A 55810-nucleotide genomic window follows, 5' to 3' on the forward strand; every position below is an offset into this window, starting at 1 on the left:
GATCCAGTAGACTCTGCTCAAGGTTTATGCAGACCTGTTCGAACCAAACTGCAAAAGTTGGCTAGCTTTCGTTCGTGCTTGCGTTGTGTGACCTGTATCGAGCCACGCCAGCCTTTGATATGCAGTAGTAGTCGCTATTGGTTGCTGACACTTCGCCAGAAAGCACTCGTCATCGATAGGGTTTGTGCTCGCACGGCGTGTGAATACGAGTGGGGGGACATGTGATGGCCTTCGCACAGGCTGCCGGGCTTTCCAAAAAGGATGTGATCGTGAGGGCGCGCGGGAGCTATGAAAAGGTGCGGACCTTCGACACCTATGGGGCTTGACAGCCCTGGGATACTCAAAGCGTAGCCGCATCCATCGCGGTACATCCCATCACGACGCAAAGGAAGGTGCTCTCCATGCGCAATGAAGAACTCAAGGCCTTATTCGACCAGCAGGCCGCCAGCTACGACAAGCAATGGGCGGGAATGGCGCCTATTCGTGACGCCCTGTACACCCTGCTCGACGCCGTATTCGCTGACTTACCGGAGAATGCCCGGATTCTCTGTGTCGGCGTGGGCACCGGTGCGGAACTGGTCCACCTGGCCAAGCAGAACCGCGGCTGGCATTTCACCGCGGTTGACCCCTCGGACGCCATGCTCGATATCTGCCGGCAGAAAGCGGTACAAGAAGGCTTCCTCTCGCGTTGCAGCTTTCACCAGGGTTACCTCGACGCGCTACCTGCCGAGCCTGAGCACGACGGCGCTACCTGCTTTCTGGTGTCCCAATTTTTGCTCGAGCCACAGTCCCGCATAACTTTCTTTAATGAGATCGCCCGCCGGCTCAAGCCGGGCGCAATACTGGCAAACGCCGACCTCGCCGCCGACATCGAGTCACCTGCCTATGAGGCACTGCTGCGCAACTGGATGACGCTGATGTCTTCTGCAGGCGTACAGCCGGAGATGCTGGCCAGAGCTCGTGCCGCCTACGCCCGCGACGTGGCTATCTTGCCGACACAGCAGGTCGCCGGTCTCATCGGGACCGCTGGGTTCGAGGCTCCGGTACAGTTCTTCCAGGCGGGGCTGATGCATGGCTGGTTCTGCCCGCGCAAGCAGACATCGTCTTGAGTTGGACTGACCTAGGCTTTCAACGCACGCGGTCGCGGCTTTGTGCGGCCAGGTCCAGGGCCTTTTGCATGTCCAGCCGCGCTGAGCGGCCGACGTCTTTGTCGTTGAGTTGATAGCGACGCTCCGACGGCAGGATGGGCGCGGTGAGGTCTTCGGCGTCCATCTGTTCGAAGTCGTGGTTGTCGCCGATGGTCATGGCGCTGCGGCGTAGCAGCATGCGCAGTTGCTCGGGGTGCAGTTGCGGGTTGATGGACAGCATCGCCGCCAGCAGGCCTGCGACCATGGGCGTGGCGTAGGACGTGCCGCAATGCACTGCGCTTTGCTGGTCGGCGTTGGTCGTCGAGGCGTGGGCGCATGCGGCGGCGGTGATGTCGACGCGCATGTCGATGTTCGAGGAACTGCGCTTGACTGCATAGGCCGGGTCGTCGACGGCGACGTCGGTATGCTCGCTGAGCTGGTGCCCGCCGACCACCAGCAATTGTTCGGTGATGAAGGAGGAGGGCAGGCGGTATTCGTCGCTGCCCGAGAACGAAGCGCCATTGCCGGCGGAGTTCACCACGATGACGTCGGGATGTTCCTTGCGCAGCCAGAGGAAGAATTCCTCCAGCAACTCCTCGTACCCGCCCATGGCGATGCCCGAGCGCAGCAGCGAGTCGACGTCATCGCCTTTGATGTCTTTGGCACCGACGCGGTGGATGCCCCAGCTCCAGTTGAGCACGCGCACACCGTCTTCCACGAGGTTGACGGAGGCGGCGATATTGGCGGTGATCCCGGCATCGGAATTACGCTCGACGATGACCTCGAAGCCACCGCTGGCTTTGTCCAGGCCACGGAGAAAACCAGTGTTGCCGTTGTCGTCCCAGCGCGCGGCGAGAATGCCGGCGACGGTTGTGCCATGGTTGTCCGGCTTGTCTGCATCGCGGGCGTAGACACAGGTGCGCGGCGGTGAGCAGGCGCCGAGGTAGTCTGCGAAGTCCGTCGTGTCGAAATCCACATCACGCTCGATCAGGCCGATGCGCACCGGTTGCAGCTGGATGGGCGGCTGTCGTGCGGGAATGCGTCGTTGGTAATAATTCACCGCGTCGAGGAAGCGATTCGCGGCCCACTCATCGGAGTCCAGGGCAGGCTTCTTCGGTTCTTCAGGATGGGCTGCGGCTTGCTCGGTTTCTTCGGCCGAGGACTCTTCGATGACCACGGCGTCCACGCTGGTCTCGCTGCCCAGGCGCAACACCAGGGCGTCACGCTGCACCAGGTCCTTGGCCGGCAGGCGAAGTTGGTACAGGTTCAGCGGCGCGATGCTGCCGACCACCGTTGCCCCATACCTGCGGGCCAGGCGCTCGGCTTCCTGACGGCCGTCACGGTCTTCCTCGATCAGCACGCTGACCAGGTCGATGTAGGTGGTCAGGCCATCCATGTTCTTCGCTACTTCGTCCGCTCCGGCGGCCAGTACGTGACTGTTGCGCAACGTCAGCCAGGCGGCATTGCTGGCGCGTGGGCCGTCCTGCAGCGAGAGCGGGCCGCTCTGGTAGTCGGCGCTGTCCAGGCGCAAGCGCAGGTTGTCCCCTTCGCGTTGGATCGTGTCTGCCGGTATCACCTTTGCGCCCAGTTTCAGTTGCGGCGTTGCGTTGCCCAGTCCGCGCACGGTCAGGCACCAATCCTGGCGCTGGCTTTGCAGCAGGTCGCCGCAGCGTTTCAGGCTTTCCAGGCGCAGCGGTTCAGGCACTGCGACCGCCGCGCTGGCAGCCAAAGAGAACAACGTAGCGAGGGCAGCGGATCGTAGGGGCATGAGCCAGGTTTCTTTGCCGAGGGTCTTGTTGCTCCGACTGTTACCTTGCTCGCTTTGTTCAGCGGGATGACGTTATCCAGCGATGACGCCTCTTCGTTCAGAAGCTATCGAGGCGTACTTCAACACCTGCTTGCCGCCCGAGCTCGATCATGGCTTCAACCTGGTCGGTATAGGCGATGAATCCCACATATTCGTCGCCACCAGAGTCCAGGTGCAGGTAGCGTTTGTCGAATGCCGCCAGCCACTGGTCAAAACTGGCCAGCGTCTCCGGCATCGATAGCGTGCCCTGGCGCCGATAGGTGTAAGCCTCTTTCACTCCGCTAGCGCTCACCAGGTAAGGCGCCAGATATTCGAAACCATCAAAGCCTTTCCAGTCGACGCCGAGCAAAGCCAAGTGTTCGAGCTTCTGGCCCCGGTCTGTATCCAGCAATCCTTCCACCAGTGCCGAGACTGGCTCCTGGCCCGAGCCGTATAGGCGCAGCACGCGCCGAACCAGCCTGGTGCGCTCGTTTTCCGGCATGCGGGCCAATATGGCTTGGGCAAATGCCTTGAGCTCGGAGCGATAGGGATGCAGCTCCCGCATAATCGCCGCGTCGCTGACAGTCGTTTCCTCCGGTGGCGGCAGCGTAAAGCGGCCGCCGAACAAGCGATCAAGAATGCCCATGTCCTTTCCTTGAATTGTTCATTTTTCCAGCCAAGCGTTACACGCGCCCAACATGAACGCGATACCTGATATCCCGATCAAAACTGTCTTCCGGGTTTTCATAAGCTTCCAGTGTTTCCAAGAACCCTGTGCACTCAAGACTCGCCAGATCCTCAAGGGTCCAATCAAAGGGGAAATCGCTGGAAAAGCTTTCACCCTGATATTCAACCCATCGGAAAACCGGGAAGGGCAGGTAACCGAGCCACTCTGACCGATAGGTAATCTCGTCGGATTCGCCGCTCGTCACCACGGCGTGGATCTTGTTCTTGATGGTTGCTTGGCGTTCATCCATGGTGTTTCGATCCGGGTTGATGATTGATCGCAGGCGTCAGGCACTGCGATAGCAAGCGCCGCATTTGTTTTTTGAGCGCTCGATCATGGCAGGGGAGTACTGACCCGGGTGATGAGAGGGAGCGAGCGAAGAAGTTGTTCGGCCAATGGCAATCATCGACGACATGCCTCGTATCCTGTGTAGAATCCGTTTTTTTTAGTTTTCAAAGGATTGAGCCCATGATTACTTGCCATGTCAGGTATGTCATTGACCCCTACCAGATCCCAGCTTTCGAGAGCTACTCGCGCCAATGGATCGAAGTGGTGACCCGAATGGGGGGCGTCCATCATGGCTACTTTCTCCCCGCCGAAGGCGCCAACAACATCGCCTACTGCCTGTTCAGCTTTGCCAGCCTGGCCGACTACGAAAACTATCGAAGGAAAGCCGAACAGGATCCAGCGTGCGTTGAATTAGTGACCCAGGCGACGGAACAACGATTCATTCTGAGTTATGAGCGTAGTTTCCTGCGTCCTGTTCTGGATTGAGCGGGTGGATGCTTGAATCAATGTCAGATTTCACATCACCCCACAACCGGACATCACAACGACACGGAGTGTCACAATATGAAAACCATTGATCGTGCTTTCCTAGGCTGCGGAATATTGATTCCATTCTGGCTGTTTTTGGGGGTGACGCTGACTGCGCGGGCCTATCCAGGCTACAGCCATCTGGATCAAGCCATGAGCCAACTAGGTGCCATTGGAGCGCCAACCCACAGCTTCTCTGCTTGGGTGAACAATTTTCCGCTGGGTGTGATGTTCCTGCTTTTCGCAATAGGCGTGGCGAGACGGTTCAAGGCATCGCCGATGGCCTTGTTTAGTGCGGTACTGATTCTCATCCATGGCTTGGCAAGCTTTACGGCCGGCTATTTTTCCTGCGATCAAGGCTGCGAGCCGATTCAACCGTCGGTCTCGCAACAGAGTCATAATCTTGCGGGGCTGATGATGTTCATCTCGCTTACCCTGGCGGGTGTGCTGTGGACGTTCCTTGGCAAGGCGCTGCTTTCATCTGCCAGGTTCGCCATGTTCTCGGCGATCTGCGTAGTCCTGGCCATCGTGACGGTTATGCTGATGGCGGCGGCATTGGCCGACGGTCACTTGTTCGGTCTGTACCAGCGACTCAATTACGGGGTTTCGGTGGTCTGGATTGCTTCATTGGCCGTAGCTGCCCTTCAGAACGAGGCCGATGTGAAAGCAGCGTACGTTCGTTGAATTCCTACAGCACACACCGAAGAACCTTCACTATCGCTGCACCTAGATAGACCTCTGGTTAACGCGTTTGGAGAGCGCTTCGGCGCTTTCCTTGCGCTCGGAGTAGCGGTCGACCAAATAGGTTTCTCTGCCGCGCACCAGCAAGGTGAACTTCATCAGTTCCTCCATGACATCGACGACCCGGTCGTAATAGGGAGATGGCTTCATGCGCCCGACTTCGTCGAACTCAAGGAAGGCTTTGGGGACGGAGGATTGATTGGGGATCGTGACCATGCGCATCCAACGCCCCAGCACACGAAGTTGGTTCACCGTGTTGAAGGATTGTGAGCCGCCGCATACCTGCATCACCGCCAATGTCTTGCCTTGGGAGGGACGAAGCGCGCCCAGCGCGAGCGGGATCCAGTCGATCTGTGCCTTGAACACCGCCGACATCGAGCCGTGGCGTTCTGGCGAGCACCAGACCTGGCCTTCCGACCACATCACCAGGTCGCGCAGTTCCTGCACCTTGGGGTGATCGACGGGCGCATCGTCCGGCAATGGCAGCCCGGAGGGGTCGAAGATCGCGGTTTCGGCACCCATGAGCTCCAGCAGGCGCGCCGCTTCGCGGGTCAGCAACTGACTGAAAGAGCGCTCGCGGGTTGATCCATACAGCAAAAGTATGCGCGGTTTATGTTCTGGTTCTGCGCCCTTTGCGAGTTTTTCCGCTGTGGGTACGTCGAAGAGTGACAGGTCAAGGTTTGGGAAGTCATGCGGGGTTTCGCTGGAGAACTCAGTCATTACACAGCTCCAATTCGGTCCAGAACATATGGAAAAAAGCATATTCGTATTTCCATATGTTTATCGCAAGTCGCAATTGACTGACCGCGCAAAACGCTGCCGATGGGAACCGATATTCCCTACGGGAATGGTTTGCATAAAATTAATGAATTTTTATTATTCGTAAGCGAGGCGTAGCCTGATTTCAGCACATGGAGAACTGCGCTTTGAAATCATCCTCGTTTAATTCAGCGGAAAAATTTGATACCTCACGAGCCAACGAGTACGGCCGGCAGAGCCGCATTGCGCTCGCTGGATACGACGCCTGCCAGGACCTGGCGGCGTGCATGCTGGCGGCGACCCTTGGGAACGTGGGCTCGGCGAAAATACTGGTGGTGGGCGCCGGCGGTACGGCGCAAGAGATCATTGCAATGGCCAAGCTGGAGCCGGGTTGGCGCTTCACTGCCATCGACCCCTCCGAGCCTATGCTGGAGGCCGCGAAGCAGCAATTAGCCGCAAACAACTTGCTCGGAAGAACCGCCATGCATCTTGGGCATGTTGAAGACCTGGTAGCCAATGGATCGTACGATGCTGCCACCTTGATCGGTGTACTCCATCATCTCGACGGGGATGAAGCCAAGTCGAAAATATTGCGGTCCATCCAGGCTCATCTAAAGCCGGGGGCGCCGCTGATTGTCGCCGGGAACCAATATGCGTATGCCAGTCAACCGTTACTCCTTGCGGCCTGGGGGCAACGGTGGCGACAGCATGGCGCCAGCCCGGAAGAAGTGACGGTCAAGCTTGGCAAGATTCTTCAAGGCGCCGATCCTCCACATTCCGAGGCTGCGGTTCAAAAACTGTTGAGTGATGCAGGATTCGGCAGTGCTACCCGGTTCTTCAGCAGTCTTTTCTGGAGCGCCTGGTTAACGTGCAAAACGGCCTGAGGATGGAACTTCAGCGACGTGGATCAGCTTTCCGGCGGCGTGATGGGGGCGTCGCTGGCTTCAGCCGCCAGTTTCAGTCGGTCGGCTTTGCTGATGTATTGAGTCTTGTTTTTGGGTGCGAGCTTGGCACTGGCTTTTTTGGCGTTAACCTTCAATAACTGGTTTATTTTCTTGCGGCGATTCATGGTGTTCTGCTCAGCATGTCAATTTCCCGGATGGTATCAGCTTTCCGTTTTTCCAGGCTTTTTCCTGACTTGGCTATGGACTTCACGCGGTGCTCGATAATGATCGAGTTATTTGGGGCCTCTAAGCGGATCGCCGAAGTTTGAAGGTAAAAAACTTCTTGAAATGTCGGTCTTCAGACTGCCTTAAGACTTTGCCTGCAAATTGGCAGCATCGGTTCCAGCGACCGGATCGAGGCTGGCGAATGAGTCGCCAGCCGTCAGACTTTCACGAGGCGTGTCATGACCCGCGATGTTGCCGTAAACCGTTATGGAAAACTGTCGATCACCCTGCACTGGTTGATGCTGGCACTGTTCGTCGGTGTGTATGCCTGTATCGAGATCAAGGGTTTGTTGCCCCGTGGCAGCGCCGGGCGAAGCCTGTTCCTGGGGTTGCACGGGCTCTTCGGGCTGAGCATCTTTGCGCTGGTTTGGGTTCGTCTGTTCGGGCGCCTGACACCACGCCCGCCCATCACACCCGCGCCGCCAGCCTGGCAGACGGGTGTTTCCCACCTGATGCATGCGGCCCTGTATGGCCTGATGATCGCGACACCCGTACTGGCCTGGTTGATGCTGGCCGCCGGCGGTAAGCCCGTGCCGTACTTCGGGTTCTTCTTGCCGGCTCCCGTGGCGGTGGATCCCGATTTGGCCAAACAGCTCAAGTATTGGCACGAATTGCTTGGCAGCAGCGGCTACTGGCTCATCGGCCTGCATGCGGTGGCGGGGCTGTTTCATCACTACTGGGTGCGTGACAATACCCTCGTCCGGATGCTGCCGGGACGAAACCGCTCTTGACCACTTTCCCGTCCCTTGTCATCTCAGATTGCTCTGGAAGAAGCTCGTCAGCTTATCGAACGGAATGAGGTTGACCCGATCATAAAGATCGACATGGCCTGCCCCAGGAATGATGACAAGTTCCTTGGGTTGACCGGCGAGTTTGTAAGCCTCCTCGCTGAACTCCCTGGAGTGCGCATCGGCGCCAGCAATGAATAACATCGGATGAGGCGAAATGGTCTCGATGTCATTGAGGAGATAAAAATTCATGAACTTGATGTTGCTTGTCAGCGTCGGGTGCGTGGTCAGGTCTTTGGACGAGCTCGATGGCGTGAACTCACCGCGCGGGGTGCGAGGCCCTCCATTGCGGATGGCTGTCGTCGCTTCGCAAGCGTACTTCGCTGCCCACGCCATTCCCAAGGCCCTCCACGATCTGATGAGCCATCGGTGTATCAACCAGCGCATGCAAACATCAGACGGGTTCTATGTCTGGGACTTTGAGCGTCGAGGCAAACAGGTGAACGTGCGAGTGGACGGCCAACTGATTTTCAATACGTCGACCCATATCCTGCAGGCGGCAGTGGCCGGGCTGGGCGTTGCCTACCTGCCAGAAGAAGAGTTTGAACCGTACCTGCAAGAAGGCCGGCTGGTGCGCGTGCTGGAAGATTGGTGCCCACCGTTTTCAGGCTACTATTTGTACTATCCCAGCCGGCGGCAACCTTCGCCTGCATTTACGTTGGTTGCCAACGCATTGCGCCAAGCCCATTAAGGACGAGTGCCGGTTCAAATAAGCGGATCCGGCGTATGTCTTGCTCGTTCAGGCAGCGCTGATTCACGGGTACGGCTTTCAAGTAATCGCTTTAAACCGGGCGCTCAAATACCTCTAAAGAAACGTTACGGCTTGGGGCAAGCCGTAACGTTTAGTAACTCACGTGCTAGCCCTCATGAGAATCTCGATATCCACCAAGTGATATAGGTTTCAAGGTGATTGTTTGACCATGATATGTATTTCAATCCCTGGTGGTTGGTCAGGTGTTTTACAGTCAGCGTCTCGGATTTACTTGCTGGATGCCTTTCGAATACGGTGTCTGATGCTTTCGGAAAGTAGGATATGGCAAATAATCGTCCGTTTATAAAGCTGAATTGCGCAGGGGCGGTGCTGTTATCTATTTTGTAGTTGGGTACTTCAAATGTTTTTAAAGAGAATTTTTTTCGCAGAAGACCACTGTTTTTTTCTAAGTTTTCTAGAATTACAGGCTTGTAGCCTTCCGTTTCAAGGAAGCTCAAAGTCTGATCAACAAAGCTGCAGCTATTGACGTTGTTTATTAGCAGAGGTGGAGAGTCCTCGCAAACACGTTCAATGTTCACGGGTTCTTGGTATCTGAGTCCAACGGTAGCAAAAACCACAGTCACCAGAGCAATCAGTGCTGCTGATGTTTTCGACAGTTTAAGAATGGTATTAATAGTATGCACCTTCAGAGCTTGCCTCTGTCCTTAAGATTCCATTGTTAAGAAATGTCATGCAGTTTTGGGGGCAGTTTTCAGGAGGGTTGTTGCCCTTGGCTGCGCATATGCCCGCTTGGTTGTTAAAGTCATCCATGGCCCTTTCGCTGGGATTTTGCCCGAAATTTGATATCTCATTTGCCCAGCCTGCTAACTGACTTACTGTTTCTCCCCAGTTCGATGAGGCAATCATGCAGGATGCAACACAATGTCTATACGCATCTTGAGGCCCATTGTGCATGCCAGGCAATTTACTATTTTGCGCTTCGGTTTCAGCTTTTGCGGACCACTCAAAAATAGATTCCAAGCCTAACGGGTCAACGTATTTCAGCGGGTTGACATTTACATAACTGTAGGTGTTAAGCCCTCCCGCCAAACCAATCGGATCGCTCTGCATGTAGCGTCCAGTTTTCGGGTCGTAATCACGGAAATAGTTATAGTGGAGTCCAGTCTCAACATCGTAGTACTGACCGGGAAAGCGTAGGTTGATTTCCAGTTGTCCGCTGGCTTCCTTTGTACCAAATGCATCGGAAACCCACTCCCATATCTTTGTTCGCGCCGCGTTCGTTGCGATCCGCGGTGTGTTGAGGTGGTCGCTATGGAGGTAGAACGCGGCGCTGTTTGCTGGCGCGCCCGTTGCACCGTAGCTCACACTGATCCCGCCCAAGGGCACCCCTTCGAGCCAGATATAAAACTGACTTCTCAGCTTCTTGCCTTGGTTATCGAATACGTGCTCGCCAAGAAGTTCGCCACTCAACCCGTAGATAAATGTTGTAGTGCCTTGAGAGGTGATTTTTTTGGTTCGTTGGCCGAAAGCGTTGTAGCGGAACCGAGCCTTGACAGCACCCTTGATTTTCACTTTGCTCAGGCGATTCTGCTCGTCATAGGAAAACTGACGATTGGCGCGGTCTGCGGTCAGGTTGCCTGCCGCGTCGAAGTCTACCGAGTGGGTGCCTGCCTGCGTCAACCGATTGTTGCTCGCCCCATACTGATAAGACGTGCCAGCGGTGACACGCAACTCGCCGTCAATCAACGTGCTGAGCGCTTTTCGGGTGCGGTTACCCGCGGGATCATAAACGTAAGTCATCCGGTTGAAAGCAGTAGATTCTCCCACCAGGCGATCCAGCGGGTCATAGCTGTAGCCATGGTAGTCGACTGAGTCGCGTTGCATTTGAGTCATGTTTCCCTGGCCGTCGTAGGTATAGGCGTTACTCTGGCCTGCAACGGTTTGAGCGGTCAGCCGGTAGTCCAGATCGAAGGTACGTTGAAGCGTAGTCTCGTTGGCCCAGGTCAGGTTTTTAAGCGGACCAAAAGGTTGATACGTGATGTTGCTGGCGAACGCGGTCGGCTGCCCCGTACCGCGCCGAATTTGTACTTGGCTGATTTGTCCTGTGGTGTTGCGCGAGTAAACGATGCTGAAACCTGTTGGATAGTCGATCCTGCTCAACCGATTGGCGACATCGTATCCATAGCCGATTTGTTCTGGCTGAGTGGCTGTGTTTGCAGGCGCTGTTTGCCGCTGGGCTGTAACGTTGCCTTGGGCGTCGTAGGTGTAATTCAGCTCCCCGTTGACGTCCTCCACGGCTGTCAGTCGGCCAATGCCTTTGTTACCGGCGGCAATCGAATCGTAGTGGAACTGAACGTCCAGTGCCGGGTTCGTCGGATAGCGGCGGGCGGTCAGGCGATTGAGCGCATCGTAGGTAAAAGTCGTGACCACCCCACGCGCGTCCACCTGTTGCGTCACGTTGCCTGCGGCATCGTATTGGTAGTCAGTGGCGCCGCTGTCAGGGCTGTTCACCCGCGTCAGGTTTCCCAGGCCGTCGTATTGATATTGAGTGGTTGCACCACGTGGGTCGCGGACTTGCGTGAGGTTATCTTGAACGTCGTACTCAAGTTGAGTGATGCCATTGAGCGGGTCAGTATTCGTCACCCATCGGTTCAATGAGTCAAAGGCCCGTTGATGGCTGTGATTGCGGGGGTTGGTCAGCATGATCGGATTATCGTTAAGGTCGTACTGGGTCCGGCTTGTCTGGCCGGCAGCACCCACTGAACGCAGCAAGCGACCCAGTTCGTCATACACCCATTGATGTTGTCTGGTCAGATGACCGGTCTTGTCCTTGATCCTTACCGCAGTCCGGTTCCCCATCGGGTCGAGATCAAATTCGATCTGTTCCCCTGCGTTATTGCTCACTCGAATGAGCCGCCTTGCGTCGTCCCAGGTGTAAGCCGACCAGCTATTGTCTGCGCGAATTATCTTGGTGATGTCGCCCACGGCATTGTGTTCAAGGCGAACTGTGCCGGTAGCGTTACTCAGCGATTTCACCCAGCCTTGTGGTGCATAGGTCAGGTTTGTAATAACACCATTGGGATCGACAACTGTCTTAGGATTGCCGGCGACATCAAAGTTGGAAAGTCTGGTGGTGTGGCCGAGCGCGTTGATAATGCGTGCCAGATGTCCTTTGGCATCGTATTCATAGCGGGTAATGTCACTTACATCTGTTCGGGGCCCATCTGACGACTCCAGCAGCCCCTGGGTATTGTAGGTGAACGACCAGCCACGTTCGGCAGCTTGGCAAAGGGGAAGGGTGGTAATGGTTCCACCGAAAGCGAGAGTGAGCAGAGCAACCCTGCATGTCAATATGTTCATATTCAGATCCTTCTGAATTAACGTGAGATTATTGTTTTACTGAGCTGGCGCCCTTGAGTGTCGTAGGTGTATTGAATGGAGCGATCCGGTTCGTTGATGCGCACTGGGGAATACAACGTCGGGTGCCATTCGGTGGTGATTGTTCTCGCTTGAGGAGTGCCGCTCGCTTCCGTGCGAGAGGTTTCCAGGCCACGGTCGTTGTGGAGATAGGTGGTTATATTGCCTTTGTTATCTGTTTTTGTTGTCAGCAGACCGCGGGTGTCGTAGGTGAAAGTTGAGTTGCTATCGGGACAGTTGGCCGATGGAAAACCTGTAATGGATTTGATGCGTTTGATGCCTTGACTCAATTCAAATTGATAGTGCGTCTGCTTGCCCAACGCGTTAGTGACCGTGGACGATCCATCACTGTTGTAGTTGACCAGGACTTTTTCAGCTCCAGCAGCGTGCTCACTTGAAATGGCGCGTCCTTGTTCATCATAGGTCCATGTGGCGTAACGTACCCCGCGTTCATCGATAATGCCGGTCAGCAGTCTGCGGTCGTTGGGGTCTTGATAAAGGTATTGTTTGTTTTCTGTATGGTTTGGATGGTTTTTGATCATCGAAGTAAGCTGTTTGTAATCATTGTAGGTGTAGCTAATGTTTACGTTGTTCGCTGTGACGGTAAGAGGTTGCTTCTTTGCGTCCTCGGTAAACGTTAAGGTGTTGCCAAAGCCGTCAGTGACAGTTGCAATGGTATTTAAGTATGTGATGTTTAGTGCGATACCCGATTTGATGAGCGCTATGAGCCTTCCGTCGCTGTCAAACTCAAGTACGTGATTGTTGGAGGCATGATAGCTCCAGCGGTTTGACAGGCGGGTGAGCTTGCCCGTTTCTGGTGGTTTACCCTTATACGACGCACCTTCCTTTTCGAAATAGGAGAGGTTTCCATTATGATGAATAAGCGTGATCAGGTTCTCTTCGAAACTTAGTCTGGATGAATAACCATGTCGCCATATTCCATCGGCGCTTCTGTAGGACTTTGAAAACTCGAGTGGATTTAAAGATGAATGTGAGTTCGATACAGAGTAGTCATTTTCGAGTTGTATTTTATAGCCTGTTGCGAAATTTATCGGATTTCCCGTTAGGCTTGAAGGGCAGCTGTTGTCCACCCCTTGGGCTTCGCATTGTTCGGTGAAGTTATTAAAAGCTTTCCCGCCTTCGCATGAGTTGCCATGCCGGTATATCGATATGGCTAGATTGTCATCGGGCCCGTCACCATAGAAAAGGTTACAGGTCCATTGGTTTTCCCTTGAGGTGGGAGTGGCAGAGCCGTATTCATACATTTCGTACTCAGTGTTTTCGTGCAGAAATCGACAGGCTAGTTCTGGGGATAGATGATTTTTTTGTGGTCCCTGCCAATCCCAAGCTTCCGGTTGAATATGCCAATAATATTCCTCTGCTGTTGTGTTAAAGCTAGCGGCAAGCAGTGAGAGTGACAGAGAGTATGAGGCGAGTATTTTGGGCAACATTGGGCGTCCTTGCGGTTTTTTAGGTTTTAAACTCCCTTGATGATCTCTTGGTGCGACGCTGTGAAAACGATACATATATAGTGTGTTTGTAACCTTGTGTTGTGATCCAACAAAGCACTCGCCACGCTGCCAGTCAGGAAAACGACCAATAGCCACCGATCGCTGCGGGTCGCCTACACTCACTTGTGTATTTGACTTCCCGCGGACGCAGGGCAACTTTTCACGCCTAGTCGCTTTCAGAACACGTTTCGTCGTCCATGTGCAATCGCCAACCCCCGGGAGTGGCAAGCTGTGAGGATGCCCCGGATCAGGTGCGCCAAAGACACCTGGCCGGAGAGCGAGAATGGCGATCGGATGTGCCACGCGACCGTGACGTGGGCCGGACGCCGCAGCCAAGACTCCGGACGGCTGCCGCTATGCGGTGGTGTCGTTCGAGATGCCGAGGTACGTTTATGCCCGATGAGACGCTTCACCTGCCTTTGATCCACAGCGTGCTTGCGCGCGAAAAGGACACCCCCGGTGCCTTGCTGCCTATTCTCCATGCCATCCAGGCAGGCTGCGGGTATGTCCCCGACAGCGCCGTCCCGGAGATCGCCCACGCCCTCAACCTCAGCCAGGCTGAAGTGCGCGGGGTCATCAGCTTCTACCACGATTTCCGCACCACGCCGCCGGCGCGCCATACCCTGCGCCTGTGCCGGGCCGAGTCCTGCAAGAGCATGGGCGCCGAGACCCTGGCTGCGCAGTTGCGCGAGCAATTGGCGCTGGACGATCACGGTACCAGCGCCGATGGAAGCATCAGCCTGCGGCCGGTCTATTGCCTGGGCGCCTGCGTCTGTTCGCCGGCCCTGGAGCTGGACGGGGAGTTGCATGCGCGGATCACGCCTGAGCGTCTGCGTCAGTTGGTTAATGATTGCAGGGAGGAGGGCGCATGCTGACGCTCTGTATCCCCCGCGATTCGGTAGCCCGTGCCGTGGGCGCGGACAAGGTGGCCGATGCGTTGGCCCTTGAGGCTGAGCGTCGACAACTGCCGTTGACGGTGTTGCGCACCAGTTCCCGTGGCCTCTATTGGCTGGAACCGCTGGTGGAGCTTGAAAGCGCCGGCGTCCGGTTGGGCTTTGGCCCTGTCACACCGGCCGATGTGCCGGGCCTGCTGGATGCGCTGGCAGGCGATCCTGGCAGCCATCCGCTGGCCCTGGGGCCGGTGGAGGAGATTCCCTATCTCAAGAGCCAGCAGCGCCTGCTGTTCGCGCGCGCCGGCATCACACAACCGCTGTCCCTGGACGATTACCGTGCCCAGGGCGGTTTCCTGGGCCTGGCCCGGTCCATCCAGATGGATGGCGCTGACGTGGTCGCCAGCGTGCTGGATTCCGGCCTGCGCGGTCGGGGCGGTGCGGCGTTCCCGGCGGGCATCAAGTGGCGCACGGTGCGCGATGCCGTGGGTGCTCAGAAGTATGTGGTGTGTAACGCCGATGAAGGCGACTCCGGCACCTTCGCCGACCGTATGTTGATGGAGGGCGACCCCTTCCTGCTGATTGAAGGCATGATCATCGCCGGCCTCGCCGTAGGCGCGACGATGGGCTACATCTACGTGCGTTCGGAATACCCGGCCGCCATCAGTACCCTGAACGATGCGTTGCGCATTGCTCGCGACGCCGGCTATCTGGGGGCGAACGTGAGCGGTAGCGGCCGCACCTTCGACATTGAGGTTCGTGTCGGGGCCGGCGCCTATATCTGTGGCGAAGAAACCGCACTGCTGGAATCCCTCGAGGGCAAGCGCGGCACGGTTCGCGCCAAGCCGCCACTGCCAGCGATTCAAGGCCTGTTCGGGCTGCCGACGCTGGTGCACAACGTGGTGACCCTGGCCTCGGTGCCGATCATCCTGGAGAAGGGCGCGCAGTTCTATCGCGACTTCGGCATGGGTCGTTCCCTGGGCACGATGCCGTTCCAACTGGCCGGCAACGTCCGTCAGGGCGGTCTGGTGGAGCGCGCCTTCGGCCTGAGCTTGCGTGAACTGGTGGAAGGCTACGGCGGCGGTACCGCCAGCGGTCGGCCCCTGAAAGCCGCGCAAGTGGGTGGGCCGTTGGGGGCCTGGGTGCCGCCTTCGCAATTCGATACGCCGCTGGACTACGAGGCGTTCGCCGCCATGGGCGCGATGCTTGGCCACGGCGGTGTGGTGGTCGCCGACGACAGCCTGGACATGGCCCAGATGGCCCGGTTCGCCTTGCAGTTCTGCGCCGAGGAATCCTGCGGCAAGTGCACGCCGTGCCGGATCGGCTCCACCCGTGGGGTGGAAGTGGTGGATCGCTTGATCGCCAGCACCGAAGCCGGTGCTCGTCAGGAACAGGCCCTGCTGTTGCAGGATCTGTGCGACACCCTGCAATACGGTTCGCTCTGTGCCCTCGGTGGGATGACTTCCTACCCTGTCGCCAGCGCCCTCAAGCATTTCCCCGCCGACTTCGGTCTGGCGACCACGGAGGCCGACCAATGATCAACATCTTCGATCCCAGCAGCGATATCGACCTGGGCACCCCGGCGCGTGAAAGCGACGTGCAGGTCAGCCTGACCATCGACGGGCGTGAAATCAGCGTCGCCTCCGGCACTTCGGTCATGCGTGCCGCGGCCTTGCTCGGCACCACCATCCCCAAACTCTGCGCCACCGACAGCCTGGAGGCGTTCGGTTCCTGCCGCATGTGCCTGGTGGAGATCGACGGCATGCGCGGCTATCCCGCGTCCTGCACCACGCCGGTAACCGAAGGCATGGTGGTGCGCACGCAAACCTCCAAGCTCGCCACGCTGCGGCGCAACGTCATGGAGCTGTACATTTCCGACCACCCGCTGGACTGCCTGACATGCCCGGCCAATGGCAACTGCGAATTGCAGACCGTGGCGGGGCAGGTGGGCCTGCGCGAAGTGCGCTACGGCTACGAAGGCGCCAACCACCTGGCTGAGGCCAAGGACGTTTCCAACCCGTATTTCGACTACGACCCGAGCAAGTGCATCGTCTGCAACCGCTGCGTGCGTGCCTGCGAGGAAATCCAGGGCACCTTCGCCCTGACGATTACCGGACGCGGCTTCGATTCCCGGGTGGAAGCGGCCGGCGGTGACAACTTCCTCGATTCCGAGTGCGTTTCCTGCGGCGCCTGCGTGCAGGCGTGCCCGACGGCGACCCTGATCGACAAGAGCGTCGTGGAGATCGGCCAGCCGGAGCGTAGCGTCATTACCACGTGCGCCTACTGCGGCGTGGGTTGCTCGTTCCGCGCCGAGATGAAAGGCGAACAACTGGTGCGCATGGTTCCGGACAAGAATGGCCAGGCCAACCATGGCCACTCCTGCGTCAAGGGCCGCTTCGCCTGGGGCTACGCCACGCACCCGGACCGCATCACCAAGCCGATGATCCGCAAGCACATCAACGACCCATGGCAGGAAGTCAGTTGGGATGAGGCGGTCACCTACGCCGCCAGCGAGCTGCGCCGCATCCAACTGAAGTACGGACGTGACTCCATCGGCGGCATCACCTCCAGCCGCTGCACCAACGAAGAAACCTACCTGGTGCAGAAACTGGTGCGCACCGCGTTCGGCAACAACAACGTCGACACCTGCGCCCGTGTGTGCCATTCGCCCACCGGTTATGGTCTCAAGCAGACCTTGGGCGAGTCCGCCGGCACCCAGAATTTCGACTCGGTGATGAAAGCCGACGTCATCCTGGTGATGGGCGCCAACCCGACTGACGCGCACCCGGTGTTCGGCTCCCAGCTCAAGCGCCGCCTGCGCCAGGGCGCACGGCTGATCGTCATCGACCCGCGGCGCATCGACTTGGTGGATTCGCCTCACGCCCGTGCCGAGCTGCACTTGCAACTGCGTCCGGGCACCAACGTGGCCATGCTCAACGCGTTGGGCCATGTGATTGCCACCGAAGGCTTGATTGACCAGCCTTTTGTCGACGCGCGCTGCGAGGCGGCGGACTTCGCGCGCTGGCGCGATTTCGTCAGCCAGCCGGAAAACTCCCCCGACGTCCTGGGCCCGGTGTGTGGCGTGCCTGCCGAGCAGATCCGCGCCGCGGCACGGCTCTACGCCACCGGCGGCAACGCCGCCATCTACTACGGTCTTGGCGTCACCGAACACAGCCAGGGCAGCACCTCGGTCATGGGCATTGCCAACCTGGCCATGGCCACCGGCAACATCGGTCGCGAAGGTGTCGGGGTGAACCCGCTGCGTGGACAGAACAACGTCCAGGGCTCCTGCGACATGGGTTCGTTCCCCCACGAACTGCCCGGCTACCGGCACGTTTCCAACGAAACCGTACGCGCCCAGTTCGAACAGGCGTGGAACGTGACCCTGCAACCCGACCCGGGCCTGCGTATTCCGAACATGTTCGAGGCCGCGCTGGACGGCACCTTCAAGGCGCTTTATTGCCAAGGCGAGGACATCGCCCAGAGCGACCCCAATACCCAGCATGTGACGGCCGCGCTGTCCGCTTTGGAATGCGTGATTGTCCAGGACATCTTCCTCAACGAGACGGCCAAGTTTGCCCACGTGTTCCTGCCGGGCAGCTCGTTCCTTGAGAAGGACGGCACCTTCACCAACGCTGAACGTCGCATCTCCCGCGTTCGCAAGGTGATGGATCCACTGGCCGGCAAGGCCGACTGGGAGGCCACCATCGCCCTGGCCGACGCCCTGGGCTACAAGATGCACTACAACCATCCTTCGCAAATCATGGATGAAATCGCCCGCCTGACGCCGACTTTCAGCCGCGTCAGCTACGCCGAACTGGATCGTCACGGCAGCCTGCAATGGCCTTGCAACGATGCCGCGCCGGACGGTACGCCGACCATGCACATCGACCAGTTCGTACGTGGCAAGGGCCGTTTCATGCTCACCGGCTACGTGCCCACCGAGGAAAAGGTCAACAGCCGCTATCCACTGCTGCTGACCACCGGACGCATCCTCAGCCAGTACAACGTTGGCGCCCAGACCCGACGCACCGACAACGTGGCCTGGCACGAGGAGGACCGGTTGGAGATTCACCCAACCGACGCCGAGAACCGCGGGATCGTCGACGAAGACTGGGTGGGTATCGGCAGTCGCGCCGGGCAGACGGTGCTGCGTGCGAAGGTGACCGAGCGGGTGGCTCCGGGCGTGGTCTACACCACGTTCCACTTCCCTGAATCGGGCGCCAACGTGATCACCACCGACAACTCCGACTGGGCCACCAACTGCCCGGAATACAAGGTGACCGCGGTCGAGATCGTGCGGGTCAGCCAGCCTTCGGAATGGCAGAAGCGTTATCAGGCGTTCAGTGATGAACAAAGCCGCTTGCTCAGGGAACGTCGCCATGCCGAGAAAGCGGAGGTGCGTCGATGAGCTCTGACAGCTTGATAAAGATGGCCAACCAGATCGCCCAGTATTTCGCCAGCGAGCCGGATCATACATTGGCGGTGAATGGCGTGCGCCAGCACATCAAGAGCTTCTGGACGCCGGGCATGCGCCGGGACTTGCTGGCATGGGAGAAGAAACATCCGGACGCTGCCCTGCACCCGTTGGTGTTGGCGGCGCTGGTGGAACCGGAGGTGAATGCCTAGCACGCAGTGATCCGTGGGAGCAGGCAACCCTTGTGGCGAGGGAGCTTGCTCCCGCTCGGCGGCAGAGCCGTCGTAAAACCGGTGCCTGCGGTCTGTCTGGCGAAACGTGGTGGTCGGTTTGGGGCTGCTGCGCAGCCCAGTGGGAGCAAACTCCCTCGCCACCAAAGCGGGTTTGGTGGTCAGGGGTTGGCTTGATGAGCCGCCCAGTGTTTCAGCTCTTCGGCAATGAAGTGATGCACCAGGTCGCTGTACATCTTCTCGATGGCATCCGGGCTCAAGCCTTCGGCCTCGGCCCACTCGCGTCGTCTCGCCAACATGGCCTTTAAACGCTTCGGTGCCTGCACCGAAGTTGCCGATGTCTTGAATTTCGAGGCCGCGAGCACGTATTGATAGCGCTTGCCCAGCAGCGTGATGACCGCCTGGTCGAGGGCATCGATTTCGTGTCGGATGTCCTCCATGTTTGCGCATTGTGAGGGTTGCAACGGGTCCATGCCGTGAGCTCCGCTTGTTGAACAAGACCGGCCCGACGTGAGCCGATCTTCTGATGGAGTTTAGAAGCGCCAGTCTTCAGCGCGAACGACACGACAGAAGGCGCCTGCCAGGGTTGCGTTGTGATGGGCAACGATCATTTCTGCCTTCAATTCAGGCGTGTCGGAACAGGTATGACCGTCGGCGATCAATACCGCATCGAACCCCAGATCCCGAGCGGCTCGGCAGGTGCTGTCGATACAATACTGGGTTTTCATACCGGTGATGACCAGGCCTTCAGCCTCGCAAGCCTTTAGCCGCGCTGCCAGGCCCGTCTGGGTGAAGGCGTTGGGGCGGTTTTTTTCGAAGATGATTTCGTCACCTTCCAAATGCAGTTCCTGCACCAGTTGCGTCAGCGGGCTTGCAGGGTCGATGGGCGAGCCAGGCGGGCCTACGTGGCGAGCCAGGAAAATCGGTGCGCCAGCTCTCCGGGCCTTGAGCAGCAAGCCATTCAACGTGTCTAGCAATGCTTCGCCGGCCCAGGGGGTATCCGGGCCGTGAAACAACCCAACTTGCATATCGAGAATCAACAGAGCGTGCATGGTGCTTTCCTTGCGTGTGGGCCAGCGACGCAAGAGCAAAAGAAAAGGCCCTTACCATCACTGGCGGGCCTTTGGGATTCGTTTGTCAGCGACTCACGACATCTCGCACGACCCGTCTTGGGCGGTCGTGGTTGTGGTGGTCGAGGTCATCTGAGAATGATTCATGGCCTGACGATAACTGGAGGCGATCCGGATTGGCAAGCCTTGCTTGCGCAGATATATGCGGCCCCTGTTTGGATGGGTGGACACTGTGGCGAGGGAGCTTGCTCCCGCTCGGCTGCGCAGCAGTCGTAAAACCGGTGTTTGCGGTGTGCCTGGCGAAATGCGGTGACTGGTTTGGGGCTGCTTCGCAACCCAGCGGGAGCAAGCTCCCTCGCCACAGGGGTTGGCTAGTCTTCTAGTCCGCGCCGTTCGATCACGCCGAACACGTCTGCCACATCCTGCACCAGGATCCGGGCGACGTTGGTGATGGTGGCGATGTCGTTCTCTGCCGAATCACGCAGGCTGGTGCAGGCGACCAGCGTCAGGTAATCGAGCGTGGCGTGCAGGCGTTCGCTAGCACAAGCGTGGAGTTCGGGGAGTGGGGCTTGGGTGTCGATCAGCAGGACGGGATGGGTGGTGGCGGTTTGGGTGAGAGGAATGAAGCGTTGATCGAGTTGTTTCATGGTTAGTTATCCATCTTCGTATCAAGAAAAAGCTACTACGATCCGCTGCGAAACGAATGGGTGGTAGCTGCGTGTGGGTTCGCAGACCGAGGATACGAAGGAACCCGGCAGACCCGAAGATCTCCCACACACAGCCACCATAAAGGACGTCGACCGCCAAAGGCGCCCATTGTTACTTTTATGATGCTTGGTTGCTACCGTATCTGTTGGGCTGCGAAACCCAATCACCGGCCAAAGCCAGCGACGACCCCAACTATAGAAGTCGGTAGAAGTCGATTCCAGCCGCAACAACCGACCTGTAGGACGCCCCAGCCCCTTGTGGCGAGGGAGCTTGCTCCCGCTCGGTGGCGCAGCCGCCGTAAAGCCGGTGCCTGCGATGTACCTGGCGAAACGCGGTGGCCGATTTGGGGCTGCTTCGCAACCCAGCGGGAGCAAGCTCCCTCGCCACGGGAGGTAAATTCCTACGAGATTTTAGGACGGCCAGTTCAGGCCGTCACACCTGACGCAATGGCCGGAAAAACGCCCTGATATCCTCCGCCAACAACTCCGGCTGCTCCAACGCAGCAAAATGACCACCCCGAGGCATCTCGGTCCAACGCTGCAGGTCGCAGCATCGCTCCACCCAGCTCCTCGGCGGCATAGGCAGTTCCCTGGGAAACAGCGCGACCCCAACCGGTGGTTTCAGCCGTTCACTGTGGTTGAACAGCAACGGCCGCTTGCCACCTTCCACATACTGGCGAAACGACGAGCCGATGCAGTTCGTCAGCCAATACAGCGTGACATTGGTCAGCAACCACTCTCGATCGATGGCGGGGCGGGTATCGCACCAGGACAGGATCTTTTCGCCCATCCACGCCAAGAGTCCCGCCGGTGAATCATTCAGACCCACGGCCAGGCTTTGTGGCTTGGTTCTTTGGAGGTGTGCGTAGGCGCCTTCGGCATCGGCAAATGCCCCTGCACGTTGCAGGAAGGCGGTTTCTGCTGTTGTCTGCGCAGGCTCGGTTTCGCCAAGGGGAGGGCGGTAGGAACCGGGAATGTAATTGAGGTGAATGCCGGTCACCCGCTCTGGAAAACGCACGCCCAACCACATCGAAACGCCTGCACCAATATCCCCACCCTGGGCGCCAAATCGGTCATAGCCTAGCCCCGTCATCAACTCACCCCATAAACCGGCGACCTCGTAAGGCCCCCTGCCGGATTGCTGGAACGGCGCGGAGAAGGTGTAGCCGGGCAGCGACGGCACCACCACATCGAAGGCGTCCGCAGGATCGCCGCCATGGCGGGCCGGGTCCGTCAGCAATGGGATGATGCGCTGCATCTCAATGAACGAGCCGGGCCAGCCGTGGGTGAGGATGAGCGGCATCGGCTTCGGACCGGTACCACGTTGATGAATAAAGTGGACCCTTTGCCCGTCGATGTGGGTGACAAACTGCGGCAGGCGATTCAGCGCGGCTTCCTGGGCACGCCAATCGAACGCGGTCGACCAATGTGCGAGAAGCTCCCGTAGCACATCCATGTCCATGCCTTCGCTCCAGCCTTGCTCGGCCAAGGGCTCTGGCAGCCTTGCGTTCAGCAGGCGGTGCCGAAGGTCTTCAAGGGCGCTGTCGGGGATGTCGATGGAGAAAGGCTCGATGAGCATGATTACGCCTTCGGTTGAGCGGTGGCCGGCTGCCGGATCTGAGAAAACAGCCAATCAACAAAAAACTGCGCGTCAACCGCGGCATCCCGAGACACACCGTAATAGTAACGGGACAACGGCAGGCGCAATGACGGCAGCGGACAGGTCAGGCGCCCGTTGGATAGATCCTTGCCCAATAGCGAAGCCGGACACAACGCCACGCCCAGCCCATCGACGGCGGCTTGCAGCACGAGGTGCATGTGGTCGAATTGCAGGGTTGGCGAGTTCTGCAAGGGGCTGATGCCCGCGTGTACTGTCCACGCTTGCCAATCGCTGCTGCGGGTCTTGCCCGACAGCAATGTGTGCCGGGCCAGGTCGTGGGTGTTTTCCAACGGCACGCTTTGCAGCAATGATGGCGCGGCGACCAGCAATAGGTCGTCTTCCAGCAATGCCGTGGGCTGCACATGGGCTGACCATCCGGCGCGTCCACGGCGGATGACTACGTCGAAGGGTTCTCGTGACGGGTCCGGTGGTCTGGTGCTGGTGACCACTTCGGGCTTGATGTCCGGATGCAGCGCCACGAAATCCGGTAGCCGAGGGATCAACCAGCGCACGGCGAAGGACGGGCGCACGTTGATGGTGACTTTGCGCTGGGATGCACGGCGGGTCAGGGCCGCAGCGGCATTGGCGATCTGGGTCAGCGCCTCGCTGACCTGTTCGTAAAACGCCTTCCCCTCAGGCGTGAGCAAAGACTGACGGGTTCGACGTTCGAACAGCAGCACGCCCAAGCGCTCTTCGAGCAACTTTACGTGGCGGCTGACGGCACTGTGGCTCACGTGCAGTTCTTCGGCGGCGCGGCTGAAGCTCTGGTGGCGAGCGGCAGCGGCGAAGGCGCGGACGGCGTTCAACGGGGGGAGGTTGGCGATCATGTGTCTAATTTAGTCACATATGAGTCGCAATTAAAGCGTTTGTCAGCGTCCCGGTGCCACGCCACCCTGAAGGCCACAGCAATTCGCCTTCAATGTGGAGTGATGCATGGCCGGTTACGGACTTTTTCTGATCCTGGCGACCCTGACGGTGCTCAGCCCGGGCCCTGGTGTGGTGCTGACGATTTCCAATGCCTTGCGCCATGGCTGGCGCGGTGCACTGCCGGGCATCTTCGGGATCGCGTCGGGCGCGTTTATCGTGGCGGGTATCTGCGCCAGCAGCTTGGGGTTGATCCTGGCCGCCTCGGCGACGGCCTTCACGCTTTTGAAATACATCGGCGCGCTGTACTTGTTGTACCTGGGCATCAAGATGTGGCGCACCCAACGCTTCGTGCCCGAACTCACGGTCACGTCCACGCGCCCGTGGCGGCGATTTGGCGAGGCGCTGTCGATCCAGTTGCTCAACCCCAAGGCCGGGTTTTTCTTCCTCGCCGTGTTCCCTCAGTTCATCAAGCCGTTGGATCACTATTACAGCCAGTTCTTCTTGCTGGTGTTGTCCTATAGCGTGCTTGTCGTACTGGTGCATTCCGGTTATGCGCTCATGGCCAATGGCGCCAGGGGCTGGCTCTCTTCAAGCCAGGGCGCCAGGATCGTCGGCAAACTGTCGGGCATTACCTTCCTGGGGTTCGGCGTGCTGATGGCGTCTGCCAGCAAGTGACGAGTACGCGTCAACGCCGCCCCGTGCGCGTACTCACATCCACCCAAACCGCCAACACCAGAATGCTGCCCTTGACGATCATCTGCCAATAACTGTCGACGTCGAGCATGGACATGCCGTTGTCCAGGCTGGTGATCACCAGCGCGCCGAGGAGAGCACCGTAGACCGTGCCGGAGCCGCCGCGCATGGAGGTGCCGCCGATGAAGCAAGCGGCGATGGCATCGAGTTCGCCCATGTTGCCGGCCGAAGGTGAGCCAGCGGCCAGGCGTGCGGTGTTGACCACGCCGGCGAGGGCGCACATCACGCCCATGATGCCGAAGATCCACAGCTTCACGGCCTGTACGTTGATGCCGGACAGGCGCGTGGCTTCCATGTTGCTGCCCACCGAATAGACACGTCGGCCGAACACGGTCTGGCTGGTGACGTAGCTGAATACGCCCAGCAGGATCAGTAGGAGCAGCACCGGCACCGGGATGCCGTCGTAGCTGTTGAGGGTATAGACGAACCCCGCCAGCACTGCGCCGATCACCACCACGCGCAATACGTCACGCACCAGAGAGTGGGCCGCCAGGCCATGGAGGGCACGGTTGCGCCGCTGTTTCCAAGTCAGGAACAGCGTCAGGGCGAACAGTAGGATACCGAGCCCGGTCCCGACCGTGTGCGGCAAGTATCCCTGCCCAACGTAGACCAGCTCCGGTGACACCGGGGCAATGGTGGTGCCGCCGGTTACTCCCAGCAGAACGCCGCGAAACGCGAGCATGCCACCCAGCCCGACGATGAACGACGGGATACGCAGGTAGGCGGTCATGTAGCCGTTGCCCAAGCCAATCACCAAGCCGCACAGGGCCACCAAACTCAGGTTCGCCAGCAGCGGAATGTGATAGACCACGTCGAGAATCGCCGCCAGGCCACCGAGCAGCCCAAGCAATGAACCCACCGACAAATCGATCTCGCCGCTGATGATCACCAGCACCATGCCGCAGGCCAGGATACCGGTGATGGACATCTGCCGCAGCAGGTTGGAGAGGTTGCGCGGGGTCACGAACCCACCCTCGGTCTGCCAGCTGAAAAACAGCCAGATCAGCGCCACGGCGATCACCAGCGCAAGCATTTTGTAGCGGGAAAACAGCTGTTTGACCTGATTCATCTACGCGGACTTCCGATCATTATTGTTATGGCTATCGGGATGGCTGAGCGCGGCGGCAAGCACTTGTTCCTGGGTCAGTTCGTGGTTGATGAAGTCGCCGCGCAACTGGCCTTCGCCGATCACCAGGACGCGGTCGGAAACCCCCAGCACCTCGGCCAGCTCCGAGGACACCATGATGATCGACACGCCTTCGGCCGCCAGCGCGCCCATCAGCTTGTAGATCTCGTACTTGGCGCCGACGTCCACGCCGCGGGTGGGTTCATCGAGAATCAGCACGCGGGGTTTGGTCAGGAGCATTTTCGCCAACACGGCTTTTTGCTGGTTGCCGCCGGAGAGGCTGGTGATCGGCAGGAACGGGCTCGCGGTCTTGAGGTGCATGCGCGAGATTTCCTTGTCGATGCTGCCCAGTTCGGCTTCGGCGTCGATGCGGGTCAGTTTCGAATAGTTATCCAGCACGGCCAGGGTGATGTTCTGCCCCACGCCAAGGTCCGGAATGATGCCTTGGCGCTTGCGGTCTTCGGGGACCATGCACAGGCCGGCACGGATCGACTTGAGCGGCGTGCGCGTGTCGATTTGTTGGCCGTTGAGCCAGACTTCGCCTTCGTAGCGGCCGGGGTAGGCGCCGAACAGCGCGGACACCAGTTCCGTGCGGCCGGCGCCGACCAGCCCGGCGATGCCGAGGATTTCCCCTCGCTTGAGAACGAATGAAATGTCGTCGACCCGTTTGCGCCTGGGGTTGTCGACGTCGTAGCAGGTGAAGTGGCGCGCCTCGAAAATCACTTCGCCGACGTCATGGGGTTCGGTGGGGTAGAGGTTGCTCATTTCCCGTCCGACCATCTGGGTGATGATCTTCGGGATGTCCATGTCGGTCATGGCGGTGGTAGCGATGTGCTTGCCGTCGCGGATCACCGAAATGGTGTCGCACACGGCGGCCACTTCATCGAGCTTGTGGGAGATGTAGACGCAGGCAACGCCCTTGGCCTTGAGGTCGCGGATGATGTCCAGCAGCACCTCGATTTCCGAACGGGTCAGGGCCGAGGAGGGCTCATCGAGGATCAACAGCCGCGCCTGCTTGTTCAGTGCCTTGGCGATTTCCACCAGTTGCTGGTAGCCACCGCCATACTGCGAAACCGGCAGCGAGACGTTCATGTCCGGCACTTTGAGTTCACGCATCAGGGCTTCGGCGCGGTGGATCATTGCCGGGTAGTTCATGCGCCCGCCGGGCAGCGTCAGTTCGTGGCCCATGAAGATGTTTTCCGCCACCGACAGGTCGGGGACCAGGGTCAGCTCCTGGTGAATGATGACGATCCCGGCGGCTTCGGTTTCGCTGATGGACTGCGCCTTGAGCGGCTGGCCATCCCAAAGGATTTCACCGTCCCAGGTGCCGTAGGGATAGACCGCCGACAGCACCTTCATCAGCGTGGATTTGCCGGCGCCGTTCTCACCGCACAGGCCGACACACTCACCTGGCCTGACCTTGATGTCTATGCCGTTCAGGGCTTTGACACCGCCAAAGGTTTTGACGATGCCGTTCATTTGCAGCAGGTAGTCGGACATGGCGAAGGCTCGTGGAAAAGGGCTCACACATACGCAGGAACCCTGAAGTCAATCAGCCCCCTGTGGGAGCGAGCCTGCTCGCGAAAGCGGTGGCTCGGCTTGCATCAGTATTGGATGTGCCGCCGTCATCGCGAGCAGGCTCGCTCCCACAGGAACTGTGTTTAACCCAAGCGTTGGGTCACTGCCCGGCGATCTGCGCCTTGGTGTAGAACCCGTCCTTTTCCAGCAGGTCGATGTTGTCCTTGGTCAGCGGGGTTGGCGTGAGCAGGATGGTGTCGACTTTCTTGCTGCCATTGTCGTATTGCGAGCTGAAGGTCGGCTTCTCGTTGCGTGCCAGTTGCACCGAGAGCTTGGCGGCTTCGGAGGCGATCAGCTTCAGCGGCTTGTAGACGGTCATGGTCTGGGTGCCATCGATCACGCGCTTGACCGCTGCGAGGTCGGCGTCCTGGCCCGAGATCGGCACCTTGCCGGCCATTTTCTGGGCGGCCAGGGCCTGGATCGCGCCGCCGGCGGTGGCGTCGTTGGAGGCGACGATGCCATCGATCTTGTTGTTGTTCCGGGTCAGGGCGTTTTCCACGATGCTCAAGGCTTCGGTGGGGTTCCATTCCTTCACCCACTGCTGGCCGACGATCTTGATATCCCCCTTGTCGATGGCCGGTTGCAGCACCTTCATCTGGCCTTCGCGCAGGACCTTGGCGTTGTTGTCCGTGGGCGCGCCACCGAGCAGGAAGTAATTGCCCTTGGGCGCGGCTTTCAGCACGCCACTGGCCTGCATCTCGCCGACCTTTTCGTTATCGAAGGAAATGTAGGCGTCGATGTCGGCGTTGAGGATCAGTCGGTCATAAGACACGACCTTGATCCCGGCCTTCTTGGCTTCGGCGACGGCGTTGGTCAGCACGGTGGCGTTGAACGGCACGATGACGATCACATCGACGCCACGGGAAATCAGGTTTTCGATCTGCGAGATCTGCTTCTGCTCGTTGGCATCGGCCGACTGGACGAAGACCTTGGCATCGAGTTTTTCCGCCGCCGCGACGAAGTAGTCACGGTCCCGCGACCAGCGTTCCAGGCGCAGGTCATCGATGGAAAAACCGATTTTCGGATGGGCCGCATCGGCCATGACCGGCAGCGAGAGCAGGGCGAGGGCGCCAGCGAGTAACGTGCGTTTGAATGTTTTCATGGTGGTGCGTCCTTTTATTGTTGTTTGAAAGACACTGCCTGACGATGAGCGTGGTGCGGATAGAACTGTAGAGAGTCGCCGAGCGCTGTGGGCAGAGATTTGTCGCGAGAATGTAACAACCTCACAGCACCACAGCTCTGCCCGTTGTCAGGGATAGATAAACCGGTTGACCACGTTCTCGAGCATCTCCTGTCGACCGCTGACGGCTTGGGGATTCAGCTCGTTGGTGAAGGCATGCTCGGCCAGTGAGGCGAGGCTGAATTCACCGGCCAAGACCGCTTGGCCGAACGGCTGCTGCCAACCGGCGTAGCGTTGGTCCTTGAACTGCTGGAGCTGGTCGTTCTGGACCATGGCTGCCGCGCGTTCCAGCGCCAGAGCCAGGACGTCCATGGCCGCCACATGACCGTGGAACAGATCGAGTTCGTCCACGCTCTGGCGCCGCATCTTGGAATCGAAGTTGAACCCGCCGTTGGTGAAACCGCCCGCCTTGAGAATCTCGTAGGTGGCCAGGGTCATCTCTTCGACGCTGTTGGGGAACTGGTCGGTGTCCCAACCGTTCTGCGGGTCGCCCCGGTTGGCGTCGATGCTGCCGAAGATCCCCAACGAGACGGCCGTGGCGATCTCATGATGAAAGCTATGCCCGGCCAGGGTCGCGTGGTTGGCTTCGATGTTGACCTTGATCTCGTTTTCCAGGCCGAACTGTTGCAGGAAGCCGAACACCGTGGCGCTGTCGTAATCGTACTGGTGCTTGGTCGGTTCCTGGGGCTTGGGCTCGATCAGCAGGTCGCCCTTGAAGCCGATCTTGTGCTTGTGCTCGACCACCATGCGCATGAAACGGCCCAGTTGCTCGCGCTCGCGTTTCAAGTCGGTATTGAGCAGGGTTTCGTAACCTTCTCGACCGCCCCACAGCACGTAATTGGAGCCCTTCAGGCGTTGGGTCGCGTTCATGGCGCTGAACACCTGGGCGGCGGCGCAGGCGAACACTTGCGGGTCCGGGTTGCTGGCGGCACCTGCGGCAAAACGTGGGTTGCTGAAGCAGTTGGCGGTGCCCCACAGCAGCTTGATCCCGGTTTGTTCCTGATGGCGCTCCAGGTGGTCGACCATCTGGGCGAAGTGTTCGCGGTACTCTTTGAGCGAAGTGCCTTCGGGGGCGACATCGGTGTCGTGGAAGCAGTAGTAGTCGATGCCCAGCTTGGAGAAGAACTCGAAGGCCGCTTCGGCCTTGCCGATGGCCATTTCCATGGGATCCCCAGCGTGCTGCCACGGGCGCTTGAAGGTACCGGCACCGAACACATCCGACCCCGGCCAGACGAAGGTATGCCAGTAGCAGACCGCCATGCGCAGGTGCTCGCGCATGGGTTTACCGAGCACCAGTTTGTTGGCGTCGTAGTGACGGAAGGCAAGCGGCGAGTCGCTGGCGGCGCCTTCGTAGCGAATCTTGTCGACAGCGGGGAAGTACGACATGGGCGAGTTCCTTTTTTATTCTTGGCGGTGTCTCGATACTAACGCCGGCCCCGAGGTTGCTGATTATGAAAATCACCAACAGGGCGTTCGATTTTGAGTATTGAGGTTCATCGCTTGCGCGCCTAGTCTGTGTGCATCGGCCCAGGGTTAAACCAATGAAAACCGTCCCGCCCGTTCACCGCATCGCACTGTTGTTCAATGGCAGCAAGATCTACGACCGCGGCATCATCAGTGGCATCGGCAATTACCTGAGCAGCACCCGTGCGTCCTGGGACTTGTTCCTCGAGGAGGATTTCCTCTGTCGCTTGAAAGGCATCGAGCGCTGGCAGGGCGACGGAATCATCGCCGACTTCGACGACCCGCTGATTGGCGAGGCACTGGCCGGAATCAAGCTGCCGGTCGTGGCGGTGGGCGGCTCCTATCAGGATGAACGCGCCTACCCGAAAGGCATCCCCTATGTCGCCACCGATAATGACGCGTTGATGACGTTGGCCTACGAGCACCTGATCGAGGCCGGATTGACGCGTTTTGCCTGTTTCAGCCTGCCTGAAGCACAAGCCAATCGCTGGGCCCAGGAACGGGAAAAAGCCTTTCGCCGGCTGGTGCAGCGCGATGGCCTGCACGCCGAGGTCTATCGCGGCATGGGCACCAGCGCACCGCTGTGGGACAGCGCCGTCGAACAGCAGATCGCCTGGCTGCAAAGCCTGCCCAAACCCATCGGCATCATCGCCGTCAGCGACGCCCGCGCCCGGCAGTTGTTGCAAGCCTGTCTGACCGCCGGAATCGCCGTACCGGAGGAAGTGGCGTTGATCGGCATCGACAACGATCCCTTGACCCGCAGCCTGACGCGGGTGCCGCTGAGCTCGGTGATCCAGGGCACCGAAACCATGGGCCGCACCGCCGCACGGCTGCTCCATCAAATGCTGCACGGCATGCCGTCCACGGGCACACAGATTCTGATACCGCCGGATGCGATCAATGTGCAGGTGTCGAGTCTGCATCAGCCGTTGGGCAACCCTTATGTCATGCAGGCACTGCTCTTCATCCGCCAATACGCCTGCCAGGGCATCAAGACGGCCCAGGTGGCGGCCTATGTGGGCGTGTCGCGCTCATCGCTGGAATCGCACTTTCGCAAGGAGCGGGACTGCAGCGTCCACGACGAGATCCTGCGCTTCAAACTGGCCGCCGCCGCCAATGGCCTGGAAAACACCCACTCGCCGATTGCCGACATCGCCCAGAATTGCGGCTTCAAATCGGCGCAGTACCTGCACACGGTGTTTCGCCGCGAGTTCGGCTGCACCCCTCGGGAGTATCAGCAGGGGGCCAATGCAGCAACTCACTGACCCACTGCCGAACCGCTCTTGTGGCGAGGGAGCTTGCTCCCGCTGGGGCGCGAAGCGGCCCCGAAACCTGACATACCGGTGCGTCAGGTTGATTGAGTGGATGCCATAGGGTCTGCTGCGCAGCCCAACGGGGATAAATCCCCTCGCCACAAAAAAAACAGCTCTGCTCCTGATGAACTGACCCACTGCCGAACCGCTCTCGTGGCGAGGGAGCTTGCTCCCGCTGGGGCGCGAAGCGGCCCCGCTTATTTGCTGGGCTAAATATCGATCCGTTCCGCCGGGTAGGTCCCAGGCGTGGGAATCTTCAAAAAACGCCGCTCATGATCCGCGTTCGGCAAAAGGCACACGTCGTATTTGCCAAACAGCCGATAACGATTCAGGGCAATGCGATCGTAGGCCCAGTCCCGAAGCCTGCGGGGGACGTAACGCAGCAGTTTCACCAGGCGCCAGGCCCAGGGTAATAGGGCTACGACTTCAAAAATCGCATCCGAACGCACCCAGTAATGCTGATCGCGAACCACGGCCATGGTGTCGAATTGATGCAGGGGCAGGCCCGCCCAGGCAAGCAAGGCTTGTCCTTCTGGCGACTGTACGGAGGCCAACCGCACGCGTCGGGCGTGGTCATGGCGGATCAGGAATTTCGCCCAGCCATTGCACAGTTTACAAACGCCGTCGAACAGGACCACTGTCTCGCCTGGCTCGAGCAAGGGCGCGGGTGTGGGGCGAGTTTGGGAGATGGACATGAATGGGTGTCTACATGGCGCCTGGTTACCCGGATAATACGCGTGTTCCAGCGTCAAGGGGCGACCCGGAGGGTTGCTCGACCATGATGACTTCAAGGGCATGATCCGATCCATGAGCGATGACACCTACACCCTGTACATGCGCTTCCAGACCCCCGACCCTGGCATCGGCCCACGGGAGCGGGTGCCGATGCTGGAGCAGGAGCTGGCCTGGGCGCGGGAGCGCGCGACCATGCATCGCTTCAGCTGGATCATGGTGCTGGTGCCGCCTCTGTGCCTGGGCCCGGTGCTGCCGGGCATCGCGTTTCTGCTGGGGCTGCTGGTCTATCAAGGGTTATCCGCCCCAGGCGTCGACCTTGACCGAATCGTCGGGGATTCCCTTGGCTGGCTTGTGCTCGCCACCTTGTTGTTCATGGCTGCCTGGGTCCTGCATAACTACTTGCGCGATAAGCGCGACCCGACCAAGCGATTTTGGCAATCGATGCCCGATCAAGGGCTGGTCGAACTCGAACACCATACCCTGGTCTCCGGCATCAGCCTGTGGTCCAACGACTATGACCCGGACTGCAACACCCTCATGCAATGGACCGACGGCAAGTTGAAGTGCGTGCAAGACAGCGGTATATCGCAATGGATTCTGGCCAAGACCGCGGCGGGGCATTGGCTGGTGCTCAAAGAGCAGTTTTCGGGCGACTTCAGCTACGGGCGAGTAGGGCAAATGCCCGCACCGAACAAGCTCCTGCAACCCCGCCAGCAACTGGCGATCGCTTTCGCCCCCGGCACGAACCTGCAGTTGGGCCGACGTTTCGACGGTGCGCGGATGCCATTGGTGCAGACGCCGTACTGGCTGTCCGCCGATGAGCTCAAGCGCCTGGAAGAGGCCGCTCATCACTGGAATTTTCTACCGCCGAACCGCTATGGGGTGATCAATGATCAGGATGCCGCGTGGGTGCAACGGCTGGTGGACCGGGCGCAAGCCTGCGTTGGGCCGCGGCCGCAAGAGGACTGCTGCGCAGCCCAGCGGGAGCAAGCTCCCTCGCCACAATGAATCGAACCCATTCCTGAAAGTCCGGCCTGTCACTGGCCGGGCGCTAAAGCCATGTATTCACCACCCGCCGATCCAGCTCCTCCCAATCCGCCATGCCCAGTACCCGAGTGGTGTTCAACCCGCGCAAATAACCGCGCAGTTGATTGGCCGTGGCGCGCCTGAGCTCCGGGTCGGGTTCGGTGCTGCTCAGTAGCACGCTTTCGTACTGGATCAGGTAATCAGCCACCCGCTCACGGAAGTCGGGCAATACCGCGTCGCGAATCAGATCAAACGTTCTCATGGCTATATCTCATCAATCTTTCTCGGCTTGCAACTATTGCTAGGAGTAATAGTGACCATTACGAAATGCAAGTTCTGCTTTGCCGGCAATCATTGGAAAATCAGCGCCATCGAACACGCAGCCCATTATTTTTATTTTCAGGACCCCACCCATGCGCCCTTTATTTTTGCTTCCCCTGGCGTTTTCCCCGTTGTTGCTGGCCGGTTGTGCCTCGGCGCCGAACGATCCGACCCTGACCTTGCAGACCAGCAAGACGCCGGCCCAATACGCTGAATGCGTCGTACCGAAATTGCAGGGCAGTGCCTTGAACCCGATGGTCTCGCAGACCCAGCGCAGCTACCGCATCGTGGTGCCGAGCAAAGTCTCGGCGGACAACGTGCTGGAAGCCTACAAGGCCGGCAGCGGCGGCAAGGTCTTCATCTACGAGCGACATTTGCTGGCCTCCAACCTCCTGCCTTCGAGTTTCGAACGCGCCGCACAGGAATGCATCTGACCGGCCGTAAACGTTTTTCACTGTGCTCCTTTGGTTGGCCGCAACCAACCAATTCCCTTGCCCCGCACCGTCCTCGGTCGCGGGGCTTTTTTTGTTTGACGATGACTCCAGCCCGGTATTTCGGCCCGGACAGCGCATCCGCCGTGACCGGCACCGCCCCCCCGCACGGCGATCGGCAAAAGCATTAGGGGGCACGTTTTGTCTTATAGCGTCGGCAAGGGGGAGCTGCCGTTCAAGGCTGGAATCCTTGAAAACACGTCAGCCATAAAATCCATGAACACGATAGCCCGCGTGGGGAGCAGTCTATTGGCGACATAAACCATCTGCACGGGGACAGGGGGAGCCGCATGGTTGGTGAGAATGAACTGTAATTTCCCGCTGTCCAGCCCGCCCTCAAACAGCCACGCAGGTCCATGCGCCACGCCCAGGCCTGCGGCGACCGCCGCACTCACAGCGTCGGGCGAGTTGACCCTGAGCCTGCCGCTAATCGGAATGTCCGCGTCCCGGAATCGCCAGGTCGCCCCGGACGACAGCAAGGTGTAGATGATGCAATCGTGGTCGCGTAGATCATCCGGGGTCTGCGGTACTCCACGTTTGGCCAAGTAGTCCTTGCTGGCGACGAAGACCCGGTCGTACCACCCAAGAGGCCGGGCGCGCAGGGCGCTGTCCTCCAGGTGTCCTATGCGAATGGCGAGTTCGGTGCCTTCATTGACCAGGTCTACGTATCGATCGTTGAGTTGGAGATCCAGGTTCAATTGAGGGTAGCGCTCCAAAAAGGCCGGCACATACGGCAGCACAAACGCGTGTGCGAGCGCTGTCGGACAGGCTACGCGCAAAAGTCCCGATGGCTCGACGTTGTTCCTGAAGGACGATTCGGATTCATCCACCGCATCCAGGATGCGCCGGATGTCCGCATAGTAGCGTTCGCCCTCCGGCGTCAAGGATAGCTTGCGCGTAGACCGGTGGAGCAAGCGCGTCTGCAAATGGTCCTCCAGAGCCGCTACATAGCGGCTTACATTGGGTTGCCCCAACCCTAGATCGCGCCCTGCCGCCGAAAAGCTCCCAGTTTCTACAGCACGCGCGAAGCATGTCATCAAAAGAAATCGGTCCACTTCTCCACCTCGATTCATGCCTGATTTGCATGAATCATATGCGAATAGGTGGTCTTATCCTATACGAGGCATGAGCGCATATTTCTCCATGTCGACCGCAGTGGTCATTCACCGGAGAATTCAAATGTCGCGCTTGCAGGGTAAACGTACGCTCATCACTGGCGGCACCAGTGGCATCGGGCTGGAAACGGCAAAGCAGTTCCTCGCGGAGGGGGCTCGCGTGATCGTAACGGGTGTCAACCCCGATTCGATTGCAAAGGCCCAGGCCGAATTGGGCCCGGAAGTGCCGGTGCTGCGCGCCGACTCGGCCAGCGTCGCAGCACAAAAGGAGCTGGCCCAAGTCATCAAGGAACACTACGGCCAACTCGACGTTGCCTTCCTCAATGCCGGCGTATCCGTCTGGCAGCCCATTGAGGAATGGACGGAAGAGATGTTCGACCGTTCTTTCGACATCAACGTCAAAGGGCCGTACTTCCTGATGCAGGCGCTGTTGCCGGTCTTCGCAAATCCTGCTTCCGTCGTGTTGACCACTTCCGTAAGCGCGCATGCAGGCGCAGATCGCTCGTCCGTGTATGCCGCAACGAAGGCCGCATTGCTGAACATGTCGAAGACGCTCTCGACCGAATTGCTGGGCCGTGGCATCCGGGTCAACGCAGTGAGCCCCGGCCCCGTCGAGACGCCGCTTTACGACAAGCTCGGTATTCCGGAAGCCTATCGCGAGCAGCTTAACAAAGAGATTGCGGCAACCATTCCGCTTGGGCGCTTCGGCACCTCCGACGAGGTGGCCAAGGCGGTGCTGTATCTGGCATCCGACGAGTCGCGCTGGACGGTCGGCTCTGAAATCGTCCTTGACGGCGGCCGCCTGCTGAATGGCTAAGGGCGCAGCTCAAGAATTGTGCGAATGCAACATCGCCTGGGCTGAGTTAATCAGATACTGAACGCCCGCCTCAGCACTTAGCGACGAACGAGTCCAATCCAGACTGTGCAAACAGCGGTACGCGGGGAAACCTCTGCCGCTGTTTTCGCTTGATAAACCCTCCAGAGCCACTAAAAGCAATGAACGCTCTTACGTTAATAAGCCACCCACTATGCCCATTCGTACAGCGCGCCGCGATTGTGCTTCTTGAAAAGGGCATCCAATTCGATCGGATAAATGTCGATCTATCAGCCAAGCCAGACTGGTTCCTGGCAGTTTCGCCAACCGGCAAGGTCCCGGTGCTCAAGGTGCGCCAGGACAATGCGCAAGACGCGATCCTATTCGAAAGCATGGTCATCTGCGAGTACCTCGACGAAACCCAAGGCGGCGCGCCGATGTACCCGATTGATGCGTTAGCTCGCGCACGGAATCGGGCGTGGATCGAGTTCGCGTCGCAGACGCAAGCTGAAGCCTGGCAGTTTCTCCACGCTCGTGACTCTGCGACCGCAGATGCCAAGCGCACCGCATTTCGCGAACGGCTCGGCAAACTGGAGTCAGAAATAGGCGTCGGGCCGTTCTTCGATGGCTCGGCCTTTGGAATGGTTGATGCTGTTTATGCTCCGCTTTTCCGTTACTTCGAGAGTATCGACGCAACTGTCGCACACCAGATTTTCGACAGCCTTCCGCGCATTTCGGCTTGGCGTGAAGCGCTTGAGGCGCGCTCCAGCGTAAGGGATGCCGTTGTCGAAGACTATGCCGCTCGATTCCAAACGCATCTGCGCCAACAAGGCGCGCTGATCGCTGCCGCTTAGCCGCAGCGATCAATCAACCCAAGCCTTTCGATCGGGAGTCGGGAACATGACGAACCCATCAAAAAGCGCTCCGATCCTCGTTGAGTAGGTCAACGATGGGCTGGCCCCAACTGGCCATTTTTGCCTGCGGTTTCAGGTTAGCCAATCGTCCGCCCGGATGAACTCGATGAGCGCTTTCAGGGCCGGCGGCACATGGCGTCGGCTGGGGTAATAGAGAAAAAACCGGCTTGGCGGCGCTTTCCATTGCGCGAGCAGTTCCGTGAGATGCCCATTGCGAAGGTCGTCGCGCGCCAGCTCCTCGTAGACGTAGGCAATTCCGGCGCCATCTTTGGCTGCCTGGATCATCAGCGCATCGTCTTCAAGAATGAGCGGGCCGGTGACGGACAACCGGATCGGTTGCCCCTCTGCCTGATACTCCCAAGCGTAGAGTTTGCCGCTGGGAAAACGCCGGGCGATGCAGGCATGGTCGAGCAAGTCCCGTGGAGCCTGGGCGATCCCCTTCGTGGCCAGGTAGTTTGGCGCGGCTACGGTCACGAACGATTGTGGGGGGCCGACAGGGACGGCGATCATGTCGCCGGCCAGGCTTTCGCCAAAGCGCACGCCGGCGTCAAAGCCACCGTTGACGATATCGGTCAAGCCGTCATCAGTGACCAGGTCCAGTTGAATGCGAGGATACCTGGCCACAAACGGCGCGAGCACTTTTGCAAATACCGCGCGTGCCGCCGGACGCGCCACGTTGAGGCGAAGCTTGCCCGCAGGCACGTCTTGCAGCGAGGTCAATTGGGTCAAGGCTTCGGCGACCTGCTGCAGGGTAGGGGCCAGCGTTGCCAATAGCTGGTGGCCGGCCTCGGTCGGGGTAACGCTGCGCGTGGTGCGGTTGAGCAGCCTGACACCCAGACGTGCTTCCAGGCCTCGCATGGCGTGGCTCAATGCCGAGGCCGAAACGCCACGCTCGTCGGCGGCCTTGCGAAAGCTGCGATGGCGCGCGACGGCGGCAAAGGCATCCAGCTCGGAAAGATCGGGGTGCTGATTCATGAATACGGTTCAGTAGTTCAAATACGATTACCCATCTTATCGTCATGAGATCCCTCACGGATACTGCCCACATCATCTGTGGAGAACTCGCTATGCAAAAGAATCGTCTTGGATCATCGGACTTCCTGATTTCACCCATTGGCCTGGGAACCTGGGCCATTGCTGGCACCGGCTGGGAATACAGCTGGGGTGCGCAGGACGACGAGGACAGCCTCGGTGCTCTTGAGTATGCCGTTGAATGCGGGGTGAACTGGGTCGATACGGCGGCGGTTTATGGTTTGGGCCATGCCGAGCAGTTGGTCGGGCAGCTGTTGCGGAGGCTGCCGGCTTCGCAGCGCCCATTGGTGTTCACCAAGGGCAGCTTGATCTGGGACCCGGTCACCAAGGCAATCTCACATTCGTTGGCACCTCGATCGTTGCTCGCCGAGGTCGAGGCAAGCTTGCGCCGACTGCAAGTCGAAACCATCGACCTTTATCAGATCCACTGGCCGGCCTTTCCTGCCGACGGCAGCAGCGAAGGGCTCGAGAGGGCGCTTTCGGCGTTGGCCACCGCCCGTGAACAGGGGAAAATTCGCGCTATTGGCGTCTCCAATTTCGATGTCGCGCAGCTCAAGCGGGCCCGGGCGGTGACCGAGATCGTTTCACTTCAGCCGCCATATTCCGTCTTGATGCGGGACATCGAGGAAGACGTCCTGCCATTTTGCGAGCAGGCGGAAATGGGTGTCTTGGCCTATTCCACTCTCCAATCGGGGCTGCTTTCCGGCAGCATGACGCGCGAACGTATCGCCCAATTGCCCGACGACGATTGGCGCAAGGCGCGAAGCGCGGACTTCCAGGAGCCTCGTTTGAGCGCGAACCTGGCGCTGGTCGAGGTCTTGGCCGGTATCGGCGAACGGCACGGGGTCAGTGCGGCGGCAGTCGCCATCGCCTGGGTGCTGCGCAAGCCGGTGGTGACCGGTGCCATCGTCGGAGCCCGTTGCCGCGGGCAGGTCGATGGGCTGATTGCCGGCGCGCAGCTGCGCCTCAGCGCCGAGGAAATCGAGGAAATTCGACCCTTCCTGCCATTGGGCATGGGCACGAATGTCCCACAGAGCGCTTGAGCAATTGATCGTGCAGGCGCCCGCTGGAATGAGCGGGTTTGACGCTTCGCTGCATAACCGGCACTATCTGCTCGTTGATGATCATTAGTGCTCGTTTATGCAGGTTGTATCCCATGACTTCTCCCCATGAAGCGTTCCCCGGCGAACGCCAGCAATTGATCAGCCAGCGTCTCGCCCGGTATGGCCGGGTGATCGCGGCTGACCTGGCCAGCGAATTCAATGTGTCCGAACACTCGATCCGGCGTGACCTGGGGGTATTGGCAGCGGCGGGGTTATGCAAGCGCGTTTATGGCGGCGCGATACTTGTGCCGGCTGCCGAAGGGTCGCTGGATGTTCGCGTGCGTAAAGACCCGGCACGCAAGGGCAGCCTCGGCCAAGCGGCCGCTGCTTTGCTGCGCGCGGGCCAGCACGTGTTCATTGATGCCGGGTCGACGAACCTGGCGATTGCAGGTGCCATCGATCCGAGCCTTCAGTTGACCCTCTCCACCAATTCGCCGTTGATTGCGGTGCAGTTGATGAAACTGCCCCGTGCCGAAGTCATCCTTCTGGGTGGGCGCTTGAACCCAATCGCCGGTGGTGTGATCGGGCTGACGGCGGTGGAGCAATTGCGCCAGTTCAGTTATGACGTGTGTTTTCTGGGGGCCTGCGCCATCGATCCAGACAATGGGGTCACGGCATTCGGCCTGGAGGACGCAGAGTTCAAGCGCGCAGTGGTGGCGGCAAGTGGGCAAGTGATTACAGCGGTGACCAACGAAAAGCTGTCCAGCGTTGCTCATTATCAGGTGGTTTCTTGTGAGGAGGTCGCCGCCCTGGTGGTGGAGCACGATGCGCCACGTGAGCGGCTGGAGCCCTTCTACGGCCGGGTGACCAACGTCGTGACGAGTGTCCGTGAGCAACTGCATAGTTGATGCCTTAGCGGCGCAGTGCAGGGCAATCGGGTAGATACTGTACGGCCCCCATTGTCCGCCAGGCGATTTGCGTCTAGTTTGCTGCCCGATCACAAATACAAAAAAACAGGAGTCATCGATGCAACCGATTCGTCTCGGCCTGGTGGGCTACGGCAAGATTGCCCAGGATCAACACGTTCCAGCCATCCACGCCAACCCCGCGTTCCAACTGGTGGCGGTCGCCACGCAAGGGCAGCCCTGCGCAGGGGTGGAGAACTTCCGATCCCTGGGCGAGTTGCTCGAAAACGGTCCGCAGGTCGATGCGATTGCGTTTTGCACACCGCCACAAGGTCGATTCGCCCTGGTGCAACAGGCGCTGGCGGCCGGTAAACACGTCCTGGTGGAGAAGCCGCCGTGCGCCACGCTGGGTGAAGCCATGGCCTTGGTGGAGCAGGTTCGCGAGCAAGGCATCAGCGGCCTGTTCGCCTGGCATTCCCGTTACGCCCCGGGCATCGAAGCCGCCCGTGACTGGCTGGCCAGTCGCACCTTGCACAGCGTGCAGATCGACTGGAAGGAAGACGTGCGCAAGTGGCACCCCGGCCAGGCGTGGATCTGGCAGCCCGGCGGCCTGGGCGTCTTCGATCCGGGTATCAATGCCTTGTCGATTGTGACCCATCTGCTGGCGTTGCCACTGTTCGTGGAGTCCGCCGAGTTGCGCGTGCCGGACAACTGCCAGTCGCCGATTGCCGCCAGCATCAAGATGGCCGATGCGCGCCACCTCGACATCCGGGCGGAGTTCGATTTCGACCATGGTCATGACGAACTCTGGAGCATCGAGATTCGCTGCGCCGAAGGCGTCCTGCGCCTGGACAACGGCGGTGCGCTGTTGAGCATCGACGGCGTGCGCCAGGCCGTCTCCGAGGAGGGTGAGTACGCCGCGGTGTATCGACATTTTCAGCAACTGATCAACGACAAGGCCAGCGACATGGACCTGCAGCCACTGCGGTTGGTCGCGGACAGCTTCTTTGTCGGCAGTCGGACGGCGGTCGAGCCGTTCTACGATTAACGCAGGGAACTGCAGTTGAACGAACAGACATTGTCCATGCGCCTGGAGCGCGTGGCGGCGCATATGCCGGCAGGTGCGCACTTGGCCGATATCGGCTCGGATCACGCTTACCTGCCGGTGGCCTTGCTGCGCCGTGGTGTGATTGCGATGGCGGTGGCCGGCGAGGTGGCGTTGACGCCGTTGCGCGCCGCCGAACGCACCGTGGTCGAGAATGGCCTGGAACGGCGGATCAGCGTGCGCCTGGCCAATGGCCTGGCGGCAATCAAGCCGGAAGACGGGATCACGGCGATCAGCCTCTGCGGCATGGGCGGTGAGACGATCCGCGACATCCTGGACAGCGGCAAAGCGCGGTTGAGCGGTCAGGAGCGGCTGATTCTACAACCCAACGGCGGCGAACAACCGCTGCGCCAGTGGCTGATGGAAAACGACTACCGCATCCTTTGCGAGGAAGTGCTGCGGGAAAACCGCTTCTACTACGAGATCATCGTCGCCGAGCGCGCCGGGCCAGTGACTTACACCGCCGAGGAGCTGTACTTCGGCCCGCTGCAGATGCAAGCGCGAACCCCGGTTTTCCTGGCCAAGTGGCAACGCCTGCTGCGCCAGAAACAAAAGACCCTCACCAGTTTCGCCAAGGCACGGCAAACCGTGCCGCAAGAGAAGCTGCAGGACATCGCCCGGCAGGCTCGCTGGATCACGGAGCTGTTGGCTTGAGCCGCATTGAGGCCATCAGCTAAATGCCAGTGTCTCCAGCCGCCTGATTATCGACCCACCACCGGGTAGTGTTTGATACGACACGCATACGAGTTGCCGTCACCTTTACAGATGCCATCCAGGTAGCGGTAGTCCACCCGTACCGACTGTCCTTTGCCGGGCCATTGCCGGCGGGGGAGCGTGGCTTGGTAGTCCGGGGTTTCCGGGGTGAAGGTGAGCGATGAGCCTTGCGCTGGGCACTCCACCGAGGCGGACTTCGGCCTGACTTTCACGATCTGCGCCTGAAGCTGCGGGTAGGGTTGTTTCAAGACCTCGACGATACGTAGCTCCAGGTGGCAGATCTGCCACGTCGAGGCCTGGACGGGCCCACTCAGGAAGGCGAGCGTCAAGGCAGACAGTCCGAGGCACGCTGCGTGAGAGGTCATGGTTGCCCTTGTTTGAGGTGCTGACGTTTGCGCCTTTGCCTGATTCAACCGTAAAGCCCCATCAGCGAGAAAGACTTGTCAGTGCTCAGCGCCACCATTTCGGCCAGCGAATGCAGGAGCACTGGCACCAGCAAGCCACCGCTGACCACTCTTGCAATGGCGAATACACCCCCACAGGAGAAGATCAGCACGACGGTTATCCAGTTCCCGTATTGGATGTGCATGCCGGCGAAGATGGCTGACGTGACGATGATCGCGATCCATGTCCAGGTACGGCTGTTCTCATAGGGGAACAGCCGGAGCATGTAATGGCGGAAAAATAGCTCTTCAGCGATGGGTGGCAACACGATCAGCGAGGCGATCTTGATCGTGGCCTGCCAATTGTTGAGCCCGTCCAGGAGCTGGGCCATGAACACTTCTCGCGGCAGCCCCAGCACGAATATGGCGACCCCGAAAAACAGGTAGGAGCCCACGATGCCAAGCGCGCCCCACTGCAGGGGTTTGCCTATGTAATGACCGCGCCATTGCGTGCGCGCATCGGAGCGGTACTGCAGGGCGAAGAGGGCGAGGAGAGCGAGCGCGGTGATACCTGAGGTGGTGGTGAACGTCAGGTAGGCCTGCATGTCTGCGGGTATGAAAAGGACTTCGGGCACTGCAGCCAGAAAGACTATCAGGGTCGCAAGTACAAACATCCCGATCCGGGGAAAGAAGCGGTAGGGCGGTAAAGTGGCGGCGGTTGCAAACTCAGGGGCGGCACTTAGATTCGTCACAGTCACTCCATGAGTGCAAGGAAAAAGGCATGATGCCAGCATTTTGAGGGCGTCAGGTACGAGTTCCTGCTGGGTTCATGGCGTCGTGATTCAATCCAGGCGGCGACATGAATAAGCGTGGGTCTGATAAGGGAACTCAATGTGCTTGCGTCCGCGCAGAGCCGGATGGGTCTGAATCAAGGCCAGTAGTTGATCCGCTACCCGTTTCTTCTCTGCGTCAGGCAGTGCTGCAATAAAACTCACGGACAGAAAGCGATCCAGGATGACCGTCTCGGGGCTGCCTGTGTGGGTGTAACTGAAACAGGTCAGTTCGGGCTGCGAGAAGTAACGTCCGTTGAAGGGATGTCGCCAGTTTCCAGTATGAAAGCGTGGGGTATCGCCTTCGAAGGGGGTGATGATTTTAGTGATGTCGGCCACCCAGTCCACGGACTCATCACGCACGTTCCAGATCAAGCCGAGCCGGCCGCCCGGTTTGAGTACTCGGTGAATTTCCTGGAGCGCGGTTTCATTCGCGAACCAGTGGAAGGCCTGGGCGCATACGAGCGCCTGCGCCGTCCCTGCCTCGAGGGGAATGGATTCGGCCGTTCCCTCCAGAATCCTGGTGTTCGGCAGATGCTTGGCAAACTCGATTCGCATCGCCTCGACCGGTTCGATGGCGATGGCATTGATCGCCATTGAGTCCAGCAGGCGAGTAAATTTACCGGTACCGGCTCCTAACTCAACGACTGTCGATCCTGGGCTGATTTCCAGTGCGCTGCTGAGCCATGCCTGTATTTCGCTTGGGTAGTCTGGGCGCCCTTGGGTATAGGTGCTGGCTTCTGCTGAGTATCCTATCTGAGCGGCCTTATGGATGACTGTCATCTTCAGCGACCCTTCGGGTGGATGGGGGTAGATGGATTATGCGGTGTGTTTAGGTCGTCAGCTAGTTGATCCTTTCTGTGCTTGATCTCATGTGTTTGCGTTGGGGCCGATCGTTCATCGTTTTTTTTGGGGATTGGTTGGTGTGTATATCCGTTTCTGAGGTAATGGCTGCTTATGGTTCCGCTCTTACAGCCATCCCTTTCAAGGCCTTTTGACTTTAGCGGCTTCAGCACCCTATCCCATCGACAGATGAGCATTCGCCGCTTTGCCCTCCAGCCATTCTTCGCTGGATATTGCTAGCCAGCGCCCGCAAGCGCTGGGCCAGTCCTTCTCGGATGTGGTACTCAAAGCTGCTTCGACCCTCCGCCAATCTGCCAGACATACGGCGGTTCCGTACCGTTGATTTCCCAATCACCAATGATGCGCTCCTTGTAGATCAATGGATTATGCGAGGCAGCGGTGCGGGCGTTACGCCAGTGGCGGTCGAGGGTCTTGCTGGTGCTGGTGGCCGAAGCACCGAGGGCATTGAACAGGTCGCTGGTGGCACGCAACACCAGGTCGGAAATCACCACCTGGGCCTGGGCCGACTCCAGTTCGGCGGCGATGTTGGCGGTGTGCTCGGTTTCGGCGTCCTGGCTGAAGCGGCTCTCGTAGGCACGTTGGGAGGCGCTCGCGGCGCGCAGGGTGGTGGCTTCGGCGGCATAGACCTGGGCCGATGCCCTGCCGATCACTTGCTGCACTTGCACGTCCTGGCTCACTTCGCTGGCATTGCCGGTGCTGAAGACCCGCGTGCGTTTGCGCACTTGCTCGGTGATGTCATGAACCGCAGCGCGACCGGCGCCGGTCAGCACGGCCAGCAACACCAGTTGATAAAACGCGGTCTGGTATTTGAAGCGGGTAGAGAAGTCGATGAGGTTTTCTGCCTCGACCAACGCATTCTCGAACAGCGACGTGCCGCTGCCGGTGGTGCGTTGGCCAAAACCGTCCCAGTCATCGCTTTGCTTGACGCCCGGCTGGTGTACGCGGACGGCGGCAATCACGTCGGTGCCGTTGTCGTCGCGTTGGGCATACACGTCGATCCAGTCGGCGAAGATACTGCCGGTGCTGTAGTACTTGGTGCCATTGACGACCCACTGATCACCCTGGCGGGAAACCCGGGTGCCGACTTCGCCGATCTTCACCGCGCCGACTTCCGTCCAGGCATTGCCCACCAGTTCACCCTCGACGAAACGCTTGAACCAGATGTCTTGTGGGCCGCTGGCGTGAGCGTTGAGACGGTCCTCGACGAATGCGAAGTGTCCGCGCAAAGCCTGGGGCAGGTTGGAATCGGCTTCAGCCAGTTCGATCAGCAATTGCAGCAGTTGCGGCAACGAAGCCCCGGCGCCGCCATATTCGACCGGTACGCGGACGGCGCCAAAGCCGGCTTCCTTCAACCATTTCACCTGTTCAAAGGGCAGGCTGCGCGTCTGCTCACGCTCCAGGGCGCCGGCCTGGATGCGCGCAAAGATCGGCCGGAAGCGTTCGGCCAGGGGCTCATAGTCGGTGCCCGTGGAAAGGGTCGGCGGCAGGTGTTGTTGCTGTGCGGTCATGTTGATCTTCCTTCTTGATGGCGAGTAGGCGGGCAGGGGAAAAATCTGCCGGTGCCAAAGGCCATTGCACAGTCCATGCCCGAGGCCCAACGCCCGTAAATGCGGGGCCCATACGGCGCTTATCAGCGAAAGAGCTGTCCTGGCCACGGACAATCTGTTGCGCAACTGTGTGCCGGGCAACAGTTGCCGCGACGGGCATCGACAGGCCAGGTGTTGGCCAGGCAACAGGGGACCAACAGCTTGACTGTCGGGCGACAGCGCAGTGATTGGCTTGCTCATGTAATTAATTGATTAATAAGGAAATATCAAACTGGCACGGTTGCTGCTCTACACCTTGTGCAGACGCTGAGGTGGCGTCTCCAGGCATGGGGTAAGCGATGAGCAAGCAATTCAAAGTGGTGGCGGTGTCAGGTAGCGTGCAGCACCCGTCACGCACCCTGGCACTGCTCCAGGCGTTGGTGGACCGGCTAGGGCAGCAACTGCCGATCGAGGTGCGCTTGATCGAATTGGCCAAGGTCGGTCCACAGTTTGCCGGGGTGTTGCGTCGCGAGGCGTTGCCGGCTGCCGTGCAGGAGGACCTGCACGCCATTGAATCGGCCGATCTGCTGATTGCCGCCAGCCCGGTGTACCGAGCTTCATACACCGGCCTGTTCAAGCACCTGTTCGATTTCGTTCATCACGAAGCCCTCAAGAACCTACCGGTGCTGTTGGCCGCGACAGGCGGCTCGGATCGCCATGCCTTGATGATCGATCACCAGTTGCGGCCCCTGTTCGGCTTCTTCCAGGCCCTCAGCCTGCCAGTGGGGGTCTATGCCAGCGAAACCGATTTCAGCCAATACCGGATCTGCAGTGCACAGGTGCTGGAGCGTATCGAGCGCGCCGTCGAGTCGGCGTTGTTGAGCCTGGTTCCGAGCGTTCGACGCGACGCCAGTGCTGCCTGATCCATTTTTCCTTTCAAAACGAGCCGTGGAGTACATGCAATGAGCCAGGACACGATCAAATTTGCCTACTGGGTGCCCAACGTCAGTGGCGGGCTGGTGGTCAGCAAAATCGAGCAACGCACCGACTGGGGCATCGACTACAACCGCAAGCTGGCCCAGATCGCTGAAGCGGCCGGCTTCGACTACGCCCTGTCGCAAGTGCGCTTTACTGCCGGTTACGGGGCTGAATACCAACATGAGTCCGTGGCGTTCAGTCATGCCTTGCTGGCCGCCACCACGCGCCTGAAAGTCATCGCCGCGGTGTTGCCGGGGCCGTGGACGCCGTCGGTGTTGGCCAAGCAGATCGCAACCATCGACCACCTGACCGGCGGACGGGTGGCGGTCAACATCGTGTCGGGCTGGTTCAAGGGCGAGTTCACCGCCATTGGCGAGCCATGGCTGGAGCACGATGAGCGCTATCGCCGTTCCGAAGAATTCATCACTGCGCTCAAGGGCATCTGGACCACCGACAACTTCACCTTGCGCGGTGATTTCTACCGCTTCCACGACTACACCCTCAAGCCAAAACCACTGCAGCAGCACCCGGAGATCTTCCAGGGCGGCAGCTCACGTGCGGCGCGGGACATGGCCGCCCGGGTATCGGACTGGTACTTCACCAACGGCAATACCGTGGAAGGCGTCAAGGCGCAGATCGATGACCTCCAGGCGAAAGCCGCGGCCAACAACCACAAGGTCAAGGTCGGCATTAACGCCTTTGTCATTGCCCGCGACACCGAAGAAGAGGCGCGTGCGGTCCTCGCCCAGATCATCGACCAGGCCGATCCAGAGGCCGTCAATGCCTTCGGCGATGCGGCGAAGCAGGCCGGCAAGTCCAGCCCGGAAGGCGAGGGCAATTGGGCCAAGTCCAGCTTCGAGGACCTGGTGCAATACAACGATGGCTTCAAGACCAACCTGATCGGCACACCGCAGCAGATCGCCGAACGCATCGTCGCGCTCAAGGCCGTGGGGGTGGATCTGGTGCTCGCCGGCTTTCTGCACTTCCAGGAAGAAGTCGAATATTTCGGTCGTAAGGTCCTGCCGCTGGTGCGTGAGCTTGAGCAACGCAAAGCGGCAGCCAAAACGGCGGCGGTCGCTTAGGCAAGGGAGGCAGCATGGGTACGTTCACCGACACCCTCGACCCGGTCCCGGCCAGCTTGCCCCAGTGGTTGCAGCGCCAGGCGCTGGAGCATGGCACGGACGTCGCGCTGCGCCACAAGCACCTGGGTGTCTGGCAGGAGCAGAGCTGGGCGCACGTGGCCGATGAGGTGCGCCGTTTCGCCAGTGCCCTGCAAGCCCGCGGTTTTGCGGCGGGCGCGACCCTGACGATCATCAGCCGACCCAGGCCGCAGGCACTGCTTGCCGCCTTGGCCGCGCAATGGCTGGGCGGCGTGGCGAGTCTGTTCGACCCGTTGGACGCATCGGCCGGACAGGTGCAATTGCTCGGCACGCTGCAGCCGGATTTCGTCCTGGTCGAAGGCGTGGAAGACATGCTGCGTCTGCGTGCGGCGCAGGTGGCTGCGCGTGTGCTGGTTTATCTCGACAAGCGTGGCCTGGCGGATTCGACGCCATTTGCGCAAGCGCTGGATTACGCGGCGTTGGCTGCCGAGCGGCCAATCGTTGACCTAGCCCCGCAAGGGCAAGTGCTGCAGACGGCCTTTGTTTTTTATCGCGGAAGTGGACGGGCGATGGAGGAGCAACGCGTCAGCCACGCCGAGCTGCTGCAGGAGGGCCAGCGGTTGGTGACGCGCGAAGGCCTGGGACGGCAGGAAGAGGCATTGGCCGCACGGGCGTTCGCCTCGGGCGGGCAAGCTCGCTATCTGCTGGCGCCCTGGTTGATGGCCGGTTTTCGCCTGAACTTCCCTGAGAACCTGGCGACCCGTGATCGCGACCGTCGCGAGCTGGGCCCGACGCTGGTGGCCGGGACGCGGGAAACCTACGAGCGTTTGCACCGCTATGCGCTGGAACGTTTGCCGGAACCGGGCAGTGGGTCGCGCCGGCTGGTGGACTGGGCGTTGGCTGCGCAGCCGGGGCTGTTGCAACGGCATCTGGGGGACTGGCTGGTTCGCCGGCCTTTGCGCGACGTGCTGGGGTTTTCCCGGACTCGCGCGCCGCTGCTGGTGGGCGATGCCTTGCCGCCCGAAACCCAGGCATTTTTCCAGGCATTGGGTATCGCGGTTCGCCAATGGGACGACGGGGCCCACTGGCAAGCGCCACCGAACCTGGTGCAGCACACCACCGATGACTGGACGGGCCTCCAGTCGCAACTGGCCTGAGAGGAGACGCCCCATGACCCAGACGGCCATCACGCATTTGCTGGAGCTGGACCATATTTCGCTGTCATTCAAAGGCGTCAAAGCGGTCACGGACATCAGCTTTCACGTCGCCGCCGGTGAGATCTGCGCCTTGATCGGCCCCAACGGCGCCGGCAAGAGTTCGTTGCTGAACGTCATCAGTGGCGTGTACCAGGCCCAGGACGGGCACATCCGTTTTGATCGACAGGAGCGGCGCCGGATGCGCCCCCACGACGTGGCGGTTCGCGGCATTGCCCGGACATTTCAGAACATCGCGCTGTTCAAGGGCATGAGCGTGCTCGACAACGTGCTCACCGGCCGCAACCTCAAGCGCCGCAGCACCTGGATCGAGCAGGCGCTGCGCATCGGTCGCGCCCGGGCCGAGGATGACCGTCAGCGCGAAGCGGCCGAGCGTGTCATTGCGTTCCTGCATTTGCAGCCTTGGCGCGACACCCTGGTGGGCACGTTGCCCTATGGCTTGCAGAAGCGGGTGGAACTGGCCCGTGCGCTGGCGGCGGAGCCCCGGCTGTTGCTGCTGGACGAACCCATGGCCGGGATGAACGCCGACGAGAAGCAGCAGATGAGCCGCTTCATCGTCGATATCAATCGTGAACTGGGCACCACCGTGGTGTTGATCGAGCACGATATCGGCGTGGTCATGGACATCAGCGACCACGTGGTGGTGCTCGATTACGGTCGCAAGATCGGCGACGGCTCGCCCGAAGACGTACGGCAGAACCCTGAGGTCATTTCGGCCTACCTGGGAACTCGCCACTGACACTGGATATTCGACGCCTTCCCACCAGGGAGGGCAGGCAAGTTGCGCCCGCAGAACAGGAACAGCTATGGAATTTTTCTTTGAAGTATTGATTGGCGGGTTGTTGGCGGGGGTGATGTACGCCTTGGTGGCCATCGGTTTTGTGCTGATCTACAAGGCCTCCGGGGTATTCAATTTCGCCCAGGGCGCGATGGTGCTGTTCTCGGCGCTGACCTTCGTCAGCCTGGTGGAGCGCGGTGTGCCGTTCTGGCTGGCCTTCGTCATCAGCCTGGCGGCGATGCTGCTGATCGCCCTGGCGGTGGAGCGGGCGGTGCTGCGGCCCTTGGTCAACCGTTCGCCGATCACCCTGTTCATGGCCACCCTCGGGCTGTCCTACGTCATCGAAGGTTTCGCCCAGGCCCTGTGGGGCGCCCAGGTGCATGGCCTGGAACTGGGTATCAGCGATGAGCCGCTGGAGTTGGGTGGGATGTTGTTGTCGCAGTTCGACATTTTTGCCGCAGTGACCGCGGCGTTCCTGGTGCTGCTGTTGTCCTGGCTGTTCAACAAGACCCGGCTCGGATTGTCGTTGCGGGCGGTGGCCGATGACCCGCTGGCGGCACTGGCCGTGGGCATCCGCTTGCAGCGCGTGTGGGTGGTGGTGTGGGCGGTGGCGGGGTTTGTCGGGCTGGTCGCTGGCCTGCTCTGGGGCGCGCGCCTGGGTGTGCAGTTCTCGCTCTCGCTGGTGGTGCTCAAGGCGTTGCCGGTGCTGATCATCGGCGGCTTTACCTCCATCAGCGGGGCGATTGTCGGCGGCTTGATCATCGGTGCCTCGGAGAAGCTGGCCGAGGTTTACCTCGGGCCCTTCATCGGCAGCGGCATCGAGAACTGGTTTCCCTACGTGCTGGCGCTGGTGTTTTTGCTGGTGCGTCCGGCGGGGTTGTTTGGCGAACGGGCCATCGAACGGGTTTAGGGGAGCGCATCATGTTTTATCGAGAAGCAGGCCAGTTCAACACCCGCTATGCCCAGGACCGCCGGGTCTTCGCGCTGCGCCAGGACCGTCACGGGCTGGTCGCGTTGCTGCTGTTTGCCTTTGTCGTGGTGCCTTGGCTGGGCAATGACTACTGGTTCAGCGCGATCCTGATTCCGTTCCTGGTGCTGTCCCTGGCCGGGTTGGGGCTCAATCTGCTCACTGGCTATGCCGGGCAACTGTCCCTCGGTTCGGCGGCGTTCATGGCGGTGGGCGCCTTTGCCACCTACAACCTTGAAATAAGGGTCGCCGGCTTGCCGTTGTTGGTCAGTATCGCCCTGGGCGGATTGACGGCGGCGTTGGTGGCGGTGCTGTTCGGCTTGCCGAGTTTGCGCATCAAAGGCTTCTACCTGCTGGTCTCGACCCTGGCAGCGCAGTTCTTCGTGACCTGGGCGCTGACCCGGTTCAGTTGGTTTTCCAACAACAGCGCTTCGGGCGTGATCAGCGCGCCGCGCCTGGACGTATTCGGGATAAACCTCGACGCGCCGGCCGGCCGCTATCTGTTGACCCTGAGCGTGGTGGTAGCGCTGTTCTGGCTGGGCAAGAACCTGGTGCGCAGCGAGTTGGGGCGCAACTGGATGGCGGTGCGCGACATGGACACCGCCGCCGCGGTCATCGGCATTGCATTGGCAAAAACCAAGCTGCTGGCGTTCGCCATCAGCGGTTTTTTCCTCGGGGTGGCCGGTGCGCTCTGGGCCTTCGCTTACCTGGGCACGGTGGAGCCCCACGGGTTCGACCTCAATCGGTCGTTCCAGATTCTGTTCATCATCATTATCGGTGGCCTCGGCAGCCTGCTGGGCAACTTCCTCGGCGCGGCCTTCATCGTGCTGTTTCCGGTGTTGCTCTCGAACCTGGTGTCGCTGCTGCCCGGCGGGCTGGTGGACGCCGGCCAGGTGGAGAACCTGCAGAAGATGATATTCGGCGCCCTGATCATTTTGTTCCTGATCAAGGAACCAGAGGGCCTTGCGCGCCTCTGGCAGAGATTTCGCCAGCGCGCTCGGCTGTGGCCGTTGCGCTACTGAGCGAACCGCACAACGCGGGTTTGCAGTTCCATTTTGTTGGCTTATCCATGGCTCCATAACAAGGAAAATCCGATGTTCAAACGATCATTCGCCAGCAGCCTGGCACTGGCCCTGAGCCTCACCGCCGCGGCGTTCACCGTCCAGGCGGACAACGAGCAATACTTCCCACTGCAAAGCTATCGCGTCGGCCCTTATGCGGCCGGCGGCACCGGTTTTTTCGGCGGCTTCATCGACTACCTCAAGTACGTCAACGCCAATGGCGGCGTGAACGGCGTCAAGCTGACCTGGAGTGAGTGCGAGACCGAATACGTGGTCGAGAAAGGCGTGGAGTGCTACGAACGCCTGAAGAAAGGCTTGAACGGCGCGCCAGCGGCGGCCACCAACCCATTATCGGTGGGCATCGCCTACGCCACGCTGGAGCGTTCGACGGCCGACAAACTGCCGCTGATCACCATCAACCATGGGCGTACGGATTCCACCGATGGCAGCGTGTTCCCCTACGTTTTCCCGTTGCAGCTGAACCCCTATTCGGAGGTCTCGGCGATCATCAATTACATCGGCCAGCGCGCCGGCGGGTTGGACAAGCTCAAGGGCTTGAAGATCGTCACCCTGTATCACGGTTCGCCCTATGGCAAGGAAACCAATGAGGTCCTGCAAACCCTGGCCGACAAATACGGTTTTGCGCTGACCTTGCTGGAGGTGCCGCACCCGGGCAACGAGCAACAATCGCAATGGTTGAATATCCGTCGGGAAAAACCTGATTGGGTGATCCTGCGCGGTTGGGGCGTGATGAACCCGGTGGCGCTGAAAACCGCGCAGAAAGTCGGTTTCCCGGCCGACCACATCATCGGCAATATCTGGAGCAACTCCGAGGATGACGCTGCGCCGGCCGGTGCCGCGGCCAAGGGCTTCATCGCCATCACCACGCACCCTTCGGGCATCGATTTTCCAGTGTTGCAGGGCATCAAGAAACAAGTGGTCGACGCCGGCCATGGCGACTTGGCCGATCCCAAACGGTTCGGCACCGTGTACTACAACCTCGGCGTGGTCAACGGCATTCTCAACGTAGAAGCACTGCGCATTGCCCAGCAGAAATTCGGTCAGCAACCCCTGATGGGTGAGCAGGTGCGTTGGGGCTTCGAGAACCTCAAGCTCGACGACGCCCGGCTCAAGGAACTGGGGGCGTTGGGCCTGGTTCAGCCGTTGCAGTTGTCGTGCTCGGACCATGAAGGCGGTGGCGCGGTGCGCTTCCAGCAATGGGACGGTACGCAGTGGAAGCTGATCAGTGACTGGGTACAGGCTGACCGTGCCTTGCTGCGACCGATCATCGAAGCGTCTTCGCATCAGTACGCCCGGGAAAAAGGCCTTACCCCGCGTGATTGCAGCAAGGAATCCTGAGGCATCGCGGCAACCGGGCGCACGCGTCCGGTCGCTGTCTGAAAAGGTGAAACAGCATGGCGACGAACGTGCCGATCCTGCAGATCGACGATATTGAAGTGCTCTACGAACAGACCATCCTGGCGGTGCGCAGCGTGTCGCTGGAGGTGGGAAAAGGGCAGGTCGTGGTGCTGCTGGGCGCCAACGGCGCGGGTAAAAGCACCACGCTGAAGGCGGCCTCCAACCTGGTGCGCGCCGAACGCGGCGAGGTGGTGCGGGGGCGGATTGTCTACCAAGGGCGAGACGTGACCCGCAGCGCGCCTCATACCTTGGCGGCGAGCGGCCTGGTGCAAGTGCTGGAAGGTCGGCATTGCTTTGCCCAGTTGAGCGTGGAGGAAAACCTGCTGGCCGGTGCCCTGGCGCGCCAGGTGCCACGGCGCCAGTTGCTGGCTGACCTGGAATCGGTTTACGGCCATTTTCCCCGACTGAAACTGCGGCGCAAAAGCCTGGCCGGCTACACCTCGGGCGGCGAGCAACAGATGATCGCGATCGGTCGTGCGCTGATGGCCAGGCCGCAACTGGTCTTGCTGGACGAACCGTCGATGGGGTTGGCGCCGCAGATCGTCGAGGAAATCTTCGAGATCGTGCGGCAACTCAATCAGCGTGATGGTGTGAGCTTCTTGATCGCCGAGCAGAACATCAACATCGCCCTGCGCTACGCCCACTACGGTTACGTGTTGGAAAGCGGTCGCGTGGTCAGTGAAGGCAGCGCCGAACAACTGGCGGCCCGCAGCGATCTCCAGGATTTCTACCTGGGCGCGCGAACGAGAGGCCAGGAAGCATCCGAGATTGAAGCAAGGAGCTCCCCCTAAAAGGGCCACTGTCGAATCGCTTTTGTGGCGAGGGAGCTTGCTCCCGCTGGGCTGCGCAGCAGCCCCAAAGCCAGTCATCGAGGTGTATCAGGTGGATGTCATCCGTTTCATGGGGGGCGCTGCGCAACCCAGCGGGAGCAAGCTCCCTCGCCGCGGAGCCCTTTGGAACTCAGGTCGACAGGTTGATCACCCGGCCATCCCGGGTGTCCAGTGCCGGGCGGCGCCGATTGACCACCAGTTCGCCAATCCTGATCAGCAACGTGCGGGTGACATTGCGGCTCAGGCCCAACAGGCTGGCGGTGTGGACCTGATTGCAATTGGCGTATCGGTAGGCGGTGCGTAGCAACTCGGCCTCGACCTTTTCATACACGTCGCCATGCTCTTGCTCGAGCAGTTTCTCGAAGGCTTTTTGCAAAAGCGCCTCTGCGCTTTGAGGGGCCGAGTCCGGCGGGTTGTCCCGGCGTTCGATACGGAGGTTCGACAGGTGCAGGTCCTGCACGCCGATCACATTGTTACGGCAAATCAACAGGGTGTGGTGGATGACATTTTCCAGCTCGCGGATATTCCCCGGCCAGGAATAGTCGAGCAATTTGCGCTGTGCCTGGGCATCCAGCGTTACCTCGCCGTGACCGAGCCTGCGGCTGTACTCGGCAATGAAGTGGCGGATCAGCGGCAGGATGTCACCGGGGCGTTCGCGCAGCGGCTTGAGCACCAGGCTGACCACGTTCAGGCGGTAATAGAGGTCTTCGCGAAAGTGTCCGGCATTGATGGCTTTTTCCAGCTGTACGTTGGTGGCCGCCAACACGCGTACATTGATCTTGATGCTCTTGCGCGACCCCAGTCGAACCACTTCGCGTTCCTGCAATACCCGCAGCAACTTGACCTGGATCGGCAGCGGCAGATCACCGATTTCATCGAGGAACAAGGTGCCACCATCCGCTTCCTCGAACCAGCCGGCCTTGGCCGTCAACGCGCCGGTGAAGGCGCCTTTTTCATGGCCGAACAGTTCGGCCTCCACCAGGGTTTCGGAAAACGCCCCGCAGTTGACCGCCACGAACGGCTTGTGGCGACGGGCGCTGAGGTTGTGTACGTGGCGCGCCACCAGTTCCTTGCCGGTGCCGGTCTGGCCGATGATCAGCACGCTGGCGTCACTGGGCGCGACTTGCTGCAGGTGAGCCAGCAACGCGCGGGAGGTAGGGTCTTCGAAGACCTGGGCCGTGGCACGAATCGAGGTGGCCAGGCCGGGAGAGGGGGGAAGTGTTAGAAGCTGCATGACGGTGGCCCGTTAATGAGATTGCCGTGACTGAGGATGGGTAAATGCCAATATTCTTGAGGCAGTACCGCGAAGCCATTGGGCTTAAGGCTTAATCTAAATGATCTAAAAAATATAAAACAAATAACCTTTAGTTATTTGCTTAAGGCTTTCGTCCCAGAATTCAGTACAGCGCTATGCGTCATGTCGCCGTTAACGAGATAAATTGAAATGACCATAAAAAGTTTTATTGACTAAAAAATTACATCGGGTAATTATTTCCCTGCATCTGCTTTCACGCAGAGTCATTTTGCAGGGGCAACCCGATGAATCAGAACACCGTGCCTTCACTGGCCAGTCTTTACGTCGAGACTCACGAATCGCCATTTGACGCACGCCTGGCGCCTTCACTCATGCAAGGCTTTCCCGCCGAACCCCACCGCCGCGTCACCTGGCACAACTGGATGAGCCCACCGTTCAACCAGTGGGGCTTCCGCAACCTGGCGCGCTTGCGTCCTTCCATCGATGTGCGGGCCGGTAGCGGACCGGTCAGCGCGTTCAAGCAGGCGCTCCAGCCGCTGGATGAGCTGCACTTCGACAGCGAGTGTGGCTTGAGCATCAGCGTGATCGACCACCTGATCGCCAGCCAGACCGATGGGTTCCTGGTCCTCAAGGGCGACACCGTGCTGTTCGAGCGCTACTTCAATGGCCAGTGCCCCCAGGACCGGCACATCATGTTTTCGGTGACCAAGTCGCTGATCGGTGCCCTGGGCGAGCAACTGGTCTGCGAAGGCCTGTTGGACCCGACGCTGACAGCCGCCCGTTACGTACCGGAACTGACGGGCAGCGCGTTCGGCGATGCGACCGTGCGCCAGCTGTTCGACATGGCCGTGGCCGTCGATTACAGCGAGGTCTATGAGGACCCGGATTCCGAGAGTTCCCAATACGGCTACGCCTGCGGTTTCCAGCCGGCGCCAGCGCAGTACACGACGTTCGAATCCCTGTATCAGTACTTGCCGTCATTGAGAAAGCGCGGCAGTCACGGCGGCTTTTTCCACTACGTGACGGCCACCACCGAGGCGTTGGCCTGGGTCATGGAGCGGGCATCAGGCAAGGCCTGCCATCAGTTGCTGCAAGACATCTGGAGCCAGTTGGGCTGTGAACGTGACGGCTACTTCCTGGCGGATCCCTGGGGCCGCAGCGTCGCCGGTGCCGGTTTCAGTGCGACCTTGCGTGACATGGCGCGCTTCGGTCGCCTGCTGGCCAACGATGGCCGCCAGGGTAGGACACAACTGCTCTCGGCCGAGGCGCTCGCCGGTATCGCCACCGGAGCCGACCCCGCGATCTACGCTGCATCCCCCGACTTTTCGAGCTGGACCCCAGGCGCGTCCTACCGCAGCCAATGGTATGTCTTCAACGACCACAGCCAGGCGCTCATGGCCGGTGGCATCCATGGTCAATACCTGTTCATCGACAAACCGTCCGGCGTGGTGATCGTCAAGCAGTCGTCCCTGGGCGAGGCCGTCAGCCCATTCGACGGCGACAGCGTACGCATGTTGCGCGCCATCGCGGCGCACCTGACGCCCTGACTGCATCCGATAAACACAACAATTTTGCGTTCCGC

At 59.9% G+C, this 55810-nt stretch carries 54 protein-coding genes and 2 pseudogenes; 29 read left to right on the forward strand and 27 right to left on the reverse strand.

Annotated features, from left to right (window positions below):
- Window positions 1-401 precede the first annotated feature (401 nt).
- Window positions 402-1109 (forward strand): class I SAM-dependent methyltransferase, encoded by a 708-nt coding sequence (locus BLT00_RS03620; protein ID WP_092141626.1) that lies wholly within the window; start codon window positions 402-404, stop codon window positions 1107-1109.
- 19 nt (window positions 1110-1128) lie between these two features.
- Here the strand turns inward: BLT00_RS03620 and BLT00_RS03625 are convergent, their stop codons facing one another.
- The 3 genes from BLT00_RS03625 to BLT00_RS03635 form a co-directional block, all read right to left on the reverse strand.
- On the reverse strand, window positions 1129-2895 hold the full coding sequence (locus tag BLT00_RS03625; protein ID WP_092141622.1) for a S8/S53 family peptidase: 1767 nt from the start codon (window positions 2893-2895) through the stop codon (window positions 1129-1131).
- 97 nt (window positions 2896-2992) lie between these two features.
- Entirely contained in the window at window positions 2993-3559 is a 567-nt protein-coding gene (locus BLT00_RS03630) for a DUF6630 family protein (RefSeq protein ID WP_092141618.1), read from the reverse strand.
- Window positions 3560-3596: 37 nt separating this feature from the next.
- A complete protein-coding gene (locus tag BLT00_RS03635) occupies window positions 3597-3890 on the reverse strand; it encodes a hypothetical protein (protein ID WP_063321519.1) in 294 nt (97 codons plus the stop codon).
- A 218-nt stretch (window positions 3891-4108) separates the two neighbouring features.
- Here BLT00_RS03635 and BLT00_RS03640 point away from each other — a divergent pair, with 218 nt between their 5' ends.
- Window positions 4109-4414 (forward strand): NIPSNAP family protein, encoded by a 306-nt coding sequence (locus BLT00_RS03640; protein ID WP_039011797.1) that lies wholly within the window; start codon window positions 4109-4111, stop codon window positions 4412-4414.
- A gap of 78 nt (window positions 4415-4492) precedes the next feature.
- Entirely contained in the window at window positions 4493-5140 is a 648-nt protein-coding gene (locus BLT00_RS03645; protein WP_092141616.1) for a DUF998 domain-containing protein, read from the forward strand.
- Window positions 5141-5182: 42 nt separating this feature from the next.
- On the opposite strand, the gene arsH is transcribed toward BLT00_RS03645, so the two are convergent.
- The gene (gene arsH, locus BLT00_RS03650; RefSeq protein ID WP_092141613.1) at window positions 5183-5917 is read right to left on the reverse strand and encodes an arsenical resistance protein ArsH; all 735 of its coding nucleotides are present in this window, start codon (window positions 5915-5917) and stop codon (window positions 5183-5185) included.
- A 206-nt stretch (window positions 5918-6123) separates the two neighbouring features.
- On the opposite strand from arsH, the gene BLT00_RS03655 reads away from it, so the two are divergent.
- On the forward strand, window positions 6124-6840 hold the full coding sequence (locus BLT00_RS03655) for a class I SAM-dependent methyltransferase (protein ID WP_092142706.1): 717 nt from the start codon (window positions 6124-6126) through the stop codon (window positions 6838-6840).
- A gap of 23 nt (window positions 6841-6863) precedes the next feature.
- Here BLT00_RS03655 and BLT00_RS03660 read toward each other — a convergent pair whose 3' ends face one another.
- Entirely contained in the window at window positions 6864-7025 is a 162-nt protein-coding gene (locus BLT00_RS03660; RefSeq protein ID WP_092141610.1) for a DUF2986 domain-containing protein, read from the reverse strand.
- Between the two features lie 279 nt (window positions 7026-7304).
- Between BLT00_RS03660 and BLT00_RS03665 the strand changes: the two genes are divergently transcribed.
- Window positions 7305-7856, forward strand: a complete 552-nt coding sequence (locus tag BLT00_RS03665; RefSeq protein ID WP_092141607.1) for a cytochrome b — start codon at window positions 7305-7307, stop codon at window positions 7854-7856.
- Between the two features lie 18 nt (window positions 7857-7874).
- Here the strand turns inward: BLT00_RS03665 and BLT00_RS03670 are convergent.
- A pseudogene (locus BLT00_RS03670) lies at window positions 7875-8189 on the reverse strand (alpha/beta hydrolase); the annotation flags it as partial.
- Between the two features lies 1 nt (window position 8190).
- Between BLT00_RS03670 and BLT00_RS03675 the strand changes: the two are divergent.
- Window positions 8191-8604 (forward strand): annotated as a pseudogene (locus BLT00_RS03675) (LysR substrate-binding domain-containing protein); the annotation flags it as partial.
- 173 nt (window positions 8605-8777) lie between these two features.
- On the opposite strand, the gene BLT00_RS30705 reads toward BLT00_RS03675, so the two are convergent.
- The 3 genes from BLT00_RS30705 to BLT00_RS03685 are packed head-to-tail and all read right to left on the reverse strand — an operon-like array spanning window position 8778 to window position 13649.
- Window positions 8778-9308 (reverse strand): hypothetical protein, encoded by a 531-nt coding sequence (locus BLT00_RS30705; protein WP_139197642.1) that lies wholly within the window; start codon window positions 9306-9308, stop codon window positions 8778-8780.
- Entirely contained in the window at window positions 9295-11985 is a 2691-nt protein-coding gene (locus BLT00_RS03680; RefSeq protein ID WP_092141604.1) for an RHS repeat-associated core domain-containing protein, read from the reverse strand. Before BLT00_RS03680 ends, BLT00_RS30705 begins: the two co-directional genes overlap by 14 nt.
- 17 nt (window positions 11986-12002) lie before the next feature.
- Window positions 12003-13649: a DUF6531 domain-containing protein gene (locus BLT00_RS03685; RefSeq protein ID WP_256572746.1), complete on the reverse strand. Its 1647-nt coding sequence runs from the start codon at window positions 13647-13649 to the stop codon at window positions 12003-12005.
- Window positions 13650-13945: 296 nt separating this feature from the next.
- Here BLT00_RS03685 and BLT00_RS03690 point away from each other — a divergent pair, with 296 nt between their 5' ends.
- From BLT00_RS03690 to BLT00_RS03705, 4 genes are read left to right on the forward strand one after another with little or no spacing between them, the layout of a single operon-like run.
- The gene (locus BLT00_RS03690) at window positions 13946-14428 is read left to right on the forward strand and encodes a formate dehydrogenase subunit gamma (RefSeq protein WP_063321514.1); all 483 of its coding nucleotides are present in this window, start codon (window positions 13946-13948) and stop codon (window positions 14426-14428) included.
- Complete coding sequence (locus BLT00_RS03695; RefSeq protein ID WP_092141598.1) at window positions 14422-15981, forward strand: formate dehydrogenase beta subunit; 1560 nt, start codon at window positions 14422-14424, stop codon at window positions 15979-15981. The genes BLT00_RS03690 and BLT00_RS03695 overlap by 7 nt, the downstream gene beginning before the upstream one ends.
- On the forward strand, window positions 15978-18854 hold the full coding sequence (gene fdhF, locus BLT00_RS03700; protein ID WP_092141594.1) for a formate dehydrogenase subunit alpha: 2877 nt from the start codon (window positions 15978-15980) through the stop codon (window positions 18852-18854). The genes BLT00_RS03695 and fdhF overlap by 4 nt, the downstream gene beginning before the upstream one ends.
- Window positions 18851-19072 carry a formate dehydrogenase subunit delta gene (locus tag BLT00_RS03705; protein WP_092141591.1) on the forward strand — a complete coding sequence of 74 codons (222 nt, stop codon included), beginning with the start codon at window positions 18851-18853 and terminating at the stop codon, window positions 19070-19072. Before fdhF ends, BLT00_RS03705 begins: the two co-directional genes overlap by 4 nt.
- 179 nt (window positions 19073-19251) lie before the next feature.
- On the opposite strand, the gene BLT00_RS03710 is transcribed toward BLT00_RS03705, so the two are convergent.
- The 5 genes from BLT00_RS03710 to gcvA all read right to left on the reverse strand — a co-directional run bounded on the left by BLT00_RS03710 (window position 19252) and on the right by gcvA (window position 23354).
- Window positions 19252-19563: an isochorismate lyase gene (locus tag BLT00_RS03710; protein ID WP_092141588.1), complete on the reverse strand. Its 312-nt coding sequence runs from the start codon at window positions 19561-19563 to the stop codon at window positions 19252-19254.
- Window positions 19564-19623: 60 nt separating this feature from the next.
- Window positions 19624-20142 (reverse strand): isochorismatase family protein, encoded by a 519-nt coding sequence (locus BLT00_RS03715; RefSeq protein WP_092141585.1) that lies wholly within the window; start codon window positions 20140-20142, stop codon window positions 19624-19626.
- Window positions 20143-20531: 389 nt separating this feature from the next.
- The gene (locus tag BLT00_RS03725) at window positions 20532-20807 is read right to left on the reverse strand and encodes a fructose-bisphosphate aldolase (RefSeq protein WP_092141580.1); all 276 of its coding nucleotides are present in this window, start codon (window positions 20805-20807) and stop codon (window positions 20532-20534) included.
- Between the two features lie 493 nt (window positions 20808-21300).
- Window positions 21301-22446, reverse strand: coding sequence for an epoxide hydrolase family protein (locus BLT00_RS03735; RefSeq protein ID WP_092141574.1), 1146 nt, complete (start codon window positions 22444-22446; stop codon window positions 21301-21303).
- Window positions 22447-22448: 2 nt separating this feature from the next.
- Window positions 22449-23354 carry a transcriptional regulator GcvA gene (gene gcvA / locus BLT00_RS03740; protein ID WP_092141571.1) on the reverse strand — a complete coding sequence of 302 codons (906 nt, stop codon included), beginning with the start codon at window positions 23352-23354 and terminating at the stop codon, window positions 22449-22451.
- A 106-nt stretch (window positions 23355-23460) separates the two neighbouring features.
- Between gcvA and BLT00_RS03745 the strand changes: the two genes are divergently transcribed.
- Window positions 23461-24069 (forward strand): LysE family translocator, encoded by a 609-nt coding sequence (locus tag BLT00_RS03745; protein WP_092141568.1) that lies wholly within the window; start codon window positions 23461-23463, stop codon window positions 24067-24069.
- Between the two features lie 10 nt (window positions 24070-24079).
- Here BLT00_RS03745 and BLT00_RS03750 read toward each other — a convergent pair whose 3' ends face one another.
- From BLT00_RS03750 to xylA, 4 genes are all read right to left on the reverse strand, one after another.
- The gene (locus BLT00_RS03750) at window positions 24080-25216 is read right to left on the reverse strand and encodes a sugar ABC transporter permease (RefSeq protein ID WP_003201312.1); all 1137 of its coding nucleotides are present in this window, start codon (window positions 25214-25216) and stop codon (window positions 24080-24082) included.
- Complete coding sequence (gene xylG / locus BLT00_RS03755; RefSeq protein ID WP_092141564.1) at window positions 25217-26773, reverse strand: D-xylose ABC transporter ATP-binding protein; 1557 nt, start codon at window positions 26771-26773, stop codon at window positions 25217-25219.
- Window positions 26774-26951: 178 nt separating this feature from the next.
- Complete coding sequence (gene xylF, locus BLT00_RS03760; RefSeq protein ID WP_025213958.1) at window positions 26952-27953, reverse strand: D-xylose ABC transporter substrate-binding protein; 1002 nt, start codon at window positions 27951-27953, stop codon at window positions 26952-26954.
- A gap of 147 nt (window positions 27954-28100) precedes the next feature.
- Complete coding sequence (gene xylA, locus BLT00_RS03765; protein ID WP_092141561.1) at window positions 28101-29417, reverse strand: xylose isomerase; 1317 nt, start codon at window positions 29415-29417, stop codon at window positions 28101-28103.
- 155 nt (window positions 29418-29572) lie between these two features.
- On the opposite strand from xylA, the gene BLT00_RS03770 reads away from it, so the two are divergent.
- A complete protein-coding gene (locus tag BLT00_RS03770) occupies window positions 29573-30760 on the forward strand; it encodes a XylR family transcriptional regulator (RefSeq protein ID WP_092141558.1) in 1188 nt (395 codons plus the stop codon).
- Window positions 30761-31017: 257 nt separating this feature from the next.
- Here the strand turns inward: BLT00_RS03770 and BLT00_RS03775 are convergent, their stop codons facing one another.
- Complete coding sequence (locus BLT00_RS03775; RefSeq protein ID WP_092141555.1) at window positions 31018-31503, reverse strand: thiol-disulfide oxidoreductase DCC family protein; 486 nt, start codon at window positions 31501-31503, stop codon at window positions 31018-31020.
- Window positions 31504-31615: 112 nt separating this feature from the next.
- On the opposite strand from BLT00_RS03775, the gene BLT00_RS03780 reads away from it, so the two are divergent.
- On the forward strand, window positions 31616-32551 hold the full coding sequence (locus BLT00_RS03780) for a hypothetical protein (RefSeq protein WP_092141552.1): 936 nt from the start codon (window positions 31616-31618) through the stop codon (window positions 32549-32551).
- Window positions 32552-32594: 43 nt separating this feature from the next.
- On the opposite strand, the gene BLT00_RS03785 is transcribed toward BLT00_RS03780, so the two are convergent.
- A complete protein-coding gene (locus BLT00_RS03785; protein WP_003201330.1) occupies window positions 32595-32831 on the reverse strand; it encodes a hypothetical protein in 237 nt (78 codons plus the stop codon).
- A gap of 151 nt (window positions 32832-32982) precedes the next feature.
- Between BLT00_RS03785 and BLT00_RS03790 the strand changes: the two genes are divergently transcribed.
- A complete protein-coding gene (locus BLT00_RS03790) occupies window positions 32983-33324 on the forward strand; it encodes a YajG family lipoprotein (protein WP_072344635.1) in 342 nt (113 codons plus the stop codon).
- Between the two features lie 203 nt (window positions 33325-33527).
- Here BLT00_RS03790 and BLT00_RS03795 read toward each other — a convergent pair whose 3' ends face one another.
- Entirely contained in the window at window positions 33528-34436 is a 909-nt protein-coding gene (locus tag BLT00_RS03795; protein WP_092141549.1) for a LysR family transcriptional regulator, read from the reverse strand.
- Window positions 34437-34560: 124 nt separating this feature from the next.
- On the opposite strand from BLT00_RS03795, the gene BLT00_RS03800 reads away from it, so the two are divergent.
- Both BLT00_RS03800 and BLT00_RS03805 read left to right on the forward strand, forming a co-directional pair.
- Complete coding sequence (locus BLT00_RS03800; protein WP_092141546.1) at window positions 34561-35313, forward strand: SDR family oxidoreductase; 753 nt, start codon at window positions 34561-34563, stop codon at window positions 35311-35313.
- Between the two features lie 179 nt (window positions 35314-35492).
- Window positions 35493-36164: a glutathione S-transferase family protein gene (locus BLT00_RS03805; RefSeq protein ID WP_092141543.1), complete on the forward strand. Its 672-nt coding sequence runs from the start codon at window positions 35493-35495 to the stop codon at window positions 36162-36164.
- Window positions 36165-36296: 132 nt separating this feature from the next.
- On the opposite strand, the gene BLT00_RS03810 is transcribed toward BLT00_RS03805, so the two are convergent.
- Window positions 36297-37199, reverse strand: coding sequence for a LysR family transcriptional regulator (locus BLT00_RS03810; protein WP_092141540.1), 903 nt, complete (start codon window positions 37197-37199; stop codon window positions 36297-36299).
- Between the two features lie 92 nt (window positions 37200-37291).
- Here BLT00_RS03810 and BLT00_RS03815 point away from each other — a divergent pair, with 92 nt between their 5' ends.
- From BLT00_RS03815 to BLT00_RS03830, 4 genes are all read left to right on the forward strand, one after another.
- Complete coding sequence (locus tag BLT00_RS03815) at window positions 37292-38299, forward strand: aldo/keto reductase (protein WP_092141538.1); 1008 nt, start codon at window positions 37292-37294, stop codon at window positions 38297-38299.
- 113 nt (window positions 38300-38412) lie between these two features.
- Complete coding sequence (locus tag BLT00_RS03820) at window positions 38413-39207, forward strand: DeoR/GlpR family DNA-binding transcription regulator (RefSeq protein WP_092141535.1); 795 nt, start codon at window positions 38413-38415, stop codon at window positions 39205-39207.
- Window positions 39208-39325: 118 nt separating this feature from the next.
- Window positions 39326-40252, forward strand: coding sequence for a Gfo/Idh/MocA family protein (locus BLT00_RS03825; RefSeq protein WP_092141532.1), 927 nt, complete (start codon window positions 39326-39328; stop codon window positions 40250-40252).
- A gap of 15 nt (window positions 40253-40267) precedes the next feature.
- Window positions 40268-40963 (forward strand): tRNA (adenine(22)-N(1))-methyltransferase, encoded by a 696-nt coding sequence (locus BLT00_RS03830; RefSeq protein ID WP_092141529.1) that lies wholly within the window; start codon window positions 40268-40270, stop codon window positions 40961-40963.
- 47 nt (window positions 40964-41010) lie between these two features.
- Here BLT00_RS03830 and BLT00_RS03835 read toward each other — a convergent pair whose 3' ends face one another.
- The 4 genes from BLT00_RS03835 to BLT00_RS03850 all read right to left on the reverse strand — a co-directional run bounded on the left by BLT00_RS03835 (window position 41011) and on the right by BLT00_RS03850 (window position 44608).
- Window positions 41011-41388 (reverse strand): hypothetical protein, encoded by a 378-nt coding sequence (locus BLT00_RS03835; RefSeq protein WP_092141526.1) that lies wholly within the window; start codon window positions 41386-41388, stop codon window positions 41011-41013.
- Between the two features lie 44 nt (window positions 41389-41432).
- Entirely contained in the window at window positions 41433-42158 is a 726-nt protein-coding gene (locus BLT00_RS03840; protein WP_256571609.1) for a CPBP family intramembrane glutamic endopeptidase, read from the reverse strand.
- A 90-nt stretch (window positions 42159-42248) separates the two neighbouring features.
- Complete coding sequence (locus BLT00_RS03845) at window positions 42249-43019, reverse strand: class I SAM-dependent methyltransferase (RefSeq protein ID WP_092141523.1); 771 nt, start codon at window positions 43017-43019, stop codon at window positions 42249-42251.
- A 344-nt stretch (window positions 43020-43363) separates the two neighbouring features.
- The gene (locus BLT00_RS03850; RefSeq protein WP_092141520.1) at window positions 43364-44608 is read right to left on the reverse strand and encodes an acyl-CoA dehydrogenase family protein; all 1245 of its coding nucleotides are present in this window, start codon (window positions 44606-44608) and stop codon (window positions 43364-43366) included.
- Between the two features lie 377 nt (window positions 44609-44985).
- On the opposite strand from BLT00_RS03850, the gene msuE reads away from it, so the two are divergent.
- The 8 genes from msuE (at window position 44986) to BLT00_RS03890 (ending at window position 52934) form a co-directional block, all read left to right on the forward strand.
- Window positions 44986-45549 (forward strand): FMN reductase, encoded by a 564-nt coding sequence (gene msuE / locus BLT00_RS03855; protein WP_092141517.1) that lies wholly within the window; start codon window positions 44986-44988, stop codon window positions 45547-45549.
- 39 nt (window positions 45550-45588) lie between these two features.
- Complete coding sequence (sfnG, locus tag BLT00_RS03860; RefSeq protein ID WP_092141514.1) at window positions 45589-46686, forward strand: dimethylsulfone monooxygenase SfnG; 1098 nt, start codon at window positions 45589-45591, stop codon at window positions 46684-46686.
- 14 nt (window positions 46687-46700) lie between these two features.
- Window positions 46701-47861, forward strand: coding sequence for an AMP-binding protein (locus tag BLT00_RS03865; protein ID WP_092141511.1), 1161 nt, complete (start codon window positions 46701-46703; stop codon window positions 47859-47861).
- A gap of 13 nt (window positions 47862-47874) precedes the next feature.
- On the forward strand, window positions 47875-48657 hold the full coding sequence (locus BLT00_RS03870) for an ABC transporter ATP-binding protein (RefSeq protein ID WP_092141508.1): 783 nt from the start codon (window positions 47875-47877) through the stop codon (window positions 48655-48657).
- Between the two features lie 67 nt (window positions 48658-48724).
- On the forward strand, window positions 48725-49606 hold the full coding sequence (locus tag BLT00_RS03875; protein ID WP_092141505.1) for a branched-chain amino acid ABC transporter permease: 882 nt from the start codon (window positions 48725-48727) through the stop codon (window positions 49604-49606).
- Window positions 49607-49617: 11 nt separating this feature from the next.
- On the forward strand, window positions 49618-50685 hold the full coding sequence (locus BLT00_RS03880) for a branched-chain amino acid ABC transporter permease (protein WP_092141502.1): 1068 nt from the start codon (window positions 49618-49620) through the stop codon (window positions 50683-50685).
- A gap of 72 nt (window positions 50686-50757) precedes the next feature.
- Window positions 50758-52083, forward strand: a complete 1326-nt coding sequence (locus BLT00_RS03885) for an ABC transporter substrate-binding protein (protein WP_092141499.1) — start codon at window positions 50758-50760, stop codon at window positions 52081-52083.
- A gap of 56 nt (window positions 52084-52139) precedes the next feature.
- Entirely contained in the window at window positions 52140-52934 is a 795-nt protein-coding gene (locus BLT00_RS03890) for an ABC transporter ATP-binding protein (RefSeq protein ID WP_092141496.1), read from the forward strand.
- Between the two features lie 169 nt (window positions 52935-53103).
- On the opposite strand, the gene BLT00_RS03895 is transcribed toward BLT00_RS03890, so the two are convergent.
- The gene (locus BLT00_RS03895; protein ID WP_092141493.1) at window positions 53104-54207 is read right to left on the reverse strand and encodes a sigma-54 interaction domain-containing protein; all 1104 of its coding nucleotides are present in this window, start codon (window positions 54205-54207) and stop codon (window positions 53104-53106) included.
- Window positions 54208-54512: 305 nt separating this feature from the next.
- On the opposite strand from BLT00_RS03895, the gene BLT00_RS03900 reads away from it, so the two are divergent.
- Window positions 54513-55775: a serine hydrolase domain-containing protein gene (locus BLT00_RS03900; RefSeq protein ID WP_092141490.1), complete on the forward strand. Its 1263-nt coding sequence runs from the start codon at window positions 54513-54515 to the stop codon at window positions 55773-55775.
- Window positions 55776-55810: the final 35 nt, after the last annotated feature.

Origin of the sequence: Pseudomonas sp. NFACC51 (assembly GCF_900103575.1) — a bacterium.
Classification (GTDB): domain Bacteria; phylum Pseudomonadota; class Gammaproteobacteria; order Pseudomonadales; family Pseudomonadaceae; genus Aquipseudomonas; species Aquipseudomonas fluorescens_Q.

Bases quoted from the DNA above. Each gene is read 5' to 3' on its own strand.
- BLT00_RS03620 (WP_092141626.1), top strand. From the start codon at position 402: ATGCGCAATGAAGAACTCAAGGCCTTATTCGACCAGCAGGCCGCCAGC.
- BLT00_RS03625 (WP_092141622.1), bottom strand. From the start codon at position 2,895: ATGCCCCTACGATCCGCTGCCCTCGCTACGTTGTTCTCTTTGGCTGCC.
- BLT00_RS03630 (WP_092141618.1), bottom strand. From the start codon at position 3,559: ATGGGCATTCTTGATCGCTTGTTCGGCGGCCGCTTTACGCTGCCGCCA.
- BLT00_RS03635 (WP_063321519.1), bottom strand. From the start codon at position 3,890: ATGGATGAACGCCAAGCAACCATCAAGAACAAGATCCACGCCGTGGTG.
- BLT00_RS03640 (WP_039011797.1), top strand. From the start codon at position 4,109: ATGATTACTTGCCATGTCAGGTATGTCATTGACCCCTACCAGATCCCA.
- BLT00_RS03645 (WP_092141616.1), top strand. From the start codon at position 4,493: ATGAAAACCATTGATCGTGCTTTCCTAGGCTGCGGAATATTGATTCCA.
- arsH (WP_092141613.1), bottom strand. From the start codon at position 5,917: ATGACTGAGTTCTCCAGCGAAACCCCGCATGACTTCCCAAACCTTGAC.
- BLT00_RS03660 (WP_092141610.1), bottom strand. From the start codon at position 7,025: ATGAATCGCCGCAAGAAAATAAACCAGTTATTGAAGGTTAACGCCAAA.
- BLT00_RS03665 (WP_092141607.1), top strand. From the start codon at position 7,305: ATGACCCGCGATGTTGCCGTAAACCGTTATGGAAAACTGTCGATCACC.
- BLT00_RS03680 (WP_092141604.1), bottom strand. From the start codon at position 11,985: ATGAACATATTGACATGCAGGGTTGCTCTGCTCACTCTCGCTTTCGGT.
- BLT00_RS03690 (WP_063321514.1), top strand. From the start codon at position 13,946: ATGCCCGATGAGACGCTTCACCTGCCTTTGATCCACAGCGTGCTTGCG.
- BLT00_RS03695 (WP_092141598.1), top strand. From the start codon at position 14,422: ATGCTGACGCTCTGTATCCCCCGCGATTCGGTAGCCCGTGCCGTGGGC.
- fdhF (WP_092141594.1), top strand. From the start codon at position 15,978: ATGATCAACATCTTCGATCCCAGCAGCGATATCGACCTGGGCACCCCG.
- BLT00_RS03705 (WP_092141591.1), top strand. From the start codon at position 18,851: ATGAGCTCTGACAGCTTGATAAAGATGGCCAACCAGATCGCCCAGTAT.
- BLT00_RS03710 (WP_092141588.1), bottom strand. From the start codon at position 19,563: ATGGACCCGTTGCAACCCTCACAATGCGCAAACATGGAGGACATCCGA.
- BLT00_RS03715 (WP_092141585.1), bottom strand. From the start codon at position 20,142: ATGCACGCTCTGTTGATTCTCGATATGCAAGTTGGGTTGTTTCACGGC.
- BLT00_RS03725 (WP_092141580.1), bottom strand. From the start codon at position 20,807: ATGAAACAACTCGATCAACGCTTCATTCCTCTCACCCAAACCGCCACC.
- BLT00_RS03735 (WP_092141574.1), bottom strand. From the start codon at position 22,446: ATGCTCATCGAGCCTTTCTCCATCGACATCCCCGACAGCGCCCTTGAA.
- gcvA (WP_092141571.1), bottom strand. From the start codon at position 23,354: ATGATCGCCAACCTCCCCCCGTTGAACGCCGTCCGCGCCTTCGCCGCT.
- BLT00_RS03745 (WP_092141568.1), top strand. From the start codon at position 23,461: ATGGCCGGTTACGGACTTTTTCTGATCCTGGCGACCCTGACGGTGCTC.
- BLT00_RS03750 (WP_003201312.1), bottom strand. From the start codon at position 25,216: ATGAATCAGGTCAAACAGCTGTTTTCCCGCTACAAAATGCTTGCGCTG.
- xylG (WP_092141564.1), bottom strand. From the start codon at position 26,773: ATGTCCGACTACCTGCTGCAAATGAACGGCATCGTCAAAACCTTTGGC.
- xylF (WP_025213958.1), bottom strand. From the start codon at position 27,953: ATGAAAACATTCAAACGCACGTTACTCGCTGGCGCCCTCGCCCTGCTC.
- xylA (WP_092141561.1), bottom strand. From the start codon at position 29,417: ATGTCGTACTTCCCCGCTGTCGACAAGATTCGCTACGAAGGCGCCGCC.
- BLT00_RS03770 (WP_092141558.1), top strand. From the start codon at position 29,573: ATGAAAACCGTCCCGCCCGTTCACCGCATCGCACTGTTGTTCAATGGC.
- BLT00_RS03775 (WP_092141555.1), bottom strand. From the start codon at position 31,503: ATGTCCATCTCCCAAACTCGCCCCACACCCGCGCCCTTGCTCGAGCCA.
- BLT00_RS03780 (WP_092141552.1), top strand. From the start codon at position 31,616: ATGAGCGATGACACCTACACCCTGTACATGCGCTTCCAGACCCCCGAC.
- BLT00_RS03785 (WP_003201330.1), bottom strand. From the start codon at position 32,831: ATGAGAACGTTTGATCTGATTCGCGACGCGGTATTGCCCGACTTCCGT.
- BLT00_RS03790 (WP_072344635.1), top strand. From the start codon at position 32,983: ATGCGCCCTTTATTTTTGCTTCCCCTGGCGTTTTCCCCGTTGTTGCTG.
- BLT00_RS03800 (WP_092141546.1), top strand. From the start codon at position 34,561: ATGTCGCGCTTGCAGGGTAAACGTACGCTCATCACTGGCGGCACCAGT.
- BLT00_RS03805 (WP_092141543.1), top strand. From the start codon at position 35,493: ATGAACGCTCTTACGTTAATAAGCCACCCACTATGCCCATTCGTACAG.
- BLT00_RS03810 (WP_092141540.1), bottom strand. From the start codon at position 37,199: ATGAATCAGCACCCCGATCTTTCCGAGCTGGATGCCTTTGCCGCCGTC.
- BLT00_RS03815 (WP_092141538.1), top strand. From the start codon at position 37,292: ATGCAAAAGAATCGTCTTGGATCATCGGACTTCCTGATTTCACCCATT.
- BLT00_RS03820 (WP_092141535.1), top strand. From the start codon at position 38,413: ATGACTTCTCCCCATGAAGCGTTCCCCGGCGAACGCCAGCAATTGATC.
- BLT00_RS03825 (WP_092141532.1), top strand. From the start codon at position 39,326: ATGCAACCGATTCGTCTCGGCCTGGTGGGCTACGGCAAGATTGCCCAG.
- BLT00_RS03835 (WP_092141526.1), bottom strand. From the start codon at position 41,388: ATGACCTCTCACGCAGCGTGCCTCGGACTGTCTGCCTTGACGCTCGCC.
- BLT00_RS03845 (WP_092141523.1), bottom strand. From the start codon at position 43,019: ATGACAGTCATCCATAAGGCCGCTCAGATAGGATACTCAGCAGAAGCC.
- BLT00_RS03850 (WP_092141520.1), bottom strand. From the start codon at position 44,608: ATGACCGCACAGCAACAACACCTGCCGCCGACCCTTTCCACGGGCACC.
- msuE (WP_092141517.1), top strand. From the start codon at position 44,986: ATGAGCAAGCAATTCAAAGTGGTGGCGGTGTCAGGTAGCGTGCAGCAC.
- sfnG (WP_092141514.1), top strand. From the start codon at position 45,589: ATGAGCCAGGACACGATCAAATTTGCCTACTGGGTGCCCAACGTCAGT.
- BLT00_RS03865 (WP_092141511.1), top strand. From the start codon at position 46,701: ATGGGTACGTTCACCGACACCCTCGACCCGGTCCCGGCCAGCTTGCCC.
- BLT00_RS03870 (WP_092141508.1), top strand. From the start codon at position 47,875: ATGACCCAGACGGCCATCACGCATTTGCTGGAGCTGGACCATATTTCG.
- BLT00_RS03875 (WP_092141505.1), top strand. From the start codon at position 48,725: ATGGAATTTTTCTTTGAAGTATTGATTGGCGGGTTGTTGGCGGGGGTG.
- BLT00_RS03880 (WP_092141502.1), top strand. From the start codon at position 49,618: ATGTTTTATCGAGAAGCAGGCCAGTTCAACACCCGCTATGCCCAGGAC.
- BLT00_RS03885 (WP_092141499.1), top strand. From the start codon at position 50,758: ATGTTCAAACGATCATTCGCCAGCAGCCTGGCACTGGCCCTGAGCCTC.
- BLT00_RS03890 (WP_092141496.1), top strand. From the start codon at position 52,140: ATGGCGACGAACGTGCCGATCCTGCAGATCGACGATATTGAAGTGCTC.
- BLT00_RS03895 (WP_092141493.1), bottom strand. From the start codon at position 54,207: ATGCAGCTTCTAACACTTCCCCCCTCTCCCGGCCTGGCCACCTCGATT.
- BLT00_RS03900 (WP_092141490.1), top strand. From the start codon at position 54,513: ATGAATCAGAACACCGTGCCTTCACTGGCCAGTCTTTACGTCGAGACT.